At 66.2% G+C, this 56,607-nt stretch carries 51 protein-coding genes and 1 pseudogene (2 of these 52 cut by a window edge); 25 read left to right on the forward strand and 27 right to left on the reverse strand.

Going from position 1 to position 56,607, the window contains the following annotated elements:
* Window positions 1-131, reverse strand: partial view of a monofunctional biosynthetic peptidoglycan transglycosylase gene (mtgA, locus tag SD196_RS01810; RefSeq protein ID WP_343578253.1) — the 5' end (the start) only. The gene continues 559 nt to the left of window position 1, outside the view; only the first 131 of its 690 coding nucleotides appear in the window; its start codon is at window positions 129-131; the stop codon falls past the left edge of the window.
* 81 nt (window positions 132-212) lie between these two features.
* Here mtgA and SD196_RS01815 point away from each other — a divergent pair, with 81 nt between their 5' ends.
* The 5 genes from SD196_RS01815 to SD196_RS01835 all read left to right on the forward strand — a co-directional run bounded on the left by SD196_RS01815 (window position 213) and on the right by SD196_RS01835 (window position 4,067).
* The gene (locus SD196_RS01815) at window positions 213-581 is read left to right on the forward strand and encodes a DUF423 domain-containing protein (RefSeq protein ID WP_343578254.1); all 369 of its coding nucleotides are present in this window, start codon (window positions 213-215) and stop codon (window positions 579-581) included.
* 100 nt (window positions 582-681) lie between these two features.
* Entirely contained in the window at window positions 682-882 is a 201-nt protein-coding gene (thiS, locus tag SD196_RS01820; protein WP_275609782.1) for a sulfur carrier protein ThiS, read from the forward strand.
* Between the two features lie 60 nt (window positions 883-942).
* On the forward strand, window positions 943-1,749 hold the full coding sequence (locus SD196_RS01825) for a thiazole synthase (RefSeq protein WP_152219462.1): 807 nt from the start codon (window positions 943-945) through the stop codon (window positions 1,747-1,749).
* Window positions 1,750-1,884: 135 nt separating this feature from the next.
* Complete coding sequence (gene trmB / locus SD196_RS01830) at window positions 1,885-2,556, forward strand: tRNA (guanosine(46)-N7)-methyltransferase TrmB (RefSeq protein ID WP_416311708.1); 672 nt, start codon at window positions 1,885-1,887, stop codon at window positions 2,554-2,556.
* Between the two features lie 164 nt (window positions 2,557-2,720).
* A complete protein-coding gene (locus SD196_RS01835; protein WP_416311010.1) occupies window positions 2,721-4,067 on the forward strand; it encodes a DUF1329 domain-containing protein in 1,347 nt (448 codons plus the stop codon).
* A 173-nt stretch (window positions 4,068-4,240) separates the two neighbouring features.
* Here the strand turns inward: SD196_RS01835 and SD196_RS01840 are convergent, their stop codons facing one another.
* The 12 genes from SD196_RS01840 to SD196_RS01895 all read right to left on the reverse strand — a co-directional run bounded on the left by SD196_RS01840 (window position 4,241) and on the right by SD196_RS01895 (window position 13,526).
* Window positions 4,241-4,495 carry a hypothetical protein gene (locus SD196_RS01840; protein ID WP_343578256.1) on the reverse strand — a complete coding sequence of 85 codons (255 nt, stop codon included), beginning with the start codon at window positions 4,493-4,495 and terminating at the stop codon, window positions 4,241-4,243.
* Between the two features lie 41 nt (window positions 4,496-4,536).
* Window positions 4,537-4,860: a DUF3392 domain-containing protein gene (locus SD196_RS01845; protein ID WP_207887084.1), complete on the reverse strand. Its 324-nt coding sequence runs from the start codon at window positions 4,858-4,860 to the stop codon at window positions 4,537-4,539.
* 72 nt (window positions 4,861-4,932) lie between these two features.
* Window positions 4,933-6,120 carry a radical SAM family heme chaperone HemW gene (gene hemW / locus SD196_RS01850; RefSeq protein ID WP_275609785.1) on the reverse strand — a complete coding sequence of 396 codons (1,188 nt, stop codon included), beginning with the start codon at window positions 6,118-6,120 and terminating at the stop codon, window positions 4,933-4,935.
* Window positions 6,117-6,710 carry an RdgB/HAM1 family non-canonical purine NTP pyrophosphatase gene (gene rdgB, locus SD196_RS01855; protein WP_275609786.1) on the reverse strand — a complete coding sequence of 198 codons (594 nt, stop codon included), beginning with the start codon at window positions 6,708-6,710 and terminating at the stop codon, window positions 6,117-6,119. Before rdgB ends, hemW begins: the two co-directional genes overlap by 4 nt.
* Window positions 6,707-7,129, reverse strand: a complete 423-nt coding sequence (locus SD196_RS01860) for a DUF4426 domain-containing protein (RefSeq protein ID WP_343578257.1) — start codon at window positions 7,127-7,129, stop codon at window positions 6,707-6,709. The genes rdgB and SD196_RS01860 overlap by 4 nt, the downstream gene beginning before the upstream one ends.
* A 20-nt stretch (window positions 7,130-7,149) precedes the next feature.
* A complete protein-coding gene (metW, locus tag SD196_RS01865) occupies window positions 7,150-7,770 on the reverse strand; it encodes a methionine biosynthesis protein MetW (RefSeq protein WP_331315636.1) in 621 nt (206 codons plus the stop codon).
* Window positions 7,771-7,781: 11 nt separating this feature from the next.
* On the reverse strand, window positions 7,782-8,921 hold the full coding sequence (metX, locus tag SD196_RS01870) for a homoserine O-succinyltransferase MetX (protein ID WP_343578258.1): 1,140 nt from the start codon (window positions 8,919-8,921) through the stop codon (window positions 7,782-7,784).
* 75 nt (window positions 8,922-8,996) lie between these two features.
* Complete coding sequence (locus SD196_RS01875) at window positions 8,997-10,964, reverse strand: dynamin-like GTPase family protein (protein WP_275609790.1); 1,968 nt, start codon at window positions 10,962-10,964, stop codon at window positions 8,997-8,999.
* Between the two features lie 118 nt (window positions 10,965-11,082).
* On the reverse strand, window positions 11,083-11,373 hold the full coding sequence (locus SD196_RS01880; RefSeq protein WP_275609791.1) for a DUF167 domain-containing protein: 291 nt from the start codon (window positions 11,371-11,373) through the stop codon (window positions 11,083-11,085).
* 5 nt (window positions 11,374-11,378) lie between these two features.
* Window positions 11,379-11,972 (reverse strand): YggT family protein, encoded by a 594-nt coding sequence (locus SD196_RS01885; RefSeq protein ID WP_275609792.1) that lies wholly within the window; start codon window positions 11,970-11,972, stop codon window positions 11,379-11,381.
* Window positions 11,973-11,985: 13 nt separating this feature from the next.
* Entirely contained in the window at window positions 11,986-12,819 is an 834-nt protein-coding gene (proC, locus tag SD196_RS01890; RefSeq protein ID WP_343578259.1) for a pyrroline-5-carboxylate reductase, read from the reverse strand.
* A gap of 17 nt (window positions 12,820-12,836) precedes the next feature.
* Complete coding sequence (locus SD196_RS01895) at window positions 12,837-13,526, reverse strand: YggS family pyridoxal phosphate-dependent enzyme (RefSeq protein WP_275609794.1); 690 nt, start codon at window positions 13,524-13,526, stop codon at window positions 12,837-12,839.
* Window positions 13,527-13,599: 73 nt separating this feature from the next.
* Between SD196_RS01895 and pilT the strand changes: the two genes are divergently transcribed.
* The 5 genes from pilT (at window position 13,600) to SD196_RS01920 (ending at window position 19,281) form a co-directional block, all read left to right on the forward strand.
* A complete protein-coding gene (pilT, locus tag SD196_RS01900) occupies window positions 13,600-14,634 on the forward strand; it encodes a type IV pilus twitching motility protein PilT (protein ID WP_151189058.1) in 1,035 nt (344 codons plus the stop codon).
* 241 nt (window positions 14,635-14,875) lie between these two features.
* Entirely contained in the window at window positions 14,876-16,021 is a 1,146-nt protein-coding gene (pilU, locus tag SD196_RS01905; RefSeq protein WP_331315650.1) for a type IV pilus ATPase PilU, read from the forward strand.
* 92 nt (window positions 16,022-16,113) lie between these two features.
* Entirely contained in the window at window positions 16,114-16,518 is a 405-nt protein-coding gene (locus SD196_RS01910) for an NINE protein (RefSeq protein ID WP_275609796.1), read from the forward strand.
* Window positions 16,519-16,741: 223 nt separating this feature from the next.
* On the forward strand, window positions 16,742-18,115 hold the full coding sequence (locus SD196_RS01915; protein WP_331315653.1) for a cystathionine beta-synthase: 1,374 nt from the start codon (window positions 16,742-16,744) through the stop codon (window positions 18,113-18,115).
* Window positions 18,112-19,281, forward strand: coding sequence for a PLP-dependent aspartate aminotransferase family protein (locus SD196_RS01920; RefSeq protein ID WP_343578260.1), 1,170 nt, complete (start codon window positions 18,112-18,114; stop codon window positions 19,279-19,281). The genes SD196_RS01915 and SD196_RS01920 overlap by 4 nt, the downstream gene beginning before the upstream one ends.
* 213 nt (window positions 19,282-19,494) lie before the next feature.
* Here SD196_RS01920 and SD196_RS01925 read toward each other — a convergent pair whose 3' ends face one another.
* From SD196_RS01925 to gshB, 7 genes are all read right to left on the reverse strand, one after another.
* Window positions 19,495-20,766 (reverse strand): dihydroorotase, encoded by a 1,272-nt coding sequence (locus SD196_RS01925; protein WP_275609799.1) that lies wholly within the window; start codon window positions 20,764-20,766, stop codon window positions 19,495-19,497.
* The gene (locus tag SD196_RS01930; RefSeq protein WP_275609800.1) at window positions 20,763-21,767 is read right to left on the reverse strand and encodes an aspartate carbamoyltransferase catalytic subunit; all 1,005 of its coding nucleotides are present in this window, start codon (window positions 21,765-21,767) and stop codon (window positions 20,763-20,765) included. Before SD196_RS01930 ends, SD196_RS01925 begins: the two co-directional genes overlap by 4 nt.
* Before the next feature lie 45 nt (window positions 21,768-21,812).
* Window positions 21,813-22,325: a bifunctional pyr operon transcriptional regulator/uracil phosphoribosyltransferase PyrR gene (gene pyrR / locus SD196_RS01935; protein ID WP_275609801.1), complete on the reverse strand. Its 513-nt coding sequence runs from the start codon at window positions 22,323-22,325 to the stop codon at window positions 21,813-21,815.
* A gap of 151 nt (window positions 22,326-22,476) precedes the next feature.
* The gene (gene ruvX, locus SD196_RS01940) at window positions 22,477-22,914 is read right to left on the reverse strand and encodes a Holliday junction resolvase RuvX (RefSeq protein ID WP_343578266.1); all 438 of its coding nucleotides are present in this window, start codon (window positions 22,912-22,914) and stop codon (window positions 22,477-22,479) included.
* Window positions 22,911-23,480: a YqgE/AlgH family protein gene (locus tag SD196_RS01945; protein WP_275609802.1), complete on the reverse strand. Its 570-nt coding sequence runs from the start codon at window positions 23,478-23,480 to the stop codon at window positions 22,911-22,913. The genes ruvX and SD196_RS01945 overlap by 4 nt, the downstream gene beginning before the upstream one ends.
* 76 nt (window positions 23,481-23,556) lie before the next feature.
* Window positions 23,557-24,450: an energy transducer TonB gene (locus SD196_RS01950; RefSeq protein WP_275609803.1), complete on the reverse strand. Its 894-nt coding sequence runs from the start codon at window positions 24,448-24,450 to the stop codon at window positions 23,557-23,559.
* A gap of 54 nt (window positions 24,451-24,504) precedes the next feature.
* Window positions 24,505-25,467 carry a glutathione synthase gene (gene gshB / locus SD196_RS01955; protein ID WP_275609804.1) on the reverse strand — a complete coding sequence of 321 codons (963 nt, stop codon included), beginning with the start codon at window positions 25,465-25,467 and terminating at the stop codon, window positions 24,505-24,507.
* Window positions 25,468-25,736: 269 nt separating this feature from the next.
* Here gshB and pilG point away from each other — a divergent pair, with 269 nt between their 5' ends.
* The 9 genes from pilG to SD196_RS02000 all read left to right on the forward strand — a co-directional run bounded on the left by pilG (window position 25,737) and on the right by SD196_RS02000 (window position 40,855).
* Entirely contained in the window at window positions 25,737-26,144 is a 408-nt protein-coding gene (pilG, locus tag SD196_RS01960) for a twitching motility response regulator PilG (protein WP_015475142.1), read from the forward strand.
* 46 nt (window positions 26,145-26,190) lie between these two features.
* On the forward strand, window positions 26,191-26,556 hold the full coding sequence (gene pilH / locus SD196_RS01965; RefSeq protein WP_009615257.1) for a twitching motility response regulator PilH: 366 nt from the start codon (window positions 26,191-26,193) through the stop codon (window positions 26,554-26,556).
* Between the two features lie 62 nt (window positions 26,557-26,618).
* Window positions 26,619-27,155 carry a chemotaxis protein CheW gene (locus SD196_RS01970; RefSeq protein ID WP_275609805.1) on the forward strand — a complete coding sequence of 179 codons (537 nt, stop codon included), beginning with the start codon at window positions 26,619-26,621 and terminating at the stop codon, window positions 27,153-27,155.
* An 80-nt stretch (window positions 27,156-27,235) separates the two neighbouring features.
* Window positions 27,236-29,284: a methyl-accepting chemotaxis protein gene (locus SD196_RS01975; protein ID WP_275609806.1), complete on the forward strand. Its 2,049-nt coding sequence runs from the start codon at window positions 27,236-27,238 to the stop codon at window positions 29,282-29,284.
* A gap of 59 nt (window positions 29,285-29,343) precedes the next feature.
* The gene (locus tag SD196_RS01980; protein WP_331315680.1) at window positions 29,344-30,207 is read left to right on the forward strand and encodes a CheR family methyltransferase; all 864 of its coding nucleotides are present in this window, start codon (window positions 29,344-29,346) and stop codon (window positions 30,205-30,207) included.
* Window positions 30,208-30,231: 24 nt separating this feature from the next.
* A complete protein-coding gene (locus SD196_RS01985) occupies window positions 30,232-38,658 on the forward strand; it encodes an Hpt domain-containing protein (RefSeq protein WP_416311011.1) in 8,427 nt (2,808 codons plus the stop codon).
* Window positions 38,651-39,682 carry a chemotaxis protein CheB gene (locus tag SD196_RS01990; protein ID WP_343578130.1) on the forward strand — a complete coding sequence of 344 codons (1,032 nt, stop codon included), beginning with the start codon at window positions 38,651-38,653 and terminating at the stop codon, window positions 39,680-39,682. The genes SD196_RS01985 and SD196_RS01990 overlap by 8 nt, the downstream gene beginning before the upstream one ends.
* 16 nt (window positions 39,683-39,698) lie before the next feature.
* Complete coding sequence (locus SD196_RS01995) at window positions 39,699-40,199, forward strand: chemotaxis protein CheW (RefSeq protein WP_343578131.1); 501 nt, start codon at window positions 39,699-39,701, stop codon at window positions 40,197-40,199.
* A gap of 41 nt (window positions 40,200-40,240) precedes the next feature.
* Entirely contained in the window at window positions 40,241-40,855 is a 615-nt protein-coding gene (locus SD196_RS02000; RefSeq protein ID WP_275609811.1) for a LysE family transporter, read from the forward strand.
* A gap of 121 nt (window positions 40,856-40,976) precedes the next feature.
* Here the strand turns inward: SD196_RS02000 and SD196_RS02005 are convergent, their stop codons facing one another.
* Together SD196_RS02005 and SD196_RS02010 are read right to left on the reverse strand one after the other, a co-directional pair.
* On the reverse strand, window positions 40,977-41,696 hold the full coding sequence (locus SD196_RS02005) for a 16S rRNA (uracil(1498)-N(3))-methyltransferase (protein WP_343578132.1): 720 nt from the start codon (window positions 41,694-41,696) through the stop codon (window positions 40,977-40,979).
* Window positions 41,697-41,761: 65 nt separating this feature from the next.
* Window positions 41,762-43,165 (reverse strand): adenosylmethionine--8-amino-7-oxononanoate transaminase, encoded by a 1,404-nt coding sequence (locus tag SD196_RS02010; protein ID WP_275609813.1) that lies wholly within the window; start codon window positions 43,163-43,165, stop codon window positions 41,762-41,764.
* A gap of 191 nt (window positions 43,166-43,356) precedes the next feature.
* On the opposite strand from SD196_RS02010, the gene SD196_RS02015 reads away from it, so the two are divergent.
* The 3 genes from SD196_RS02015 (at window position 43,357) to SD196_RS02025 (ending at window position 46,179) form a co-directional block, all read left to right on the forward strand.
* The gene (locus SD196_RS02015; protein ID WP_275609814.1) at window positions 43,357-44,844 is read left to right on the forward strand and encodes a flavin monoamine oxidase family protein; all 1,488 of its coding nucleotides are present in this window, start codon (window positions 43,357-43,359) and stop codon (window positions 44,842-44,844) included.
* 177 nt (window positions 44,845-45,021) lie between these two features.
* A complete protein-coding gene (locus SD196_RS02020; protein ID WP_275609815.1) occupies window positions 45,022-45,576 on the forward strand; it encodes a cytochrome b in 555 nt (184 codons plus the stop codon).
* A 27-nt stretch (window positions 45,577-45,603) separates the two neighbouring features.
* Window positions 45,604-46,179: a YceI family protein gene (locus SD196_RS02025; protein ID WP_275609816.1), complete on the forward strand. Its 576-nt coding sequence runs from the start codon at window positions 45,604-45,606 to the stop codon at window positions 46,177-46,179.
* Window positions 46,180-46,231: 52 nt separating this feature from the next.
* On the opposite strand, the gene SD196_RS02030 is transcribed toward SD196_RS02025, so the two are convergent.
* Window positions 46,232-46,657, reverse strand: coding sequence for a MarR family winged helix-turn-helix transcriptional regulator (locus tag SD196_RS02030; protein WP_416311012.1), 426 nt, complete (start codon window positions 46,655-46,657; stop codon window positions 46,232-46,234).
* 269 nt (window positions 46,658-46,926) lie between these two features.
* Here SD196_RS02030 and mexA point away from each other — a divergent pair, with 269 nt between their 5' ends.
* Genes mexA through SD196_RS02045 form a run of 3 tightly spaced genes read left to right on the forward strand, consistent with a single transcriptional unit; the run spans window position 46,927 to window position 52,693 of the window.
* Complete coding sequence (gene mexA / locus SD196_RS02035; RefSeq protein ID WP_275609818.1) at window positions 46,927-48,084, forward strand: multidrug efflux RND transporter periplasmic adaptor subunit MexA; 1,158 nt, start codon at window positions 46,927-46,929, stop codon at window positions 48,082-48,084.
* A 15-nt stretch (window positions 48,085-48,099) separates the two neighbouring features.
* The gene (locus SD196_RS02040; protein WP_343578133.1) at window positions 48,100-51,243 is read left to right on the forward strand and encodes an efflux RND transporter permease subunit; all 3,144 of its coding nucleotides are present in this window, start codon (window positions 48,100-48,102) and stop codon (window positions 51,241-51,243) included.
* Between the two features lies 1 nt (window position 51,244).
* Window positions 51,245-52,693 (forward strand): AdeC/AdeK/OprM family multidrug efflux complex outer membrane factor, encoded by a 1,449-nt coding sequence (locus SD196_RS02045; protein WP_275609820.1) that lies wholly within the window; start codon window positions 51,245-51,247, stop codon window positions 52,691-52,693.
* Window positions 52,694-52,859: 166 nt separating this feature from the next.
* Here the strand turns inward: SD196_RS02045 and SD196_RS02050 are convergent, their stop codons facing one another.
* The 4 genes and pseudogenes from SD196_RS02050 to SD196_RS02065 form a co-directional block, all read right to left on the reverse strand.
* A complete protein-coding gene (locus SD196_RS02050; protein ID WP_275609821.1) occupies window positions 52,860-53,288 on the reverse strand; it encodes a UPF0158 family protein in 429 nt (142 codons plus the stop codon).
* Window positions 53,289-53,387: 99 nt separating this feature from the next.
* Entirely contained in the window at window positions 53,388-54,965 is a 1,578-nt protein-coding gene (locus SD196_RS02055; RefSeq protein WP_343578134.1) for a methyl-accepting chemotaxis protein, read from the reverse strand.
* 414 nt (window positions 54,966-55,379) lie between these two features.
* Window positions 55,380-56,252, reverse strand: coding sequence for a methyl-accepting chemotaxis protein (locus tag SD196_RS02060; protein WP_416311709.1), 873 nt, complete (start codon window positions 56,250-56,252; stop codon window positions 55,380-55,382).
* Between the two features lie 48 nt (window positions 56,253-56,300).
* Window positions 56,301-56,607, reverse strand: a pseudogene (locus tag SD196_RS02065) (methyl-accepting chemotaxis protein); its annotated part runs 725 nt beyond the window's last position; the annotation flags it as partial.

The following is a 56,607-nucleotide window of genomic DNA, read 5'->3' on the forward strand; positions in this document are numbered from 1 at the left end:
GACTCGATCTTGCGTTCCACCATCAGCATGCTGCCCGGTGGCGGCACCCAGCGCAGGACGATGACCAGCGCCACGCTGATGGCGACGAACCAGAGCGCAATCTTGAGCAGGCGGCGGAGCAGCTTGGGCATTTAGGGTCTATTACCGTTTTGGCTTTGCCGGGACGGATGAGCGGGCCATTATAGCGGCACTCATCTGCCTGGAGCTTTCGCATGCTGCGCATCTTCCTCATGCTTGCCGCCTTTTTTGGCTTCACCGGCGTGGCCCTTGGTGCTTTTGCCGCCCACGGCCTGAAAAGTCGCCTGACGCCGGAGTACCTGGCGGTGTTCCAGACCGGCGTTCACTACCAGATGCTGCACGCCCTGGCCCTGCTGGGCGTGGCGCTGCTCTCGGTGCAGGTCGGCGGCGCGCTGGTGAAATGGGCTGGCTGGGCCTTCGTCGCCGGTATCCTGCTGTTTTCCGGCAGCCTTTACCTGCTGACCCTGGCGGGCTTGAGTGTGGGTATCGTCACGCCGATCGGCGGCCTGTTCTTCCTCATCGGCTGGGCGCTGCTGCTGGCCGCGGCCGCGCGCCTGGGCTGACCCGGACGTCAGAAAAATGGAGCTGCGACGCCCGATGCCTTGGTCATCGGGCGCGATCGGGCTAGAATGCCGACCCCCTCCAGCAATGACCGTCCCGCCCATGCGTATTTTGTTGAACGGCGAATCTTTCGAGCTGCCCGACGGCCAGACCGTCGCCAACCTGCTCGAGCGTCTCGACCTCACCGGCAAGCGTGTCGCGGTCGAGCTCAATCTGGACATCGTGCCGCGCAGCCAGCACGCCGCCACCGCCCTGAGCGAAGGCGACCAGGTGGAAGTGGTGCATGCCATCGGCGGCGGCTAGAGTCCGCCGCCACATCTTTCAGGCCCCGCAAAGCTTTCCCAATTCCTGAGGAGTGATCCGATGAGCCAAGCTTCCTCCACCCTGCCGGTCGACAAGCCCTTCACCCTGGCTGGCCGCACCTACAATTCGCGCCTGCTGGTCGGCACCGGCAAGTACAAGGACCTCGAAGAGACCCGCGTGGCCATCGAGGCCTCGGGTGCCGAGATCGTCACCGTCGCCGTGCGTCGCACCAATATCGGCCAGAACCCAGGCGAGCCCAACCTGCTGGATGTGATCCCGCCGGATCGCTACACCATCCTGCCGAACACCGCCGGCTGCTACGACGCCGTCGAGGCCGTGCGCACCTGCCGCCTGGCTCGCGAGCTGCTCGATGGCCACAATCTGGTCAAGCTGGAAGTCCTGGCCGACCAGAAGACCCTCTTCCCCAACGTCGTCGAGACCCTCAAGGCCGCCGAAGTGCTGGTCAAGGACGGCTTCGACGTCATGGTGTACACCAGCGACGACCCGATCATCGCCCGCCAGCTGGCCGAGATCGGCTGCATCGCGGTGATGCCGCTGGCCGGCCTGATCGGCTCGGGCCTGGGTATCTGCAACCCGTACAACCTGCGCATCATCCTCGAGGAAGCCACCGTCCCGGTGCTGGTGGATGCGGGCGTGGGCACCGCCTCCGACGCCACCATCGCCATGGAGCTGGGCTGCGAGGCCGTGCTGATGAACACCGCCATCGCCCACGCGCAGAACCCGGTGATGATGGCCGAGGCCATGAAGCACGCCATCGTCGCTGGCCGCTTGGCCTACCTGGCCGGCCGCATGCCGCGCAAGCTGTATGCGAGCGCGTCGTCGCCGATGACCGGCCTCATCAACTAAGTATTTCCACCCCAGCACGCGGGCCGGTTTGCCTCTGGTAACCGGCCCGCGTGTGCATTTACCCGCAAGGTTCGAGTCATGAGTGACATTCCCGAGAATCAGCCCGAAAACCAGCCCGACGGCGATAACCGGCCGATGCGCACCATCAAGAGCTTCGTGATGCGCGCCGGGCGCATGACCGAGGGTCAGCAGCGTGGCCTCGAGCAGGGCTGGCCGAAGTACGGTCTGGAGCTGGCCGACGGCCTGCGGGACTTCGACCAGGTGTTCGGGCGCCAGGCGCTGCGCACCTTCGAGATCGGTTTCGGCATGGGCCACGCCACCCTGGAAATGGCCGCCGCCGCGCCGGACCAGGACTTCATCGGCGTGGAAGTGCACCGTCCGGGCGTGGGCGCATTGCTCAACGGCATGCTCACGCAGGACCTGACCAACATCCGCGTCTACAGCTGCGACGCACTGGAAGTGCTGCGCGATTGCGTGGCCGATGCCAGTCTCGACCGCGTGCTGCTGTTCTTCCCCGATCCGTGGCACAAGTCGCGTCACCACAAGCGCCGTATCGTCCAGCCGGCCTGGGCGGAACTGGTGCGGCAGAAGCTGAAGGTGGGTGGCGTGCTGCACATGGCCACCGACTGGGAAAACTATGCCGAGCACATGCTGGAAGTGATGAATGCCGCACCCGGCTACCGCAACCTTTCGGCGGATAATACCTATGTACCGCGCCCGGACGAGCGGCCGGTGACCAAGTTCGAGCGCCGCGGCGAACGCCTCGGGCATGGCGTCTGGGACCTCAAGTTCGAGCGCGTCGACTGAACCACCCGAAGGCCTGCCATGCAGGCCTTTTTCATGGATGAACATCGACTAGACCGGGACCACCCGGCGGCCGGGAAGGCCACCCTCACCTCCTGACAGAAGCGGCGCCCGCCGCGGACGAAAATAAGAGTGGCGGACAGGAGTCCGTCGCAAAGGAGTCTGCTGTGTTGAAGAAACTTGCTGTACTGCTGGTGGCGGGGGTGTGGGCCCTGCCGACGCAGGCGAAAGTCGATGCTGCCGAGGCGGCGCGACTGGGCCGCGACCTGACGCCGATGGGGGCGGAGAAGGCCGGCAACGCCAGCGGCACCATCCCGGCCTGGACGGGTGGCATCACCGCGCCGCCGGCGGGTTACCAGCCCGGCACCCACCATATCGATCCCTATGCCGGCGACGCCGTGCAGTACAAGGTCGACAGCAAGAATCTGGCGCAGTACCAGGCGCTGCTCACCCCGGGCACCCAGGCGCTGCTGCAGGAGAACCCGGATTACTACCTGCGCGTTTTCCCTAGCCGCCGCAGCGCATCCTTGCCCCAGCGCATTTATGACGCCACCCGCTTCAACGCCGAGAACGCCGAGCTGATCGCCGACGGCAATGGTGTGCAGGGCGCCGCCGCCGGTGTGCCGTTCCCGATCCCGAAGAGCGGCCTGGAAGCGATCTGGAACCACATCATGCGTTACCGTGGCGAGCAGATTCACATGGTCACCAACCAGGCCGCCGTGCTCGCCAACGGCAGCTACAACCTGCTCAAGCTCGACCGTTATGTGTACTTCAACTACGGCCGCGAGGGCATGACTCCGCAGGACCTGAACAACACCCTGTTCTACTACAAGTACAACGTGGTCGCCCCGGCCAAGCTGGCCGGCTCCGCGCTGGTGGTGCAGGAGACCCTCGACCAGGTGCTGTCGATTCGCAAGGCCTGGCGCTTCAACCGTGGCGAGCGCCGCGTGCGCCGTCTGCCGAGCCTGGCCTACGACAGCCTGCAGCCGGACACCAATGGCCTGGCTACCGCCGACACCGTGGACGTCTACAACGGTGCGCCGGACCACTACGAGTGGCAGCTGCTGGGCAAGCGCGAGATGCTGGTGCCCTACAACAGCTACGCGGTGCACCAGAAGGGCATTCCCTACGCCGACATCCTGCGCACCAAGACCCTCAACCCCGAGCTGTTGCGCTACGAGCCACACCGGGTCTGGGTGGTCGAGGCGACCCTGCGCAAGGGGATGAGCCATCCGTTTGCCAAGCGCCGCTTCTACCTGGATGAAGACAGCTGGCAGATCCTTGCCACGGATATCTACAACCAGGACGGCAAGCTGATCCGCGCCCAGGAAGTGCACCCGATCAACTACTACGACGTGCCCACGGTGCTCAGCACCCTGGAGGCGCTGTATGACCTGGATGGCGCGCGCTACTTCGTCGACGGCCTGGACAACAACGAGCCGATGTACGACTTCAACGCTCCGCTGGGGCCGCGCGACTTCACCCCGCAGGCGCTGCGCCGCGAGGGTAACTGAGTCCAGCAGAGGCCGCCGCAAGGCGGCCTTTGTCTATCCGAGCGACGTGGGTGGGCAAACCTGTAGGATCGAGGGGGACGCCCAGTCCTTGCTCGCGAACCGCCTCAACGTCGGTACTGCCGGATGGCACATTCGCGAGCAAGCTCGCTCCTACAAAGAGCATTCAGCGCGCGTTACTCGATCAATTCGGCGCCAAGAACCGTGGTCTCCGGCATGCGCATCGGCGACGGGCTGATCTGCAGGTACTTGATGCTGGTGCGCGGAATGATCAGCAGGTCGCCATCCACTTCGATGCTGATGGCTGGCGATTCCATCTGCTTGCGGATGCCGCGGGCCACTTCGGCGGGGTCGTCGCTCTGTTGCGGGAAGCGCAGCGCCAGGCGCTGGCCGTCGGTGAAGTGCAGGTAGAGGTGCTTGATCGGTTTCATGTGTCCTCCGGCGGTGGGGCCAACCGCCGGAGGCACGCAGGTCAGCTGCGGTCGGCGATCATGCCAATCACGAAGAACACTAGCAGCAGGATCGGCGCCAGGGTGTAGTTGTTGAAGTAACCCAGCCCCTTGGCCAGCCACGGGGTGACGAAGACCATCGCCAGGCCGTAGCCCACGGCGCAGATCAGCACGAACAGCAGGGTGCGGAAGACGAAGTTCAGGCTGCCGATGCGTTGCTGTATCCAGGCATTGATGGCCGGGCCGAACAGCACCAGCACGGTGGCCATGATCGCCAGGGCGATATCGGACAAATGGCCACGGCACCAGCGGGAGACGTTGGCAATCAGGTCGAGCGCGAAGTCCATTGGGGCTCCTTGGGATCGAGAGTCGCCGGGGAGTGTACACGGCGGGCAACGATGACGTCGCCCGGCCGCTTCTCAAGGCAGGAAACGCTGCAGCAGGTCGTTGAGGAATAGCTGACCGCGTTCGGTCGGGGCCAGGCGCTGCGGGTCGTCGACCAGCAGGCCGTCCTTGCGTGCCTGCCGGCAGGCTTCGTCGATGGCGGCCAATGGCAGGCCGGTGCGCTCGGTGAAGGTCGCCGCGGAGACGCCGTCGGTCAGGCGCAGCGCGTTCATCATGAACTCGAAGGGCAGGTCGTCCGCTTCCAGGTCACGTTCGCCGGCCTGGAAGGGCTTCTCCGGGTTCAGGTAGTCCTTCGGCAGGCGGGTCTTCCAGGTGCGCAGGATGCGCCCCTCCGGCGTGCTCAGCTTGGCATGGGCGCCGGCGCCGATGCCGAGGAAGTCGCCGAAGGTCCAGTAGTTCAGGTTGTGCCGCGCGCGCTTGCCGTCACGGGCGTAGGCGGAGGTTTCGTACTGCAGGTAGCCCGCCTGCGCGAGCAGGGCCTGGCCGGCTTCCTGGATTTCCCACAGCTGGTCGTCCTCAGGCAACTCCGGCGGCTGGCTCCAGAACACCGTGTTCGGTTCCATTGTCAGCTGGTACCAGGACAGGTGCGTCGGTGCCAGGGCGATGGCTTGCTGCAGGTCGCTCAGCGCATCGGCGACGCTCTGCTCCGGCAGGCCGTGCATCAGGTCCAGGTTGAAGTTGTCGAAGCCAGCGCGGCGGGCCATTTCGGCGGCGCGCACGGCTTCCTCGCCGTCATGGATGCGGCCCAATGCCTTGAGCTTTTCGGCCTGGAAGCTCTGCACGCCGATGGACAGGCGGTTGATGCCCAGCTTGCGGTAATCGGCGAACTTGGCCTGCTCGAAGGTGCCGGGGTTGGCTTCCAGGGTGATTTCGATATCGCTCTCGAAACCGACCTGCTTTTCCAGGCCTTCGAGGATGCGCCCCAATGCGCTGGCGGAGAACAGGCTCGGCGTGCCGCCTCCGAAGAAGATCGAGGTCAGCTTGCGGCCGTGCACGTGCGCGCCGTCAGCGGCCAGGTCGGCCAGCAGCGCTTCGACGTAGGCGTCTTCCGGCAGTTCGGGGCCGGCGGCGTGGGAGTTGAAGTCGCAGTAGGGGCATTTGCGCACGCACCAGGGGATGTGCACGTACGCGGACAGCGGCGGCAGGCGGAAGCCGGAAACCACCGGCCCGGCGTCGAGCCCGTGGCTTCCTGCCTGGCTCATAGACCCAGCCGCTGCTTCAGCAGGGCCATCGCGCGGGCGCGGTGGCTGAGCTGGTTCTTCTGCTCTGGCGGCAGTTCGGCGCTGGAGCATTCGGTTTCTGGCACCCAGAACAGCGGGTCGTAGCCGAAGCCGTGCTCGCCGCGGGCTTCGCGCAGGATGCTGCCGTGCCAGAGGCCTTCGCAGAGTATCGGCAGCGGGTCGTCGGCGTGGCGGACCAGGGCCAGCACGCTGACGAACTGGGCGCCGCGCTCCTCGTCCGGCACGTCCTTGAGGGCGTCCAGCAGCTTGGCGTTGTTCGCCGCGTCCCCCTTGCCGTCGGCATAGCGGGCGGAATAGATGCCCGGCGCGCCGCCGAGGTAGTCCACCGCCAGGCCCGAGTCGTCGGCCAGTGCCGGCAGGCCGGAGATGCGTGCGGCGTTGCGGGCCTTGAGGATGGCGTTCTCGACGAAGGAAAGACCGGTTTCTTCCGGTTCCACATCACTGAACTCGCCGATCGAGCGCACCTTCACGTGGGCGCCGAGCATGGCCTGGAGTTCCTTGAGTTTGCCGGCGTTGTGACTGGCCAGCACCAGTTGTTCGAGCTTGATCATTCGTCGGGGAAGATTTCCTGCATGAAGTCGAAGCTCTGCGGAGCTCCGCCTCCGGACTGGACCTGGATGGTGAAGGTCAGGGTCTCGCGGCCTTCGATGGGGAACTGCGCCAGGTTGTAGACGGCGCCTTCCTCGACCACGCGCTTGAAGGTCAGGGGGATTTCCTGGCCCATCAGGTTCTTGGCACTGCCGGCGACCGTGGTGTTGGCCGGCTTGCCGTTGGTGTCCAGCGGCACGATGTTGACCACGCCCTGGGTCTTGCTGCGCACCACGCCCACGGCCTGAGCGACCTTGGGCTGGAGGAAGCTGGAGTTGAACACGCTGTAGTGGACCTGGAGGTCACCCAGGCGTTTGACCTGCTCGGCGACGGCGGGCAGGGCCAAGACCAGGCAGGCGATGAAGGTAAGCAGGCGGCGCATGATAGTTCTCCTGGGGGCGATCAGATGGCGATGCGATGGTCCTGCACGCCAGGGCCACTGACCCGGTAGATACCGATCTCACCCAACAGATTAGGCCAGATTCGCGAGGCCCAGCCATGCTGGTGCTCGCGGTCCACCGCCAGATGGTCGAGAACCTTCACCTGCAACTGCCGGCACAGGGCCTCGAAGTCGCGGAAGGTGCAGAAGTGAATGTTCGGCGTGTTGTACCAAGTGTACGGAAGGAAGTCCGACACCGGCATGCGACCGTTGCGCGCGAGGTACCAGCGGCAGCGCCAGTGGCCGAAGTTGGGGAAGGTGATGATGCAGGTCTTGCCCACCCGCAGCATTTCCGCCAGCACCTTGTCCGGGTAGCGCAGGGCTTGCAGGGACTGGGTCATCACGACCACGTCGAAGCTGTTGCTACCGAAGTTGTCCAGGCCCTTGTCCAGGTCCTGTTCGATGACATTGACGCCACGCTCGATGCATTTGGCGATCTTTTCGGCGTCAATTTCCAGCCCATAGCCGCTGACCTGCTTGTGGTCACGCAGCCAGGCGAGCAATTCGCCATCGCCGCAGCCCAGGTCGAGTACCCGGCTGCCGGCGGGGATCCAGTCTTGGATGATGTCCAGGTCGGCGCGCATGGCGTTCCTTCTTATACGCTGATGCGGTTCATGTAACCGCTGAAGGCTTGCAGATAGCGGGGAATCGGCATCAGGAAGGCGTCGTGGCCTTGCGGTGCGTCGATTTCCAGGTAGCTGACGTTCTTCTTCGCCGCCAGCAGGGCGTCGACGATTTCCCGCGAGCGCGCCGGGGAGAAGCGCCAGTCGGTGGTGAAGGACATCAGGCAGAAGTCCGCTTTCACTCCGGCCAGGGTTCGCGCCAGGTCGTCGCCATGGGCGGCGGCGGGGTCGAAGTAGTCCAGCGCCTTGGTCATCAGCAGGTAGGTGTTGGCGTCGAAGCGGGTGGAAAATTCCTCGCCCTGGTAGCGCAGGTAGCTTTCCACCTGGAACTCGACGCTGTGCAGATCGTAGTTGAGCTTCTCCGACTTCATGTCGCGGCCGAACTTGGCGCCCATGGCGTCATCGGAGAGGTAGGTGATGTGCCCGACCATTCGCGCCAAGCTCAGGCCGCGGCGGGGGATCGCGTCATGCTCCTGGAAATGGCCGCCGAAGAACTCGGGGTCCGAGAGGATCGCCTGGCGTGCCACTTCGTTGAAGGCGATGTTCTGCGCCGACAGCTTGGGCGCGCTGGCGATGCACAAGCAGTGACGCACGCGCTCGGGGTAGCTGATGGTCCATTGCAGGGCCTGCATGCCGCCCAGGCTGCCACCGATCACCGCCGCCCACTGGGCGATGCCCAGGCGGTCGGCCAGGCGCGCCTGGCTGTGTACCCAGTCTTCCACGGTGACCACCGGGAAGTCGGCGCCATAGACCTTGCCGGTGGCCGGATTGAGGCTGGTCGGCCCGGTGGAGCCGTTGCAGCCGCCCAGGTTGTTCAGCGCGACGACGAAGAACTTGCGGGTGTCGATGGGCTTGCCGGGGCCGATGCAGCTGTCCCACCAGCCGGGCTTGCGGTCTTCGCTGCTGTGGTAGCCGGCGGCGTGGTGGTGGCCGGAGAGCGCGTGACAGATCAGCACGGCGTTGCTCGCCGTGGCGTTCAGCTCGCCGTAGGTCTCGATCACCAGCTGGTATTCGGGCAGCGTCTTGCCGCAGGCCAGGGGCAGCGGCTCATTGAACTGCAACGTCTGGGGGGAGACCAGACCGACGGAATCTTCGGGGAAGACTGTTGGCATCGACCCAGCTCATGAATAAAAAAGGAGAGCCAGTCTAAAGAGCGCCGCCCCTAGCGGCAAGCGCTGGGGCGGGGTTCAGGCGCGCTGCGAGCCGGGTAGTGTGACGACCTTGGCTTGGCGGTGCAGCGGCGAGGGGCGACGCAGTTGGCGGAGGATGTCGGAGGCCTCGGCGAGCTGCTTTTCCAGCTCGTCGGTATAGCGCCCCAGCAGCAGCGAGCGCTGCCGTGCCTGCTGGGTTTCCTGGGCCAGCGCCTTGAGCCGCAGCATGTGGGTTTCCAGCAACTGCTTGTGCTCCAGGCTGTACTGCATCAGTGGCATCAGCGCATCGGTGGCCCACTGCTCGGCCTCCTCGCGCAGGCGCAGGTGCAGGCCGATGACTTCCTGGGCCACGGTGGCGAAGAAGCGTCGGGTGAGGGTGCGCTGCTCGGTGAGCAGGGTTTTCAGGTGCAGGCGGAAGCGGTCGGCCTTGTCCTGCAGCTTGGCCAGCTCGCGCAGGTAACGCTCGACGCTGAACTGCGGGGCGTCCAGGGCGTTGAGCGGGTTTTCCTGGTTATGCCGCTGGTAGATGGCCGCGACCATGCGGTTGGCCGTCTCCGCCTCATGGTGCAGGCCGACCAGGTCCCCCTGCACGGTGTGGAAGAACTGCAGGATCGCCTGGTTGATGCCCACGGTGGTCCAGCTTCCGCGCAGCTTCTGGTGGACCCGCTTCAGATGCAGTTCCAGGCGCTCGGGGTGCAGCGCCTCGCGCAGTTGCTCGCCCTGGTGGCGCAGCAGGCGCTGGTTGGTCTTCAGGTTGAGCAGGCGCTTGTGGTGCTGGCTGTGGTCTTCCTTGGTCCTGGCGGTCAGCTCGAACAGCAACTGACCGCTGTCGTGCTGCTGGCTGTCGAGCAGCGCATGCTGCTCCTTCACCTTCTCCAGGCGCACGCGCAGGGTGTGCTGGGTGTTGTGCGCCAGGGACAACACCTGGCCGACCACGGCGCTTTCGAGCAGGCGCTCCTTCTGCGTGACGATGCGCTCGCAGAGCAGGTCCTCCAGGCTTTCCAACTGGCTGCGGGCCAGCAGCTCGCGGTCGCCGCGCACCTTGGCCAGCAGTGCCTGCTTGGCCGAGAGCGGCAGCACGTCGTTGCGGGCGATGCCCAGCTGGCGTGCGGTGGCCTCCTGGATCTGGCGAATAGCGCCCTGCACGAAGCTTTCGCCGGCCAGGTCGTCCCACAGCACGTCGATCTTGTTCAGCACCGCGTAGAGCGTGGTGTGGCTGTCCTCGCTCAGCTGGCGGATATGGTTCTCCCAGATCGCCATGTCGGAAGCGGTGACGCCGGTGTCGGCGGCCAGCAGGAACAGGATCGACTGGGCGGCGGGCAGCATCGAGAGGGTGAGTTCGGGCTCGCTGCCCAGCGCGTTCAGGCCCGGGGTGTCGAGGATGCGCAGCCCCTGGCGCAGCAGTGGGTGGTCGAAGTTGACCAGCGCGTGGCGCCAGGCCGGCACCAGCACCATGCCGGGCTTGTCGGTTGTTTCCAGCAGGTCCGGGTGGAAGCCCAGCTGGATGGCCTGCTCCACCGGCAGCGGTTTGGTCTTGGCTACCTGGGCGAAGGCTTCGGCCATGTTTGCCGGGTCCGAGGTGTCCAGCGGAATGTTCACCCAGTGCCGGGGAATGCGCTTGAACTGCGCGACGCTGGCGTCGGCCACGCGGGTCTCGATCGGCAGCAGGCGGATATAGGGACGCTCCGAGCGCGGGTCGAAGAACAGCTCGGTGGGGCACATGGTGGTGCGCCCGGCGTGGGACGGCAGCATGCGCCGGCCGTAGCCGGCGAAGAACAGGCTGTTGATCAGCTCGGTCTTGCCGCGCGAATACTCGCCGACGAAGGCCAGGGTGATGTGGTCGACGCGCAACAGGCGCAGGGTGCGTTCGAGGCGGCTCTCGATGTCCGGCGTGTTCAGCCGGCAACGCTCCAGCAGGCTGCGATAACGGGTGATCTCCCGGACCAGCTCCCGCTTCCAGGTAACGTAGGCATCGATCTGCTGACTGAGACGCTCCATGCTCATTCAGGCGGTTCCTTAGGCTGGCGCGTCCTGCGCGGGGATGAATACCCCGGATTATGCGATGGCGCGCAGTAGCGTCAATTGGCCTTCATCACAATACCGCGCGTAAGGTCGGCCAAGGCTACCGAGCGGTAATCCCCAGCTCTTCCGGGAGCTTCGACGGCTTGGGAATGCGCACGCGCTTCTGCCGGTTCAGCTCGCCGCTTTCCAGTTTCACCTGGCTCTTGGGCACGCCGAAGGCCTTGCCGAGGAACGCCAGCAGATGGGCGTTGGCCTTGCCTTCCACGGGCGGTGCGGTGAGGCGGATTTTCAGGCGCTCACCGTGCAACCCGGCGAACTCGTCACGGCTCGCCTTGGGTTGCAGGTGGCAGTCGAGGATCAGGTCCTCGCCGTCCCAGTGGTAGAACGGCATGCCAATTACATGAACGGGCTGAGGATCTGCGGCATCCCGGTCATCGCGGCCAGGTTGCCGATCACCAGCATGTCGATCAGTTTCAGCGCGATGAAGGCGAAGATCGGCGAGATATCCAGGCCGCCGAGGTTTGGCAGCAGCTTGCGGAAGGGTGCCAGGAAGGGCTCGCAGATCTGGTTCACCAGCTGGGCGCCGGGGTTGTAGCTGCCCGGGGCGACCCAGGAGAGGATCACGCTGATGATCAGGGCGAAGAAGAACACCTTGAGGAACAGCGAGGTCACCGCGATCACCGACCACACCAGCAGTTGCAGGATGTAGCCGCCGACGCCGTAGCCCATCAGGGTCAGGGTGACGATCATCAGCACCAGCTGGACCAGGATGGCCAGCACCAGCGAGGCGAAGTCGACGCCGCCGAAGCCGGGGATGATGCGACGCAGCGGGTTCAGCAGCGGCTTGGTGGCGCGCACGATGAACTGGCTGAGCGGGTTGTAGAAGTCGGCGCGCACCAGTTGCAGGATGAAGCGCAGCAGGACGATCAGCAGGTACAGGCTGCCGAGGGTCTGGATGACGTAGATGGCGGCGGTGGAAAGACCGGTCATTGAGGGCTCCTTGTCATTGACCCAGTTGTTCGGCCAGCTCGGCGGAGCGATGGTCGGCGGCGCCTACCGCCTTCTCTACCAGCGCTTCGAAACCGTTGGCCTGGAAAGTCTTGATGGCAGCTTCGGTAGTACCTTTGGGCGAGGTCACGCGGCGGCGCAGTTCGGCCGGGTCGACATCGCTGGTGGTGGCCATCTGCGCGGCGCCCAGGGCGGTCTGGCGGGCCAGCTGGCCGGCAACCTCGCGGGACAGGCCGAGTTTCTCGCCGGCGGCGGTCATGGCTTCCATGAGAAGGAAGAAGTAGGCCGGGCCGCTGCCGGAAACGGCAGTGACCGCGTCGATCTGCTTCTCCGTGTCCAGCCACAGGGCAATGCCGACGGCACTCAGCAGCTTCTGCGCCTGCTCACGCTGGGCGGCGCTGACGCTGGCGTTGGCATAGAGGCCGCTGGCGCCCAGGCCGACCAGTGCCGGGGTGTTGGGCATGCAGCGGACGATGGCGCGCGGCTGGCCGTCCACCGGGCCCAGCCAGCGTTCGAGGCTGGCGCAGGGGATGCCGGCGGCGATGGAGACGATCAGGGCGTTGCCCGAAAGCGCCGGCGCCAGGGCCTGGCAGACGTCCTTCATGACTTGCGGCTTGACCGCCAGGACCACCACGTCGGCGCCACTGACTGCGCTGGCATTGTCGGCGACGACTTCGATGCCATGCTCGGCGGCGATCTTCGCGCGCTGCTCGGCGCCCGGATCACTGGCGCGGATGTGGCTGGCTTCGACGCCCTTGGCGCGCAGGCCGCCGATGAGACTGGCGGCCATGTTGCCGGCGCCGATGAAGGCAATGCGGGTGCTGCTCATTAAGTCTCTTCCTTTATTCAGTGCGAAGCGCCGTAGTCGCGGGCGCCGAACAGGGCGGTACCGATCCGCACCCAGGTGGCGCCTTCGTCGATGGCGGCTTCGAGATCGTGGCTCATGCCCATGGACAGGCTGTCCAGGCCGAGGTTCAGGGCGTGCATCGCCTTGCGCAGGCGGGCGAATGCAGCGTGCTGTGCGGCAACATCTTCAGTCGGTTCGGGAATTGCCATCAGGCCGCGCAGCTTGAGGTTGGGCAACTGTGCCACCGCCTGGGCGAGGGCGGGCAGTTCCTCGGGAGAGCAGCCGGACTTGCTGTCCTCGCCGCTGACGTTCACCTGCAGCAGCACGTTCAGCGGCGGCAGGTGCGCAGGACGCTGTTCGGACAGGCGCTGGGCGATCTTCAGACGGTCCACCGAGTGCACCCACTGGAAGTGCTCGGCGATCGGCCGGGTCTTGTTGGACTGGATCGGGCCGATGAAATGCCAGGTCAGCGCAAGGTCGGCCAGCTCTGTCTGCTTGGCCAGCGCTTCCTGCAGGTAGTTCTCGCCGAAATCGGCCAATCCGCAGGCGAATGCCTCGCGGATATCGGCGGCGGGTTTGGTCTTGCTGACCGCCAGCAGGCGCACCGTATCCGGGGCACGCCCACAAGCTTGCGCCGCCTCACGGATGCGTGCGCGAACCTTTGCAATATTCTCTGCTATCGTGGACATTACCGTCGCTTTTCCGCCCGGCTGCTGCGAGTTCTGCGGCATTCTACCTGCTTGCTCTTGATTGGGGAGTCCCATGGATATTACCGAGTTGCTCGCCTTCAGCGCCAAGCAGGGCGCTTCGGACCTGCACCTCTCGGCCGGTCTGCCGCCGATGATCCGCGTCGATGGCGATGTTCGCCGGATCAACCTGCCGCCCCTGGAGCACAAGCAGGTCCATGCGCTGATCTACGACATCATGAACGACAAGCAGCGCAAGGATTACGAAGAATTCCTGGAGACCGACTTCTCCTTCGAAGTCCCCGGGGTCGCCCGTTTCCGGGTCAACGCCTTCAACCAGAACCGTGGCGCCGGCGCCGTGTTCCGTACCATTCCCTCCAAGGTACTCACGATGGAGGACCTGGGCATGGGAGAAGTGTTCAAACGTGTTTCCGACGTGCCGCGCGGCCTGGTGCTGGTGACCGGCCCGACCGGTTCGGGCAAGTCCACGTCGCTGGCGGCGATGCTCGACTACCTGAACAACACCAAGTACAGCCACATCCTCACCGTCGAAGACCCGATCGAATTCGTCCACGAGTCGAAGAAGTGCCTGGTCAACCAGCGCGAGGTACACCGCGACACCCTCGGCTTCAACGAGGCGCTGCGCTCGGCCCTGCGTGAGGACCCGGACATCATCCTGGTGGGCGAGATGCGCGACCTGGAGACCATCCGCCTGGCGCTGACCGCTGCGGAAACCGGTCACCTGGTGTTCGGCACCTTGCACACCACCTCCGCGGCCAAGACCATCGACCGTATCGTCGACGTGTTCCCCGCCGAGGAAAAGTCCATGGTTCGTTCCATGCTCTCCGAATCGCTGCAGGCGGTGATCTCCCAGACCCTGCTGAAGAAGATCGGCGGCGGCCGTGTCGCGGCCCACGAGATCATGATCGGCACCCCGGCGATCCGTAACCTGATCCGCGAGGACAAGGTCGCGCAGATGTACTCGGCGATCCAGACCGGCGGTGCGATCGGCATGCAGACCCTGGACATGTGCTTGAAGGGCCTGGTCGCCAAGGGTCTGGTGACCCGCGAGGCGGCCAAGGAGAAGGCCAAGATTCCGGAAAACTTCTAAGAGCCTGCTTTCGATCTGCTGCGCGTCGGCATGACGGCGTTGAAATCGGTCTCGGGATGCTCATTTACTGAAAGTAAACTCCGCTCCCTCCACCGATGTTCTGCCCTGGCTCGCGAGATCGTGAACAGACTCTAAAACTTCCGGGCCGCTCCCCGGCCCGGCGCACGGAGCGCGCCACACGCACTCGCTCCGTGATTCGACAGCCTTGTCGCAGTCAGCGTGAACCTTCGCGAGAACGATCATGGAATTCGAGAAGCTGTTGCGCCTCATGGTGGAAAAGGGTGCCTCCGACCTCTTCATCACGGCGGGCGTGCCGCCTTCGATGAAGGTCAACGGCAAGGTGCTGCCGGTGACCAAGACCGCGCTGTCGCCGGAGCAGACCCGCGAGACCGTGCTCTCGGTGATGAACGAGCAGCAGCGCCGCGAGTTCGCCGAGAACCATGAGTGCAACTTCGCCATCAGCGCCCGCGGCGTTGGCCGTTTCCGCGTCAGCGCCTTTTATCAGCGCAACCTGGTGGGCATGGTGCTGCGCCGCATCGAGACCAACATCCCGACCTTCGAGGATCTGAAGCTTCCCGAAGTCCTCAAGAAGCTGGCGATGACCAAGCGCGGCCTGGTGATCTTCGTCGGCGCCACCGGTACCGGTAAGTCCACCTCGCTGGCGGCGATGATTGGCTACCGCAACAAGAACTCCACCGGCCACATTATCTCCATCGAAGACCCGATCGAATTCATCCACCAGCACCAGGGCTGCATCGTCACCCAGCGCGAGGTGGGGCTGGATACCGATTCCTTCGAAGTGGCCCTGAAGAACACCCTGCGCCAGGCGCCGGATGTGATCATGATCGGCGAGGTGCGCTCGCGCGAGACCATGGACCACGCGGTGGCCTTCGCCGAAACCGGCCACCTGTGCCTGGCGACCCTGCACGCCAACAACGCCAACCAGGCGCTGGAGCGGATCATCCACTTCTTCCCGGCCGACCGGCACGGCCAGGTGTGGATGGACCTGTCGCTGAACCTCAAGGCCATCGTCGCCCAGCAACTGGTACCGACCCCGGACGGCAAGGGCCGCCGCGCGGTGATCGAGGTGCTGCTGAACACCCCGCTGGCCGCCGACCTGATCCGCAAGGGCGAAGTGCACGAGCTCAAGCCGCTGATGAAGCGCTCCACCGAGCAGGGCATGCAGACCTTCGACCAGGCGCTGTACCAGCTCTACAGCCAGGGCGAGATCACCTACGAAGACGCGCTGGCCTACGCCGACTCGGCCAACGACCTGCGCCTGATGATCAAGCTGGGCTCGGAAACCGACGCCGACCACCTCTCCACCATGACCCAGGGGCTGACCCTGGAAATGAGCGACGACGACCCCAACCGCCGTTTCCGCTGAGCCTGCTTTCCGAACAGATGGCACCCGAGAAGCCCGCCTAGCGCGGGCTTTTCGTTTATCCTGAGCGTACCGCAACGACACGGGAGAAAGGCATGTCCGCCAACCCTGATACCCACAGCAAGGTCATCGGCTACCTGCTGTGGATCTTCGGCTTCACCGGTTCGCACCGCTTCTACTATGGTCGGCCGATCACCGGCACCCTCTGGTTCTTCACCCTCGGCCTGTTCTTCATCGGCTGGATCATCGACCTGTTCCTCATCCCCTCCATGGACGACGCGGCAGACCGGCGCTATCGGTCTGGCGGCGTAGACTACAACGTCGCCTGGATCCTGCTGACCTTCCTCGGCGTGTTCGGCGTGCACCGCATGTACATGGGCAAGTGGCTCACCGGCATCCTCTACCTCTTCACCGGCGGGCTGTTCTTCATCGGCGTGCTCTACGACTTCTGGACGCTGAACAGCCAGATTTCCGAGCGCAACGGGCCGCAGCGGATCTGACGCCTGCGCGGACCCTCCCTTGTAGGTGCGAGCTTGCTCGCGAACCGCTTCAAGGCCAGCGCTGCCGGGCAGCACGTTCGCGAGCAAGCTCGCTCCTACGAAAAACAACTCCGCCGTCTTTCGTCGCGCCGCCTGGCGCGAGCACCGCCACCCGCCTAAGGTCAGGAGGACAGTAGCAGGCGCCGCCGGGCGATCCCCGGCTCGCCCCGAAGGAGTGGCTGCCATGAGCAACGAATCCCGCCCCGCCGTACTCGACCTGATCGGCAATACCCCCATGGTCCGCGTCACGCGCTTCGATACCGGACCCTGCACCCTGTTCCTCAAGCTCGAATCGCAGAACCCCGGCGGCTCCATCAAGGACCGCATCGGCGTTGCCATGATCGAAACCGCCGAGCGCGAGGGCCGGCTCAAGCCCGGCGGCGTGATCGTCGAAGCCACTGCCGGCAACACCGGCCTGGGGCTGGCGCTGGTGGGCCGGGCCAAGGGCTATCGGGTGGTGCTGGTGGTGCCGGACAAGATGTCCACCGAGAAGGTCCTGCACCTGCGCGCCATGGGCGCCGAGGTGCACATCACCCGTTCCGACGTCGGCAAGGGCCATCCCGAGTACTACCAGGACGTTGCCGCGCGGCTGGCGAAGGAACTGCCCGATGCCTTCTTCGCCGATCAGTTCAACAACCCCGCCAACCCACTGGCCCACGAAACCGGCACCGGCCCGGAGATCTGGGCGCAGACCGGCCATGATCTGGACGCGGTGGTGGTCGGCGTCGGCTCCGCCGGCACCCTGACCGGGCTGACCCGCTTCTTCCAGAAGGTCCAGCCGAAGCTGGAAATGGTCCTGGCCGACCCGGTGGGTTCGATCATGGCCGAGTATTCGCGCTCCGGTCAGCTGGGCACGCCCGGTTCCTGGGCGGTGGAGGGTATCGGCGAGGACTTCGTGCCGTCGATTGCCGACCTCTCCAGCGTCCGACACGCCTACTCCATCAGCGACGAGGAGAGCTTCCGCACCGCGCGGGAGCTGCTGCGCAACGAAGGCATCGCCGCCGGCTCGTCCACCGGCACCCTGCTGGCCGCCGCGCTGCGCTTCTGCCGTGAGCAGACCGAGCCCAAGCGGGTGGTCAGCCTGGTCTGCGACACCGGCACCCGCTACCTCTCGAAGATCTACAACGACCAATGGATGACCGACCAGGGACTGCTGCAGCGCAAGCGCTACGGCGACCTGCGCGACATCGTCGCGCGGCGTTTCGAGGAGGGCCGGGTGGTCAGCGTCGGCCCCGGCGACACCCTGCTTACCGCCTTCCAGCGCATGCGCCTGGCGGACATCTCCCAGCTCCCCGTGCTCGACGGCCAGCGCCTGGTCGGGGTTATCGACGAGTCCGATATCCTGCTGGGCGTGCATGACGACCCCGAACATTTTCGCAGCGACGTCGCCAGCGCCATGAGCACGGCCCCGGAAACCCTTGCGCCGGGCGCCAGCCTCAAGGAGCTCGAAGCCGTGCTGGCGCGCGGACTGGTCGCCATCATCGCCGACGCCTCGGGCTTCCATGGCCTGATCACACGATTCGATTTGCTCAACCATTTGCGGAGGACCCTCGCATGAGCCAGCACGACGACCGCCTCGGTTTCGCCACCCGCGTGATCCACGCCGGGCAGGCGCCGGACCCGTCCACCGGGGCGATCATGCCGCCGATCTACGCCAACTCCACCTACCGCCAGGACAGCCCCGGCGTGCACAAGGGCCTGGACTACGGCCGTTCGCACAACCCCACGCGCTGGGCGCTGGAGCGCTGCGTGGCGGACCTGGAAGGCGGCAGCAAGGCATTCGCCTTCGCCTCGGGACTGGCGGCCATCTCGGCAGTGCTGGAGCTGCTCGACGCCGGCTCGCACGTGGTTTCCGGCAACGACCTCTACGGCGGCACCTTCCGCCTGTTCGAGCGGGTGCGCCGGCGCAGCGCCGGGCACGACTTCTACTTCGCCGACCTGGCCCAGCCCGGCGCGCTGGAAGCGGCGCTCACCGACGAGACCCGCATGGTCTGGGTGGAAACCCCGAGCAACCCGCTGCTGCGCCTGACCGATCTGGCCGCCATTGCCCGCACCTGCCGCGAGCGCGGCATCCTCTGCGTGGCCGACAACACCTTCGCCAGTCCTTACGTGCAGCGCCCGCTGGGCCTGGGCTTCGACATCGTCGTGCACTCCACCACCAAGTACCTCAACGGCCACTCCGACGTGATCGGCGGCATCGCCATCGTCGGCGACAACCCCGACCTCGCCGAGCGCCTGGGTTTCCTGCAGAACTCGGTGGGCGCCATCGCCGGCCCGTTCGACGCCTTCCTCACCCTGCGCGGGGTGAAGACCCTGGCGCTGCGCATGGAGCGGCACTGCGCCAACGCGCTGGAACTGGCGAAGTGGCTGGAGCAGCAGCCGCAGGTGAGGCGGGTTTACTACCCCGGCCTGCCGTCGCATCCGCAGCACGAGCTGGCGCGCAAGCAGATGAAAGGCTTCGGCGGGATGATCTCACTGGACCTGAATACCGACCTGGCGGGTTCGAAGCGTTTCCTGGAGAACGTCCAGCTGTTCGCCCTGGCGGAAAGCCTGGGCGGGGTGGAAAGCCTGATCGAGCACCCGGCGATCATGACTCACGCCAGCATCCCGGCGGAGAACCGCGCGGAGTTGGGGATTGGTGACTCGCTGATCCGACTGTCGGTGGGCGTGGAGGACGTGGAGGACCTGCGCGCCGATCTGGCCAAGGCGCTGGCGATGATCTGAAACCCCGCATCGGACCGCTTTTCGTAGGAGCGAAGCCGCGCACGCCTGCTCCTTCGTAGGATGGCGTGGAGCGAAGCGATACCCAACATTCGTGGCACCGACAGCATGGGTATCGCTCCGCTCCACCCATCCTACGTCGAGGCTCCTGCTTGACGATCGCCGCCCATGAAAAAGCCCGCCGATTGGCGGGCTTTTTCATGGGCGGGTAGGGCGTTACACCGCGTGGACGATATGCCCGTCCACCAGGGTGCAGCGCACCACGCCCGGCAGGCAGTGGCCGAGGAATGGGCAGTTCTGGCCACGGGAGTGCCAGGTCTCTCCCGCCAGGGTCTGGCCGTCAGCTTCGAACAGCACCACGTCCGCCGCCGAGCCCACCGCCAGCTTGCCGGCCGGCAGGCGCAGGGCCGCCGCAGGGCCGCTGGACAGGCGTGCCAGCAGGGTCGGCAGGTCGAGCAGGCCGTCCTGCACCAGGGTCATGGCCAGCGGCAGCAGCAGCTCGACGCTGCTGATGCCCGGATCGGTGGCGGCGAACGGGGCGTTCTTCGCGTCCGGCTCGTGGGGCTGGTGGTGGCTGGCGATGGCCTGGATCACGCCGCTCTTCACCGCTTCGCGCAGCGCATCACGGTCCTTGCGCGAGCGCAGTGGCGGCTGTACGTGGTACAGGCTGGAGAAGTCCGCCAGCGCTTCGTCGGTGAGGATCAGTTGGTACAGCGCCACGTCGGCGGTGACCGGCAGGCCGCGGGCCTGGGCCTGGGCGATCATCTCGACGCCACGGGCGCTGGTCAGCTGGCTGAAGTGCGCGCGCACGCCGGACTGTTCCACCAGCAGCAGGTTGCGGGCCAGGGCCACGGTCTCGGCGGTTTCCGGAATGCCGGCCAGGCCGCGGAAGCTGGCGGTCGGGCCTTCGTGGGCGAGGCCGCCTTCGGCCAGGTCATGGTCCTGGGAGGTGAAGATCACGGTGAGGTCGAAGGTCGCCGCGTATTCCAGCGAACGCAGCAGCACGCGGTTGCTCGCCATCGGTGCCAGGCCGTTGGTGAAGGCTACGCAGCCGGCGTCGCGCAGGGCGACCAGTTCGGACAGCTGCTCGCCGCCCAGGCCCTTGGTCAGGGCGCCGATGGGGAAGACCTTGGCGTTGCCGGCCTCGCGGGCGCGGTCGAGGATCAGCTCGGCCACTGCCGAAGTATCCAGCACCGGCTTGGTGTGCGGCGGGAAGCACAGGCTGGTCACGCCACCGGCGGCGGCGGCGCGGGTTTCGCTTTCGATGTTGCCCTTGCGGCTGTAGCCCGGCTCGCGCAGGGCCACGCTCAGGTCCACCAGGCCGGGCGCGGCAATCAGGCCGGCGGCGTCGATTTCCTGGGCGGCGTGGAAGCCTTCGGGGGCTTCGCCGATGGCGATGATCTTGCCGGCTTCGATGTGCAGGTCGCAGACCTTGTCCAGGCCGCTGGCGGGGTCGATCAGGTGGGCGCCACGGATGCTGACGGTCATTGCGCGTCCTCCTGTTCCAGCTGTCGTTGGGCGTTCTGGCCGCTCATGGCCATGGACAGCACGGCCATGCGGATGGCGATGCCGTAGGTGACCTGGTTGAGGATCACCGACTGTTCACCGTCAGCCACGGCGGAGTCGATCTCCACGCCTCGGTTGATCGGGCCGGGGTGCATGACGATGGCGTCGGGCTTGGCCAGCTTCAGGCGCTTGCCGGTCAGGCCGTAGAGCTTGAAGAACTCGCCTTCGCTGGGCAGCAGGCCGCCAGCCATGCGCTCGCGCTGCAGGCGCAGCATGATCACCACGTCGACGTCCTTCAGGCCTTCGTTGGCGTCGGTGTACACCTTCACGCCGTACTGCTCTTCCAGGCCCACCGGCAGCAGGGTGCGCGGGGCGACGACGCGGATGTCCGGGCAACCCAGGGTTTTCAGCGCGATCATGTCGGAGCGCGCCACACGCGAGTGCAGGATGTCGCCGACGATGGCCACCGAGAGGTTCTCGAAGCTGCCCTTGTGGCGGCGGATGGTGAGCATGTCGAGCATGCCCTGGGTCGGATGGCCGTGGCGGCCGTCGCCACCGTTGATCACGGCGACGTTGGGGCTGACGTGCTCGGCGATGAAGTGCGCCGCGCCCGAGTCGCTGTGGCGCACGACGAACATGTCGGCGGCCATGGCTTCGAGGTTGCGCAGGGTGTCGGTGAGCGTCTCGCCCTTGCTGGTCGAGGAGGTCGACACGTTCAGCGAGATGACGTCGGCGGACAGGCGCTGGGCAGCCAGTTCGAAGGTAGTGCGGGTGCGCGTGGAGTTCTCGAAGAACACGTTGCACACCGTCTTGCCGCGCAGCAGCGGGACTTTCTTCACCGCGCGGGCACCGACTTCGAGGAAGGAGTCGGCGGTATCGAGGATTTCAGTCAGCAGTTCGCGGGACAACCCGTCGAGCGAGAGGAAGTGGCGCAGCTGGCCCAGGTCGTTGAGCTGCAGCGGGCGCTTGGCGTCGGTCGGCATGTGGCAGGCCCTGAAAGTAGGTGGTGGATGTCCGGGCGCGCGAAGTTACAGCGCGGGGCTGAGAAGCGTGCGCTCGAGGACAAGTGGTGCGGGACCGCGCAATTTTACCCGCTCATTGGGGGCGAGCGACAGGGTTTCGCCGACGACATCCGGCCGAATCGGCAGTTCGCGCTTGTTCAGGTCCACCAGGCAGACCAGGGTCACGCTGGCCGGGCGGCCGTAGTCGAACAGCTCGTTGAGCGCGGCACGGATGGTGCGGCCGCTCATCAGCACGTCGTCCACCAGTACCAGGTGCTGGCCGTCGATCTCGAAGGGCAGCTCCGACGGACGGACCTGCGGGTGCAGGCCGCTGCGGGTGAAGTCGTCGCGGTAGAAGGAAACGTCGAGGATGCCGAGGATCTCGTCGCTGCCCAGTTCCTTGAGCAGTTCCTGGGCGACCCAGATGCCGCCGGTGTGGATGCCGACGAAGCGCGGCGAGTCGATGTTGCGCTGCGCCAGGTAGTTGCGCAGGTCGGTGGCCATGCGGGGGAGGAGTTCGGCGGGGCTGGGCAGGGTCATGACGTCTCCGGTTCGGTTGGCGAGGCCACCCGGCGCGGGCGGCCATCGGGGCGGACCGTTCCGGGGAGGACTGGTCCGGCAAGCTTAGCGGCTTTCGCTCCCCCGGCGCTGTCACAGGTCAAGGGGGCTTTTTTGCAGATCAGGTCGCAGGTCAGACGGGGGCGTTTTCGGCCAGCCAGCCCTCCAGCAGCAGGGCGGCGGCCAGGGCGTCCACCGGGCGCTCGCGGTAGCCGTCGCGCTGGCCCTGGGCCAGGCGCTCGCCCTTGGCGGCGTAGGTGGTCAGGCGTTCGTCGTGGGTGTGCACCGGCAGGTTGTAGCGGCCGTGCAGGCGCCGGGCGAACTTCTCGGCGCGTTCGCTCATGTCGCTGGGGGTGCCGTCCATGTTCAGCGGCAGGCCGACGACGATGGCGTCGGGCTGCCACTCCTTGATCAGGGCTTCCACGCGGTTCCAGTCCGGCACGCCGTTCTGCGCCTTGAGTACGCAGAGCTCGCGGGCCTGGCCGGTGATGGCCTGGCCGACGGCAACGCCGATCTGCTTGGTGCCGTAGTCGAAGCCCAGGAGCAGGCGCAGGGGTTTGCTCGACATCAGGCGTGCCCGGCCTGGGCGGTGAGCAGGTTGAGGTTGATCCCCAGGCGCTCGGCGGCGGCGGACAGGCGTTGCTCGGCCGGCACCTCGAAGAGCACGGCGGGGTCTGCGGGGCAGGTCAGCCAGGCGTTGTCGGTCAGTTCGGCTTCCAACTGCCCGGCATCCCAGCCCGCGTAGCCGAGGGTGATCAGGTGCTGTGCCGGGCCGCTGCCGTCGGCGATGGCGAACAGCACGTCCTGGGAAGTGGATAGCGACAGCTCGCCCAGCTCCAGGGTGGCCTGGTAGCTGCGTCCGGCGGGGTGCAGGACGAAGCCGCGGTCGGTCTGCACCGGGCCGCCGTTGTAGATGACCATGCCCTGGCAGCGTGCCGGCGGCAGTTCGTCCGGACGCAGCTGTTCGAGCACGTCGGAGAGGCTCAGACCGCTTGGGCGGTTGATGATCAGGCCCATGGCACCCTGCTCGTTGTGGTCAACGATGTAGGTGACGGTCTGGGCAAAGTTGGGATCCGCCATGTGCGGCATGGCGATCAGGAAGTGGTGCTTGAGAGAGCTTGCGGCTGTGCTTTTCATGCCAGCTAGTTTCAGGCCTGCGGACCAAAGGGACAAGCCTTGAAAACGCCACCGCGTGCCTTCAGGCACGACAGGCTCAGCGGCTGGACAGGCGGTCGCCGCGTTCGAAGCGCCAGGTGCGGATGATTTCCAGGCGGTCGATGTCCGACAGGTCGCCGGAGAAGGGCGCGAAGGGCGCGGCCAGTCGCACGATGCGCTGGGCGGCCTGGTCGAGCATGGGCTGGCCGGAGGACTCCAGCACCTGCACTTCATAGAGGGAACCGTCGCGGTTGATCGATACCAGCAGGCGCAGGCTGCCGTAGATGCGCTGGCGGCGGGCCTCGTCGGGGTAGTTCAGGTTGCCGATGCGCTCGATCTTCTTGCGCCATTCTTCCTTGTACCAGGCGCCCTTGTCGCGCATGGTCGAGGCGGCGCTCAGGCGGTGGATGCGTGGGCGTTTGGCGTACGCCTGCTGTTCGCGGGCGAGGTCGGCTTCGAGGCTGGAAATCTGCGCGGAGAGCTGGCTGGAATCGAACTGCGGCGCGGGCTTGGCGACGGTTTCCGCCTTGGGCGTCTGCGCCTTGGCCTGGACCTTGTCCGGACGCGGGCTGCGGGTGGCGACGGCGGTCTTGGGCGCTTCCGGGCTCTTGGCCTGCTTCGGCGTAGCCGGCGGCGCGACCTTCTTCACCTCGGTGTCCTGGAACGGCGCCTGCTCGGTGGTCTTGGGGATCGCCTTGTGTTCCAGCGTACCGCTGCCCTGCTGGTTCATCTGGGCGAGGTAGTCGGCCTTCTCGGGCGCCTTCTCGCTCTTGAAGCTGGCCAGGGTGATTTCCAGGGTTTTGCTCAGCTGGCTGGGCATGGGCATGGTGAAGCCCACGCCCAGCAGCACGGCCACGTGCACGATGGCCGCAACGAACAGGGTGAAACCCAGCCGGTCCGCCGGGCGTACGCCGGAGGACACGGGGAAGTCGGAATGGGTTGCAGCGTTCATTGCGGGTCACTAGGCCAAAGTGGGCGAAAGTCTGCCCACGAGGCTTATAAAAGTCTATGACGCACTACGCGCCTTGAGCTTTTCGTCGATGACTGCCATCAGCCTCTCACCGATACGGGTGTCGTAGGCCGCGTCGATCTCGCGGATGCAGGTCGGGCTGGTGACGTTGATCTCGGTGAGGTTTTCACCGATCACGTCCAGGCCGACGAACAGCAGGCCGCGCTTGCGCAGCTCCGGGCCGACTTGCGCTGCGATCCAGCGGTCGCGCTCGGACAGCGGCTGGGCCACGCCACGGCCGCCGGCGGCCAGGTTGCCACGGGTCTCGCCCTGCGCCGGGATGCGCGCCAGGCAGTATTCCACCGGCTCGCCATCGATCATCAGGATGCGCTTGTCGCCGTCCTTGATCGCCGGGATGTAGCGCTGCGCCATCACCTGCTGCTGGCCGTGGCGGGTCAGGGTCTCGAGGATCACCGAGAGGTTCGGGTCGCCTTCGCGGTGGCGGAAGATCATCGAGCCGCCCATGCCATCCAGGGGTTTGAGAATGATGTCACGATGCTCGGCGGCGAACTCGCGCAGAATATCGGACCGGCGGCTCACCACGGTGGGCGGCGAGCACTGCGGGAAAAGGGTGGCGAAGTACTTCTCGTTGCAGTCGCGCAGGCTCTGCGGGCGGTTCACCACCAGGGTGCCGGCGGTCTCGGCCTGTTCCAGCAGGTAGGTGGAGTAGACGAATTCGTTATCGAAGGGCGGGTCCTTGCGCATCAGGATCACATCCAGCTCCGACAACGGCTGGTCGATTTCCGCGTCCAGCTCGAACCAGTGGGCCGGATCGTAGAAGACCTTCAGGGGGCGCATGCGGCCACGGGCCACGTTCTCCTTCTGGTAAAGATCCTGCTGTTCCATATAGAACAGCTCCCAGCCACGGGCCTGGGCAGCCAGCAGCATGGCCAGCGAGCTGTCCTTCTTGAAATTGATCTGCGCGATGGGGTCCATCACGATCCCGAGGCGTACGCTCATGGGATGTCCTCCTGGGACTGAAGAGGGCGGTGAAGAGCACCGTCGAAAAGGCTGAAAAAGGATGCTCAGGGTGGCGCTGGATGTGCGCTCGGTCAAGGAAAAAGCCTGCGCGTTCCGGGTCTTATGGCCTGAATTTGCTGGGCGTGGTAAAGATTCTGACGATTGTGGTAAAAGGTTCCCACGATTGGGTCGCAGCCCGACGGTGGCAGGGCGCTCGCGCACTGATATAAAAAGTGGAAAAACGATTCACCGAGATGGTAAGGGCGAACATGGAACAGCATTCCGACGGTTTGAAAGTGATGGTGATCGACGACTCCAAGACGATTCGTCGCACCGCCGAAACCCTGCTGAAGAAAGTCGGCTGCGATGTAATCACAGCCATCGACGGCTTCGACGCCCTGGCCAAGATTGCCGATACCCATCCCAGCATCATCTTCGTCGACATCATGATGCCCCGCCTGGATGGCTATCAGACCTGCGCCCTGATCAAGAACAACAGTGCCTTCAAATCCACCCCGGTGATCATGCTGTCCTCCAAGGACGGCCTGTTCGACAAGGCCAAGGGTCGCATCGTCGGTTCCGACCAGTACCTCACCAAGCCCTTCAGCAAGGAAGAGCTGCTCGGCGCGATCAAGACCCATGTGCCTGACTTTACCCCGGTGGAGCACGCTTCCTGAAGTCCGGCCCAGCCGCCGGTGACGCCTTTTCCGTATGGGGACCACAATGGCTCGAATTCTGATTGTTGATGACTCGCCGACCGAGATGTACAAGCTGACCGCGATGCTGGAAAAGCATTCGCATCAGGTACTCAAGGCCGAGAACGGCGCCGACGGCGTGGCCCTGGCCCGCCAGGAGAAGCCGGACGTGGTCCTGATGGACATCGTCATGCCCGGCCTGAATGGTTTCCAGGCCACTCGTCAGCTGTCCAAGGACCCGGAAACCAGCGCGATTCCGGTGATCATCGTCACTACCAAGGATCAGGAGACCGACAAGGTCTGGGGCAAGCGCCAGGGCGCGCGCGACTACCTGACCAAACCGGTGGACGAAGAAACACTGCTCAAGACCATCAATGCGGTGCTGGCCGGCTGAAGCCGGGCCGCACGCGCTGAAAGTCTTCAAGAACATAATTATTAAAGAAGGCCAGGGCCGGCATGGCGGAAGTCCAGAGTCCTTTCGAGGTTCTCGTCCAGATCGATCAGCGTTGTCGTCTGCTGGCCGCGGGCTTGCCTGCGCAGCGCGAAGTGGCGCAGAGCTGGAACGGAATTGGCTTTCGCATGGCCGGGCGCCTGTTCGTGGCACCCATGGGGGAGGTCGGCGAGGTTCTTCACGAGCCGCGCTACACACTGCTGCCCGGTGTCCGTGACTGGGTGAAGGGGGTCGCCAACGTGCGCGGCCGCCTGTTGCCGATCATGGACCTGTGCGGCTTCCTCGGCGCGGAGCTGTCGCCTCTGCGCAAACAGCGGCGCGTGCTGGTGGTGGAACACCAGGAAGTCTTCGCCGGCCTCATCGTCGATGAGGTGTTCGGCATGCAGCACTTCCCGGTGGAAACCTTCAGCGAGCAGCTGCCGCCCCTCGAAGCGGTCCTGCAACCCTTTATTCATGGCGTCTTCAATCGAGAACAGCCCTGGTTGGTGTTCAGCCCGCATGCGCTGGCGCAACACCCGGCGTTTCTCGACGTCGCCAGCTAGATTTTGACCGGTTGGGCTGGCTCGCCAGCCCGTGTGTGACATGGAAACCGTAAGCGTGGGGGTCCAGGCGGGGGCCGTATATGAAAAAAATCAAGGCAGGCAGTCTCTTTTCGGGCACGCGTAGCAGCTCGCTGATCCTTGGACTCTTCGTGGTCCTGATCGTGGCGATCGTCTTGCTGTTCGCCAACTTCGCTTACCTCAACACCCAGGCGGACCACGACAAACAGTACATCGGCCACGCCGGCGAACTGCGCGTGCTGTCCCAGCGTATCGCCAAGAACGCCACGGAAGCCGCGGCGGGCAAGGGCGAGGCGTTCAAGCTGCTCAAGGATGCGCGCAACGACTTCGAGAAGCGCTGGAACATCCTGGTCAAGGGTGACGAAACCACCGGCCTGCCGCCCAGCCCCGCTTCGGTACAACCGCAGATGGCCCAAGTGCAGAAGGACTGGGACACCCTGCGCAAGAACACAGACTCCATCCTGGCCAGCGAGCAGACCGTACTGTCGCTGCACCAGGTGGCCGCGACGCTGGCCGAAACCATCCCGCAGCTGCAGGTGGAGTACGAGGAGGTCGTCGACATCCTGCTGGAAAACGGCGCTCCGGCCGACCAGGTGGCGGTAGCCCAGCGCCAGTCGCTGCTGGCCGAACGTATCCTTGGCTCGGTGAACAAGGTGCTGGCCGGTGACGAGAACTCCGTCCAGGCCGCCGACAGCTTCGGCCGTGACGCCAGTCTGTTCGGCCGCGTGCTCAAGGGCATGAAGGAAGGCAACGCGGCGATGAGCATCTCCAAGGTGACCAACGCCGAGGCGGTGGACCGCCTCAACGAGATTTCCGAACTCTTCGAATTCGTTTCCGGTTCGGTGGACGAGATCCTCGAGACCTCCCCGGAACTGTTCCAGGTCCGTGAAGCGGCGAACACCATCTTCGGTGGCTCGCAGGTCCTGCTGGACAAGGCCTCTACCCTGGCCAGCGGCTTCGAGAACCTCGCCGGGGGCCGTGTCTTCAACCAGGTCGCCAGCGCCATGCTGGGCGTGATCGCCCTGGGCGCGATCATCCTCATCGGTCTGGTGATGGTACGTGAAACCAACCGCCGTCTGGCCGAAACCGCCGAGAAGAACGACCGTAACCAGGCGGCGATTCTGCGACTGCTCGATGAAATCGCCGACCTCGCCGACGGTGACCTGACGGTAGCCGCGACCGTGACCGAGGACTTCACCGGTGCGATCGCGGACTCCATCAACTACTCCATCGACCAGCTCCGCGAGCTGGTGGAAACCATCAACCTGACCGCCGTGCAGGTGGCCGCCGCCGCCCAGGAGACCCAGGCCACCGCCATGCACCTGGCCGAGGCTTCCGAGCACCAGGCCCAGGAAATTGCCGGCGCCTCTGCCGCGATCAACGAAATGGCCGTGTCCATTGACCAGGTATCGGCGAACGCCTCCGAGTCCTCGGCGGTAGCGGAACGTTCCGTAGCCATCGCCAACAAGGGCAACGAAGTGGTGCACAACACCATCACTGGCATGGACAACATCCGCGAGCAGATCCAGGACACCTCCAAGCGAATCAAGCGCCTGGGTGAATCGTCCCAGGAGATCGGTGACATCGTCAGCCTGATTAACGACATTGCCGACCAGACCAACATCCTCGCCCTGAACGCCGCGATCCAGGCGTCCATGGCGGGCGACGCGGGCCGCGGCTTCGCCGTGGTAGCGGACGAAGTACAGCGCCTGGCGGAACGTTCCTCCGCGGCGACCAAGCAGATCGAAGCGCTGGTGAAGACCATTCAGACCGACACCAACGAAGCGGTGATCTCGATGGAGCAGACCACCTCCGAGGTGGTGCGCGGTGCCCGCCTGGCGCAGGACGCCGGTGTGGCCCTGGAAGAGATCGAGAAGGTATCCAAGACCCTGGCGGCGCTGATCCAGAACATTTCCAACGCCGCCCGTCAGCAGGCGTCCTCCGCCGGCCACATTTCCAACACCATGAACGTGATCCAGGAGATCACCTCGCAGACCTCCGCCGGTACCACCGCCACCGCGCGCAGCATCGGTAACCTGGCGAAGATGGCGAGTGAAATGCGTAATTCCGTATCCGGCTTCAAACTGCCGGACCTCGCGGAACAGGCCTGAGCAGGGGAGGTGCGCTGCCCGGGCGGTAGCGCACGATAGTCTTGAGCGAGGGGCGCGACATGCAGGCAAGTGGCGTCTGGTCGTTGCAGCCGTTGGCCGACATGTCGGCCGCGGAATTCCGCGACTGGCAGGCACTGTTGGAAGACCGCACCGGCGTTGTCGTCAACGAGCAACGCCGCGCCTTCCTGCAGACCAGCCTGGGCGCCCGCATGCGCGAACTGGGCATCAGCGACTACGGCAGCTACTACCGGCAGGTCACCGACGGCCCGCGTGGCGCCGTGGAATGGTCGAACCTGCTGGACCGTCTCACCGTTCAGGAAACCCGATTCTTTCGCCACAAGCCCTCCTTCGAGTTGCTCGAGCGCTACCTGCGCCAGCGTCTCGAAGAGGTCGGCCAGGGCCGGCCGCTGGCCTTGTGGAGTGTGGGCTGTTCCAGCGGCGAGGAGCCATACTCCCTCGCCATGGTCGCCACGCAGGTCCTGGAGGCCGCCGGGCGCGCGCCGTTGTTCGGCGTGACCGGGACCGACATCAGCCTCAATGCCCTGAGCAAGGCGCGCGAGGCGGTGTACGCGGCACGTAAGCTGGATGAGATCGATGCGGCGTTGACCGGGCGCTTTTTCAGCGTACGGGACGACGGGCGTTATCAGGTGGTACCGAATCTGGTCGAGCGCGTCTGCTGCGCCCGGCTGAATGTGCTGGAACTGGCCCAGGCGCCAATGTCCGGCATGGATGTGATCTTCTGCCAGAACCTGCTGATCTACTTCCGCCGCTGGCGGCGGCGGGAAATCCTCAATCGCCTGGCCGAGCGGCTGGCGCCGGGGGGACTGTTGGTGGTCGGAGTCGGCGAGGTGGTGGATTGGCACCATCCGGCCCTCGAACCGGTCGCCGACGAGCGCGTTCTGGCCTTTACCCGGAAGGGATGACACAGACACATGAGTGGAGTGGCTATGGGTGATCGGCACGATTATGTCGCCCTGGAATGGGTAAAAGGCGAGATTGCCGAAACGCTCAAGCAGGCGCGGCAGGCGCTCGAATCCTACGTCGAGAATCCCCAGGACCCGACGCGGATGGGCTTTTGCCTGGCCTATATCCACCAGGTGCGGGGCACCCTGCAGATGGTGGAGTTCTACGGCGCGGCACTGCTCGCCGAAGAGATGGAGCACCTGACCCAGGCGCTGATCGACCAGCGCGTCACCAGCCAGGGCGAGGCCCTGGAAGTGCTGATGCAGGCGATCCTGCAACTACCGGTGTACCTGGATCGCATCCAGAGCGCCCGCCGCGACCTGCCGATGGTCGTGCTGCCGCTGCTCAACGACCTGCGCACCGCCCGTGGCGAGAAGCTGCTGTCGGAAACCAGCCTGTTCGCCCCCGACCTCTCCCGCGGCGCCGCGGCGCTGCCGGTGGACGCCCTGGCGCGGCTGCGTACCGCCGAGTTCACCACGCTGCTGCGCAAGCTGCGGCAGATGCTGCAGGTCGCCCTGGTAGGCGTCATTCGCAACCAGGACCTGCCGACCAACCTGGGCTACATGGCGCGCGTTTTCGCCCGCCTGGAGTCCCTGTGCAAGGACGCGCCGCTGGGCCGCCTGTGGGTGATCGCCTCGGCGATCGTCGAAGGCCTGGCCAATGGCAGCATCGCCAACGGCACCTCCATGCGCAACCTGCTGCGCCAGGTGGACCGCGAGTTCAAGCGCCTGGTCGAGCAGGGCGCCGACGCGATGAACCAGCCGGCGCCGGATGAACTGATCAAGAACCTGCTGTTCTACGTGGCCAAGGCCTCCGACCAGTCGCCGCGCGTGCGTGCGGTGAAGGACGAGTACCGCCTGGATGACGCCCTGCCCGGTGCGGCAGTGGTCGACGAGGAGCGTGCCCGCCTGGCCGGCCCCGACCGCGACGCCATGCGTTCGGTGGTGGGCGCATTGTGCGAGGAGTTGGTACGGGTCAAGGACAGCCTCGACCTCTTCGTGCGCAGCGACCGCAGCGTGGTGGGCGAGCTGGAAAGCCTGCTGGCGCCGCTCAAGCAGATCGCCGACACCCTCGCGGTGCTGGGCTTCGGCCAGCCGCGCAAGGTCATCCTCGACCAGATCGATGTGGTCGGCGCCCTGGCGCGCGGCCAGCGCAAGCCGGACGATGCGACGCTGATGGACGTGGCCGGCGCGCTGCTCTACGTGGAAGCGACCCTGGCCGGCATGGTCGGCCCGAGCGAGCAGCCGGGCAGCGAGGAAAGCCGCCTGCCGACCACCGATGTCGAGCAGATCCACCAGGTGGTGATCAAGGAAGCGCGCAATGGCCTGGAGCTGGCCAAGGACGCGATCATCGAGTTCATCGCCTCGCAATGGAACCACCAGCACCTGGCCCGCGTGCCGGAGCTGCTGACGCAAGTGCGCGGCGGCCTGGCGATGATCTCCCAGGAACGTGCGGCGAAACTGCTGGAATCCTGCAATCGCTACATCCAGGAACAACTGCTGGTGCGCCAGGCCGTGCCGGACTGGCACAGCCTCGACACCCTCGCCGACGCCATGACCAGCGTCGAGTACTACCTGGAGCGCCTGTCCGAGGACCAGGGCACCCAGGGCGACCTGATTCTCGACGTGGCCGAGGAAAGCCTGGAAAGCCTGGGCTACTCCCTCAAGCCGCGCCCGTCGATCCTCGATGCCGTCGAGCCGCCGGCTCCGGCACCGCTGGACAATCCGCTGGATGAAATCGATGTGCTCGCCAGCGCGGCCCTGGCCGCCGACCTTGCCGCCGAGCCGGAGCTGCCGGAGGCGCCGAGCGCCCCGCTGGCGGCGCTGGGTGAGCCGGTGGAAGAACTACCCGACGCCACGGTAGACGATTTCAGCACCCTGGCACCGACGGAGGAACTGACCCTCGACGATCTCCAGGTCGAAGCGCCGACGTTCGAACCACCGCAACTCGATACCGAGCCAGTGGCCGATCTGGGCGCAGGGGTGCTGGACGAACCAGACGCCGCGCCGGAGGCCAGCCAGGAGGCGCCCGAGGCGCTGAACTGGGGCCAAAGCCTGCTGGATGAGCCGGCTGCCGCGCCAGTCGACCTTGCTGCGGATGCCCCGCTGGAGCCCCTGGCGCTGGATGCCCCGGCTCCGGAGCTGGGCGAACCGGCCTGGGAGCTGGACAACATCGTCGAACCCGTGGCCTCGGAAGATAACCTCTGGGAGTCGCTCGACCTGAGCGCCGAGCCCAACGAGCTTCCCGCCCAGCCCGAGCTGAGCGAAGCGCCGGCCAGGACCGACGAGGCGAGCGGTTCGCTTGAGCCTGTTGGCGATAGCACGCTCGCCGTCGAAGAGGACTGGCTGAGCAGTGACCCGAGCCAGCCGTCTGCGGATGCCATGGCACCGTTGGCGCTGGATGAGAGCTTCGGCGCCATCGAGCCGGCCCCGGCCGCGCCGATCGTCTCGGCGGACGAGCTGAGCTGGGATGTCGTCGAGCTGCCGGCCGCCGAACAGCCGCTGGTGAGCGACGACAACTGGACCCTCGGCGAGCTGTCCGAGACGCCCGCCCTGGCCGAAGGCGTCGACCTGAGTCTGGATGCGCCGCTGACCCTGGACGAACTCCCGGGCGCCACCGAGCCGACCCCGGTCGAGCCGACCACCCTGGCGGACGAGCTGAGCTGGGATGTTGTTGAGTTGCCGGCCGCCGAACAGCCGCTGGTGAGCGACGACAACTGGACCCTCGGCGAGCTGTCCGAGACTCCCGCCGTCGGCGAGGGCGTGGACCTGAGTCTGGATGCGCCGCTGACCCTGGACGAACTCCCGGGCACCCTGGAGTCGGTTCCGACCGCCTCCGCCGCCCCGGCGAACGAACTGAGCTGGGATGTCGAGCTGCCGACCACCGAGCAGCCGCTGGTCAGCGATGACAACTGGACCCTTGGCGAGCTGTCCGAGACACCCGCCCTGGCCGAAGGCGTCGACTTCAGCCTGGATGCGCCGCTGGCACTGGACGAGCTCCCTGCCGCCCTCGAGCCGACCCCGGCCGCGCCGATTGCCTCGGCGGATGAGCTGAGCTGGGATGTCGAACTGCCCACCGCCGAACAGCCGCTGGTCAGCGATGACAACTGGACCCTCGGCGAGCTGCCCGAGACGCCCGCCCTGGCCGACGGCATCGACTTCAGCCTGGATGCGCCGCTGGAGCTGGATGCCCTGGCCGCTGACAGCAGCGAGCCGCTCGCGCCGGTGAAAGACTGGAACGAACTGGATATCGCCGACCTCGACCTGCCGGAAGTCGAGCTGCCGAGCCCTCCGCCCGTGCTGGAGCCGGTCGCCGAGCCGGTGGCGAAGCCCATGTCCCTCGCCGAAGTGATGGCCGCACCCACCCAGGCCATCAACCCGCCGGCGCAGGACGTGCCGCCCAGCCTGCTGCCGCCACCGGCCGACGAAGAGCCGATGGACGAGGAGCTGCGCGAGGTCTTCATCGAAGAAGCCGGCGAGGTGCTGGAAACCATCGGCGAGCACCTGCCTGCCTGGCTGGCGAACGGCGACGAGCGCGATGCGCTGACCGAGGTCCGCCGCGCCTTCCACACCCTCAAGGGCAGTGGCCGCATGGTCCGCGCGCTGGTGATCGGCGAGCTGGCCTGGTCCATCGAAAACCTGCTCAACCGTGTGCTCGACCGCAGCATCTCCACCACCCCGGCCGTGCAGCAGGTGGTGCAGGACGTGGTTGCACTGATGCCGGAACTGGTCGAGGAGTTCGCCGCCAACGCCCAGCGCCAGCGCGACGATGTCGACCGCCTGGCCGCCACCGCGCATGCCCTGGCCAAGGGGCAGCCGGTCCCTCCGCCCGGCGGTGGACAGCCGCAGCCGGACGCTGCTGCCGAGGCCGCCATCGAGGAGGCGAGCGCGTCCGCCGCATCGAGCAGCGCGGAAGTCGAAGGTGAAAGCCTCGACCCGCAACTGCTGGAAATCTTCCGCAACGAGGCGGAAACCCATCTGGAGACCCTGGTCGGTTTCCTCGCCGATTGCGCGCAGCAGCTGCCGCAGCCGGTGACCGACGACCTGCAGCGCGCCCTGCATACCCTCAAGGGCAGCGCGCACATGGCCGGCATCCTGCCGATCGCCGAAATCGCCACGCCGCTCGAGCGGCTGATGAAAGAGTTCAAGACCAACCTGCTGCAGATCGACCTGCGCGAGGCTGAACTGCTGCACGGCGCCGAGCGTCTGTTCCGGGTCGGCCTGGACCAGCTGCTGGAAGGCCGCCCGCTGGCGCCCATCGACGGCAGCGCCGAACTGCTGGCGCGCATCGCCCAGGTCCACCAGGAACGCCTGGAGGCCGCCGAGGCCAAGCGCCGTGGCGAAAGCGGCGAGGGCAGCGATCCGAAGCTGATCGGTATGTTCCTCGCCGAGGGCATGGACATCCTGCTGGACGCCGAGGACCTGCTGCGGCGCTGGCGCGAACACCCGCAGGAGCGCCAGGAACTGGGCGCCCTGCACGACGAACTGGAAACCCTCAGCCGCGGCGCGCAGATGGCCGAGCTGCCGCAGATGGCCGAACTGGCCGATGCGCTGCTGGCGGTCTATGGCGCGGTACAGCAGGGTCGCCTGGATGTCGGCGATGCCTTCTTCAGTGCTGCCGAGGAGGCCCACGAAGCCTTGATCGGCATGATGGACCAGGTGGCCGCGGCCCTGCAGGTCAGCGCCCGCCCGGAACAGGTCGAGGCCCTGCGTCGCTTGCTGGAATCGCTGGCTGAGCCGGAGCAGGACTTCGTCGACCTGGAGAGCCTGACTGCTGATGACTTCCCGGCGGAGGACGAAGAGTTCCTCCTCGACACCCGCCCGGTGGCCGAGGAAGACCTGCCGGACGGCCTGACCTGGCCGCCGCGCAACGACAGCACCGAGCAGGCGCAGCCTGCCGATGACGACGAAGTCATCACCGCCGCCGACCCGCGTCCGTACGCCGCGCCGCAGCCTCCGCCGCAAGCGCTGGACGAGGAGATGGTCGCGATCTTCCTCGAAGAGGCGGTGGATATCCTGGATAACGCCGGCCAGGCCCTGGAGAAGTGGCTGCAGTCGCCCGAGGCCCTGGCGGCCCTGTCCAGCCTGCAGCGCGACCTGCACACCCTCAAGGGTGGCGCGCGCATGGCCGAGATCCGCGAGATCGGCGACCTGTCCCACGAACTCGAATCGCTCTACGAAGGGCTGCTGGACCATCGCTTCCAGCACAGCCCGGCGCTGGGCGGCCTGCTGCGCACCTGCCACGACCGTCTGGCGACCCAGCTCGACCAACTGCAGGCCGGGCAGGCGCTGACCGACCCGGCCGATCTGGTGCAGACCATCCGCACCTTTCGGCAGAACCCCGCCGCCGGCTTGAGCGCCTCGCTGGCCCAGGCACCGCTCGAGGTGGACGCCGAAGCGCAGCAGGAGCAGGAGATCGAACTGGAGCTTCCCGCCGAGCCTGAACTCGCCGCCGAAGCCGAGGAAACCCCGGCGACGCTGCCGGAGGTCGACCTGCAGTCCTTCCTCGACAAGGCCGAGGCGGATATCGCCGAAACGCCGCAGGACAGCGCGCCGGAACCGGTCGCCGCCGCCGGCTACGAGCTGGACGACGAACACGACCAGGAGCTGGTGGAAATCTTCCTCGAGGAAGGTTTCGATATCCTTGAAAGCTCCTCCGGCGCCTTGCAGCGTTGGATGGAAAACGTCGACAACAGCGTCGAACTGGAGGCTTTGCAGCGGGATCTGCATACCCTCAAGGGCGGCGCGCGGATGGCCGAGATCCGCCCCATCGGCGACCTCGCCCACGAACTGGAATTCCTCTACGAAGGCCTGTGCGGCGGGCGCCTGCGGGCCAGTCCCACGCTCTTTGAGCTGCTGCAGCGCTGTCACGACCGTCTCGCCGAGATGCTCGAAGCCGTCCAGGGGCACCGCCTGATTCCGGAGGGCGACTCGTTGATCGAGGCGATCCACCGATTTCGCGCAAGCCCCGACGAGCAACTGAGCATCCCCAGTAGCGTCAGCCTGCAAGCACTGAGCGCCGAGCCGGCCCTGCCGGAAGGTCCGGAAGCGGACATCCTCGATATCTTCCTCGAAGAGGCCGACGACCTCCTCGATGCCATGGAACAGGCCCTGGGTCGCTGGGACGCCGAGCGCGAAAACGGTGCACTGGACGAGCTGCTGCGCATCCTCCACACCCTCAAGGGCGGTGCGCGCCTGGCCGGCCAGAGCGGCCTGGGCGACCTGGCCCACGACCTTGAACAGCATCTGTCCGAGGCCCAGCAGCAGGGCGCGCCCTGGCCGGACAGCCTGCTGTTGGACGTGCAGTCCGGCTTCGAAGGGCTGCAGGCCGAAGTCGACCAGTTGCGCCAACACCTGGGCGAAACCGAGGCGACCGCTCCCGAGCCGGCGCCGCTGCCGACCGAAGTGCCGACTCCGCCGTCGCTGCCGAGCGTACTGCCCGAAGCCATCATGGCCGCCACCGTGCCGCAGCGCGTCGAGGCGCCGGTGGTGTTGCCGTTCGTCCGCCGCGCCCAGGAGGCTGCCCAGGAAGCGACCGCCCGCCGTGCGCCGCAGGAACTGGTGAAAGTCCCCGCGCAGCTGCTGGAAGGCCTGGTCAACCTCGCCGGTGAGACCTCCATCTTCCGCGGCCGCGTCGAGCAGCAGGTGAGCGACGTCGGTTCGACCCTGACGGAAATGGAAGCCACCATCGAGCGTGTGCGCGACCAGCTGCGCCGCCTCGATACCGAAACCCAGGCGCAGATCCTCTCGCGCCACCAGGCCGATGCCGAGCGCGCCGGCTACGAAGACTTCGACCCGCTGGAGATGGACCGCTACTCGCAGCTGCAGCAGCTCTCGCGCGCGCTGTTCGAGTCCGCCTCCGACTTGTTCGACCTGAAGGAAACCCTGGCCGCGAAGAACCGCGACGCCGAGACCCTGCTGCTGCAACAGGCGCGGGTCAACACCGAGCTGCAGGAAGGCCTGATGCGCACCCGCATGGTGCCGTTCGACCGCCTGGTGCCGCGCCTGCGCCGCATCGTCCGCCAGGTGGCGAACGAGCTGGGCAAGCAGGTCGAGTTCGTGGTCAGCAACGCCGAAGGCGAAATGGACCGTACTGTGCTCGAACGCATCGTCGCGCCGCTGGAGCACATGCTGCGCAACGCGGTGGACCATGGCATCGAGTCCGGCGAGGCGCGCCGCCTGGCCGGCAAGCCGGAAACCGGAACCATCCGCCTGACCCTGGGCCGCGAGGGCGGCGACATCCTCCTGACCCTGGGCGACGACGGCGGCGGCATTCGCCTCGACGCGGTGCGGCGCAAGGCCATCGAGCGCGGCCTGATGACCGAGGACAGCGACCTGACCGACCACGAGGTGCTGCAGTTCATCCTCGAAGCCGGCTTCAGTACCGCCGAGAAGATCACGCAGATCTCCGGCCGCGGCGTCGGCATGGACGTGGCCGCCTCCGAAGTGAAACAACTGGGCGGCTCCATCAGCATCCACTCGACGCTGGGCGAGGGCACGCACTTCAACATCCGCCTGCCGTTCACCGTGTCGGTGAACCGCGCGCTGATGGTGCTCTCCGGCGAGGACCTGTACGCCCTGCCGCTGAACACCATCGAAGGTATCGTGCGGGTTTCCCCCTACGAGCTGGAGGCGCTCTACGAGCAGGCCGCGGCCGAGGGCAGCGCTGCGCCGCGCTTCGAATACGCAGGCCAGGACTACGAACTGAAGTACCTGGGCGACCTGCTCAACAACGGCCAGCACCCGAAACTGGTGGGCCAGTCGCTGCCGCTGCCGGTGATCCTGGTGCGCTCGGCGGACCACGCCGTGGCGGTGCAGGTCGATGCCCTGGCGGGCTCCCGCGAAATCGTGGTGAAGGGCCTCGGCGCGCAGTTCGCCGGGGTCGCCGGCATCTCCGGCGCGACCATCCTCGGTGACGGCCGCGTGGTGGTGATTCTCGACCTGCTGGCGACTATCCGCGTGCGCCATGCCCACGCGCTGCAAGCCCAGCCGCGCCGCCAGCTGGCAGGCCCTGCGGCGGCGGAAGTCGAACACCAGCGCCCGACCCTGGTCATGGTGGTGGACGACTCGGTCACCGTGCGCAAGGTCACCAGCCGCCTGCTGGAACGCAACGGCATGAACGTGCTGACTGCCAAGGACGGGGTCGACGCCATCGCCCAGCTGCAGGATCACAAGCCCGACATCATGCTGCTGGACATCGAGATGCCGCGCATGGACGGCTTCGAGGTGGCGACCCTGGTGCGCCACGACGAGCAACTCAAGGACCTGCCGATCATCATGATCACCTCTCGGACCGGCGAGAAGCACCGCGATCGTGCCCTGGCCATCGGCGTCAACCAGTACCTGGGCAAGCCGTACCAGGAAACTGAACTGCTGGAGAGCATCCTGAGCCTGGTGAAGTCCCATGTCTGAGCAGAGCACGCCGCGTATCGCGGTCATCGCCGATACCTCCCTGCAACGCCACGTGCTGGCGCAGGCGCTTGCCGGCCACGGCTACCAGGTGGTGCTCAACGCCGACCCGGCGCGCCTGGACGGCGGGCAACTGGACGCCTGCGAGACCGACCTGTGGCTGGTGGACCTGGCCCAGCAGGAAGATTCGCCCCTGGTGGACAACCTGCTGGAGCAGTCGCGGATACCCGTGCTGTTCGGCGAGGGGCACGCGCCGGAGCGGCATTCCGAACATTACCCGCGCTGGGAACGGCGCCTGGTCTCCAAGCTACGCAAGCTGGTGGGCGACCCCAGCGCCGGTGTTGGCCGCAGTCTCGCGGCGCTGCTCGATGAAGCGCAGCGGCCCAGCCGCGTGGCGCTGCCCGATGACCTCGCCGCATCGCCGTTGAAAGCCGGCGAGCCGGCCGCGCAGGTCTGGCTGCTGGCGGCGTCGATGGGCGGCCCGGCGGCGGTGAAGGCCTTCCTCGATGCGCTGCCCGGCGCCCTGCCAGTCGGTTTTCTCTATGCCCAGCACATTGATCCGGCGTTCGAGGCCAACCTGCCGCAGGCAGTCGGCCGTCACAGCCAGTGGCATGTGAACACCGTGCGCGACGGCGATCCGGTGCGTTGCGGCGAAGTGGTGGTCGTGCCGATCAGCCAGGAGCTGGGGTTCGACGGCGAAGCGCGGATGCGCGTCCTCGATCGTGCCTGGCCGGAGCCCTACAGCCCGTCCGTCGACCAGATGATGCTCAACCTGGCCCAGCAGTACGGTGATCGCTGTGGCGTGATCGTCTTCAGCGGCATGTGCAGCGATGGCAGCGCGGCGGCGGCCTACGTGCGCCGGCAGGGCGCGGAAATCTGGACCCAGCGTGCCGACAGTTGCGCCTGTTCGAGCATGCCCGACAGCCTGCGCGAAGGGGGCTACAGCACGTTCTCGGGCGATCCGCGCGAGCTCGCGGCGACGCTGGTCAACCATCTGGCCGCCCAATGCGTGGCCGAACTAACGTGATAGCTGGAGTGGTGCGATGAGTGATCTTTCCGTGGTCAAGGAAGGTGGCCAGCCCGCCGTGGCGACCAACGCCGCGCCGGACAGCCTGACCGGCCTGCTGGTGCCGCTGGCCGACCGCAACCTGCTGCTGCCCAACGTGGCGGTGGCCGAACTGATCACCTACCGCGCGCCGCACCCGGTGGACGGCCTGCCGTCCTGGTACCTGGGGCAGGTGGCCTGGCGCGACCTGCGCCTGCCGCTGCTGTCCTTCGAGGCGGCGTCCGGCGGCCAGGCGCAAGTCAGCGCCGGTGCCCGGGTGCTCGTGCTCAACGCCCTTGGCGGGCGAGCCAACGTCAAGTTCCTCGCCCTGTTGGTGCAGGGCATTCCGCGTTCGCTGAAAGTCGGCGCCGACCTGCAGCGCGCCAATGTGCCGCTGGCGCGGCTGGAGCTGGATGCGGTGAACCTGGGCGACGAGCAGGCGCGCATTCCCGACCTGATCGCGCTGGAGCAGATGCTGGCCGATTCCGGCCTGATCTGACGCTCGCACCCCACATCCGCCTGCAAGTGAGCGCCTGATCCATGCTGACCCTGTTCTTTGCCGCGCTGCTGTTCGGCATTGTCTTCTGTCTGTCGCCCGGCGCCGTGCTGGCCGAAACCCTGCGGCGTGGCTTGAAGGGCGGATTCCGTCCGGCGCTGCTGGTGCAGTTCGGCTCGCTGATCGGCGATGCGGTGTGGGCGTTGATCGGGCTGACCGGCCTGGCGCTGCTGTTGGGCCACGAGACGCTGCGCCTGCCGCTGACCCTGGCCAGCGCGGCCTATCTGGCCTGGCTGGGCGTGCAGAGCCTGGCTGACGCCCGTCGCGTGGGCGTGGTGGAGGAGGGCGAGACTGGCGAGCACAACGCCGGCGCCTTCGCTTCCGGGGCCATGCTGTCGCTGTCGAACCCGAAGAACATCGTCTACTGGGGGGCGCTGGGTGGTGCGATGGCCGGTCTGGTGGACGGTGTGCCGACGCTGCAGGACTCGCTGGTGTTCTTCGCCGGTTTCATGACGGCTTCGGTGCTCTGCTGCTTCTTCTGCGCGGCACTGGTGGACTGGCTGCGGCGCAATGCTTCGCCGCGCTGGCACCGGGTTAGCCATGGGTTGTGCGGGGTGGTTCTGCTGGTGTTGGCGGGGTTGGCGTTGCGGGGGATCTGAATCGCCGGGGCTCAGTGCCGGGGCTGTTCGCGAGCAATCTCGCTCCTACCCAAAGCGCACCGTGCCAGCCGACTGCCTGTAGGAGCGAGCTTGCTCGCGAATCCGCCCAACGCAGATGCGTTTAGAAATCGCCCCAAAGCTGCTGTGCCACGCTCAGCGCAACCACCGGAGCGGTCTCGGTCCGCAGCACGCGCGGCCCCAGTCGCGCCGCATGGAATCCGGCCGACTTCGCCTGTTCCACCTCTGCATCGCTCAAGCCACCTTCCGGCCCGATCAGGAAAGCCAGGCTCTGCGGCGTGTCATGACTGGTCAGCGGCTCCGCCACCGGGTGCAGCACCAGCTTGAGCTGTGCCCCGCAGCTTTCCAGCCACTCCGCCAGGGTGACCGGCGCATTGAGCACCGGCAGCACTGAGCGGCCGCACTGTTCGCAGGCGCTGATCGCCACCTGGCGCCAATGGGCCATGCGCTTGTCGGCGCGTTCGTCCTTCAGGCGCACTTCGCAGCGTTCGCTGACGATCGGGGTGATCTCGCTGGCGCCCAGCTCGGTGGCCTTCTGGATCGCCCAGTCCATGCGCTCGCCACGGGACAGGCCCTGGCCCAGGTGCACGCGCAGCGGCGATTCGGGCTGGCCGTCGAATGCTTCACGCAGTTCCACGCGCACCGTCTTCTTGCCGACTTCGATCAGCTCGCCCAGGTATTCGCGGCCGGAACCGTCGAACAGTTGCACGGCGTCGCCCGCCGAATGGCGCAGCACGCGGCCGATGTAGTGGGCCTGGGCTTCGGGCAGCTCGTGCTGGCCGAGGGAGAGCGAGGCGTCGATGAAGAAGCGGGAGAGGCGCATGGCGGTATCGGTGCAGAAGGGGAAAGCGGCAAGCTTAAAGCTTTCGGCCTGCCGCTTGTAGCCGATCAGCCCGGATCGCGATGCCCGGGGAAGCGTTCGCTGACCGCCACGCTCACGCTGTCGCGGGTGGCGATGTCGATGCCTTCACTGGCGACTTCGGCGAGGAAGTCGATCTGTTCGGGGGTGATGATGTACGGCGGCAGGAAGTACACCACGCTGCCCAGCGGACGGAGCAGCGCACCGCGTTCCAGGCCGTGCTGGAAGACCTTGAGGCCGCGGCGTTCCTGCCAGGGGTAGGCGGTTTTCGTCGCCTTGTCCTGGACCATCTCGATGGCGAGGATCATGCCGGTCTGGCGGATTTCCGAGACATGCGGGTGGTCGGCCAGGTGCGCGGTGGCGCTGGCCATCTTCGCCGCCAGGGCCTTGTTGGCCTCGATGACGTTGTCCTGCTCGAAGATGTCCAGGGTCGCCAGGGCGGCGGCGCAGGCCAGCGGGTTGCCGGTGTAGGTGTGCGAGTGGAGGAAGGCGCGCAGGGTAGCGTAGTCGTCGTAGAACGCCTGGTAGACGTTCTCGGTGGTGAGCACGGCGCTCATTGCCAGGTAGCCGCCGGTCAGCGCCTTGGACAGCACCAGGAAGTCCGGGGTGATGCCGGCCTGCTCGCAGGCGAACATCGTCCCGGTACGGCCGAAGCCCACGGCGATCTCGTCGTGGATCAGGTGCACGCCGTAGCGGTCGCAGGCTTCGCGGAGCAGCTTGAGGTAGACCGGGTGGTACATGCGCATGCCGCCGGCGCCCTGCACCAGGGGCTCGACGATGACCGCCGCGACTTCCTTATGGTGCTGCTCCAGTGCCTGCTCCATCGCCGCGAACATCGTCCGCGAGTGCTCTTCCCAGCTCACGCCTTCCGGGCGCAGGTAGCAGTCGGGCGTCGGCACCTTGATGGTGTCCATCAGCAGCGACTTGTAGGTCTCGGTGAACAGCGCCACGTCGCCCACCGACATCGCCGCCACGGTCTCGCCGTGGTAGCTGTTGGTCAGGGTGATGAAGCGTTTCTTCTCCGGCTGGCCGAGGTTGTGCCAGTAGTGGTAGCTCATCTTCAGCGCCACCTCGATGCCGGCCGAGCCGCTGTCGGCGTAGAACACCCGGGACAGGCCCGCCGGGGCCAGACGCAGCAGGCGCTCGGACAGCTCGATCACGGGCTGGTGGCTGAAACCGGCGAGGATCACGTGCTCCAGCTGGTCCACCTGGTCCTTGATGCGCTGGTTGATGCGCGGGTTGGCGTGGCCGAAGACGTTGACCCACCAGGAGCTGACCGCATCCAGGTAGCGCTTGCCTTCGAAGTCCTCCAGCCAGATGCCTTCGCCGCGGCGGATCGGAATCACCGGCAGGCGTTCGTGGTCTTTCATCTGGGTGCAGGGGTGCCACAGCACCTGGAGATCACGCTGCATCCACTCGGCATTCAGGCCCATGGGGCTGCTCCTTATCTGGCTGGTCGTCTGACTGGCGGCTTGAGAGGGTCGGGCAAGCCTATGCAATGCGATTGAGATGAACAAGGACGGGTCCTACGACACATGCCGCAGGTTGCCGACCAAGACAGCTATTCGGCTTCCGGGCGCTCACGTATGCTTCGCGCCTTTGTACCAATTGGGGAAGCTTGGCGATGAAAATGGGATGGCTGCGCGCTGCCGCGTTGCTCGCTCTGGGGGTGTTCAGCGCGGTGGCGCTGGGCAAGGACAAACAGCCGACGGCCATCGTGGTCGGCGGTGGACTGGCGGGCCTGTCGGCGGCCTACGAGCTACAACAGGCCGGCTGGCAGGTCACCGTGCTGGAGGCCAAGCCACAGGTGGGTGGTCGTTCGGGCCTGGCCACCAGCGAGTGGATCGGCAATGCCAAGGTGCAGCCGACGCTCAACGGCTACCTGGATACCCTGAAGATCAAGGCCGTTCCGGCCCCCGAGTTCGTGCGTACGCCGAGCTACCTGATCGACGGCGTGTATTACTCCAGCAGCGACCTGAAGCAGAAGATGCCGGCCGTCGCCGCTGATCTGGAGCGCTTCGAGAAGTCCCTGGACGAGCTGGCCGCCTCCATCGAGGACCCGCTCAACCCACTGTCGAGCAAGACCCTGTTCGCGCTGGACCAGATGAACGCCGCGCGCTGGCTGGACAAGCTGAACCTGTCGCCGACCGCTCGCCTGCTGGTCAACCAGCGCATCCGCTCGCGCTATGACGAACCGTCGCGCCTGTCGCTGCTGTACCTCGCCCAGCAGGGCCGTGTGTACCGCAACGTCGACGACCGCGACCTGCGTGCCGCGCGTCTGCCGGGTGGCAGCCAGGTGCTGGCCCAGGGCTTCGTCAAGCAGCTCAAGACCATCAAGACCAACGCCAAGGTCACCTCGATCAGCCAGGACAAGGACGGCGTGACCGTCAAGGTCGGCCCCACCGGCTATAGCGCCGATTACCTGGTGCTGGCCGTGCCGCTGCGCGCGCTGGGCAACATCACCATGATCCCGAGCCTGAACGAGAAGCAGCAGGCGGCGCTCAAGGGCACCAACTACGGCTGGCGCGACCAGATCCTGATGAAGTTCAAGCGCCCGGTGTGGGACGACAAGTCGCGCCTGTCCGGTGAAATCTTCAGCGATCAGGGCCTGGGCATGATCTGGGTCGAGCCCGCCACCAAGGGCGGCGCCAACGTGCTGATCAACCTGTCCGGCGACAACGCCCGCGTGATGCAGGCCTTCGGCGACCGCCAGGTGCTGGAGCAGGTGCTGATCCGCATGAACAAGTACTACCCGAAGATGCGCGGCGCGTACGACGGCTATGAAATGCGCCGCTACAGCACCGACGTCGGTACCGGCGGCTCCTACCTGGCCTATGGCCCGGGCCAGATCAGCCGCTTCTGGCGCGTCTGGGAAACCCCGGTGTCCCGCGTGGCCTTCGCCGGCGAGCACACCGATGCCCTCTACCCGGGCACCCTGGAAGGCGCGCTGCGCAGCGGCAAGCGGGCCGCCAGCCAGGTCCGCGACCTGTATGCCGGCAAGACGCCGGTGCTGGAAGGCAAGATGGCCGTGGCCGACAGCAAGCCGGCCGCTGGCGAGGCTCCGGCCGCCAAGGGTGAGAAGAAGGGCATCCTGTCCTGGCTGCCGTTCTGATCGGAAGCGTCCTACACACAATGCCGGCGAAAGCCGGCATTGTTGTTCTGGGGCTCTGGTACGCCCGTTTCAGCGACGATCTATCTTGTGAATCGATGTTTCAAAGCAGGATTTTCCACTTTTATTCGATGGATTTGCCGTTAGTCTTGAACCTCCGTTTTTCAAGGATGTTGATCGATGCAATGGCGTAATTCCCCCTCCCGCTACGGACTGGTCAGCCTGTTCCTGCACTGGGGCAGTGCGCTGGTGGTCTTCGGCCTGTTCGGCCTGGGCCTGTGGATGCGCGAGCTGGACTACTACGACACCTGGTACCACCGCGCTCCGGAAATCCACAAAGGCATCGGCATCCTGCTGCTCATCGCGCTGGTTCTGCGCGTGCTCTGGCGTTTCGTCAGCCCGCCGCCGCCGGCCCCGGCCAGCCATGGCCGGAACACCCGGCTGGCGACCACGCTGGGCCACCTCGGCCTGTATGGCCTGTTGTTCACCGCAATGATCGCCGGCTACCTGATCTCCACCGCCGAAGGTAAGCCGATCAGTGTGTTCGGCTGGTTCGACGTGCCCGCCACCCTCAGCGGGCTGCCCGACCAGGCCGATGTAGCGGGCGTCATCCACCTGTACCTGGCCTGGGCACTGGTGGTGCTGGCCGTGCTGCACGCCCTGGCGGCCCTCAAACACCATTTCATCGATCGCGACGCCACGCTGACACGCATGCTCGGCCGCGCCGCGAAGTAAAAACCTCACTCACAGGGAGATTGTTCAATGCTGAAGAAGACCTTCGCCGCGCTGGCTCTGGGCACCGCTCTGCTCTCCGCCGGCCAGGCCATGGCCGCGGACTACAAGATCGACAAGGAAGGCCAGCACGCCTTCATCGAGTTCCGCATCAAGCACCTGGGCTACAGCTGGCTGTATGGCCGTTTCGACGACTTCGACGGTGCCTTCACCTTCGACGAGAAGAACCCGTCCGCCGACAAGGTCAAGGTGACCATCAACACCAACAGCGTGAACTCCAACCACGCCGAGCGTGACAAGCACCTGCGCAGCGCGGACTTCCTCAACGTTTCGAAGAACCCGACCGCGACCTTCGAGTCCACCGCCGTGAAGGCCGATGGCAAGAACGCCGAGATCACCGGCAACCTGACCCTGAATGGCGTGACCAAGCCGGTCACCATCAAGGCCGAGTTGGTTGGCCAGGGCGACGACCCTTGGGGCGGCTACCGTGCCGGCTTCATCGGCACCACCACCCTCAAGCTGAAGGACTTCAACATTCAGCGCGACCTCGGCCCGGCTTCCCAGGAAGTGGAGCTGACCCTGTCGGTCGAAGGGGTGCGTCAGTAAGACGCTCCAGTGCGAAAACGCCGGCAAATGCCGGCGTTTTCGTTTGTACACCTCACTCCGTGCGGCCTGGCAGGCACTCCTGGAGCAAGTGGGTGAGCAACTGTTGCTGGGCATCGTCCAGCGGCGCAAACAGAGCGTCATGGGTGCGTGCGAGGATGGCCTGGGTGCGGGACTCGACGGTCCGTCCGGCCTCGGTGAGGAACAGCTGGAAGCTGCGTTGGTCGCCGGGGTTGCGCTCGCGGCGGACCAGTCCGAGCGCTTCCATCTCGCGAATCTTGCGGGTGACCAGCGCCTTGTCGCGGCACAGCTTGCGGCCCAGGCTCTGTCCGGCATCGGCGGCGATCAGTTCGAGCAGGCGGATGTCCGGCGGCGCGAGGTCGATACCTTCGGCGTACAGCTGGTCCTGGATGCTTTCGCGCAGGTGGTCGAAGACCTTCATCAGGGCCTGCGGCAGCTCGGGATTCACGGTATGGGTCATCGGCGCGGTCACGGTAAAAGGAATGTAAATCCGGTTGATTGGATCAACCATTTTTCTTATTTTAGTTGATGTTATCAACTTTATGCTGTCAGGCGTCCGCCCTGCGGGAAACCTACTGCGAATTCGGCCAATAGCTAAATCGTTTCAGTAGTTTTCCCTCAGGGCTTTCGGACGTTTACAGACACTAATGAATGTAAGTATTTTTGCCAGCTTTTCCGGACCGGCAAGCCCAGCGCCACCCCGGATGCTTTGCTCACGAGGACAACGATATGCAACGAAAGCCAGCCATGCGCGCCCTGGTTCCGGCCCTGCTCGTCGCCATGGCCACCCTTGCCGGCTGTGACAAGAGCGCGGCTCCGCAGGAGCACCCGATCCCCGAAGTCGGGGTGGTGACCCTGCAGTCGCAGGAGGTGACCCTGAGCACCGAGCTGCCCGGCCGTACGACTGCCTATCGCATCGCCGAGGTTCGTCCGCAGGTGAACGGCATCATCCTCAAGCGCCTGTTCAAGGAAGGCAGTGACGTCAAGGAAGGCCAGCAGCTGTACCAGATCGACCCGGCCACCTACGAAGCGACCCTGCAGAGTGCCCAGGCGAACCTGGTATCCACCCAGCAGCAGGCTGAGCGCTACAAGGAGCTGGTGAAGGACGAGGCGGTGAGCAAGCAGCAGTACGCCGACGCCCAGGCCGCCTACCTGCAGGCCAAGGCCACGGTGGACAACGCCAAGATCAACGTGCGCTACACCAAGGTCTACTCGCCGATCTCCGGCCGCATCGGCCGCTCCTCGGTGACCGAGGGCGCGCTGGTGCAGAACGGCCAGGCCACCGCGATGGCCACCGTGCAGCAGCTGGACCCGATCTACGTCGACGTGACCCAGCCCACCACCGCGCTGATCCGCCTGCGCCGCGAGCTGGCCGCCGGACAGCTGGAGAAGGCCGGCGACAACGCCGCCAAGGTCAAGCTCTACCTGGAAGACGGCTCGGAGTACCCGCTGGAGGGCAAGCTGGAGTTCTCCGAAGTGTCGGTCGACCAGGGCACCGGCTCGGTCACCGTGCGTGCGATCTTCCCCAACCCGAACAAGGAGCTGCTGCCGGGCATGTTCGTCCACGCACAGCTGCAGGAAGGCGTGAAGAAGCAGGCCATCCTCGCTCCGCAGCAGGGCGTGACCCGCGATTTCCGTGGCCAGGCCACCGCGCTGGTGCTGGGTGAGGGCGACAAGGTCGAGCAGCGCACCCTCAAGGCCGAGCGCACCGTGGGCGCCTACTGGCTGGTCAGCGACGGCTTGAAGCCAGGCGACCGCCTGATCACCGAGGGTCTGCAATACGTCCAGCCGGGCGTCCAGGCCAAGGCCGTACCCGCGAAGAACGTGGCGCCCTCCGCCGGCGCCGCCGACAAGCCCGCCGCCGCACAGCCGGCCAAGCAGGGTTAATCAAGGGGATTCGTAATGTCGAAGTTTTTCATTGACCGGCCCATCTTTGCCTGGGTGATCGCCCTGGTGATCATGCTGGCGGGCGGTCTGTCGATCCTCAAGCTGCCGGTGAACCAGTATCCGGCCATCGCACCGCCGGCCATCGCCATCCAGGTCGCCTACCCCGGTGCCTCCGCCGAAACGGTGCAGGACACCGTGGTGCAGGTCATCGAGCAGCAGATGAACGGTCTCGACCATCTGCGCTACATCTCCTCGGAGTCCAACTCCGACGGCAGCATGACCATCACCGTGACCTTCGACCAGGGCACCAGCCCTGACATCGCCCAGGTCCAGGTGCAGAACAAGCTGCAGCTGGCCACGCCGCTCCTGCCGCAGGAAGTGCAGCAGCAGGGCATCCGCGTGACCAAGGCGGTGAAGAACTTCCTGATGGTGGTCGGCGTTGTCTCCACCGACGGCAGCATGACCAAGGAAGACCTGTCGAACTACATCGTCTCCAACATCCAGGACCCGCTGTCGCGGACCGCTGGTGTGGGCGACTTCCAGGTGTTCGGTTCGCAGTACGCCATGCGCATCTGGCTGGACCCGGCCAAGCTCAACAGCTTCCAGATGACCCCGGCCGACGTGAAGGCGGCGATCCAGGCGCAGAACGTGCAGATCTCCTCCGGCCAGTTGGGCGGCCTGCCCGCGCTCAAGGGGCAGCAGCTCAACGCCACCATCATCGGCAAGACCCGCCTGCAGAGCGCCGAGCAGTTCAAGGAAATCCTCCTCAAGGTCAACGCCGACGGCTCCCAGGTTCGCCTGAAGGACGTCGCCGACGTGGCCCTGGGTGGCCAGGACTACAGCATCAACGCCCAGTTCAACGGCAAACCGGCCTCGGGTATCGCGATCAAGCTGGCCACCGGCGCCAACGCGCTGGACACCGCCAAGGCGATCCGCTCCACCCTGAAGACCCTGGAGCCGTTCTTCCCGCAGGGCATGAAGATCGTCTACCCGTACGACACCACCCCGGTGGTCTCCGCCTCCATCCATGAGGTGGTCAAGACCCTGGGCGAAGCGATCCTGCTGGTGTTCCTGGTGATGTACCTGTTCCTGCAGAACTTCCGCGCCACGCTGATCCCGACGATCGCCGTGCCGGTGGTGCTGCTGGGCACCTTCGGCGTGCTCGCCGCCTTCGGCTTCTCGATCAACACCCTGACCATGTTCGGCATGGTGCTGGCGATCGGCCTGTTGGTGGACGACGCCATCGTCGTGGTGGAGAACGTCGAGCGGGTGATGGCCGAGGAAGGCCTGTCGCCCAAGGAAGCCGCGCGCAAGTCCATGGGACAGATCCAGGGCGCGCTGGTGGGTATCGCCCTGGTGCTCTCGGCGGTGTTCCTGCCGATGGCATTCTTCGGCGGTTCCACCGGGGTGATCTATCGGCAGTTCTCCATCACCATCGTCTCGGCCATGGCCCTGTCGGTGCTGGTGGCGCTGATCCTGACCCCGGCGCTCTGCGCCACCATGCTCAAGCCCATCGAGAAGGGCGACCATGGCGAGCACAAGCGGGGCTTCTTCGGCTGGTTCAACCGCATGTTCCTGTCCACCACCCACGGTTACGAGCGTGGCGTGGCGTCGATCCTCAAGCACCGCATCCCCTACCTGCTGATGTACGTGCTGATCCTCGGCGGCATGGTCTACCTGTTCACTCGCATCCCCACCGCGTTCCTCCCCGACGAGGACCAGGGCGTACTGTTCGCCCAGGTGCAGACCCCGGCCGGCTCGTCCGCCGAGCGCACCCAGGTGGTGGTGGACTCGATGCGCGAGTACCTGCTGGACAAGGAAAGCAGCTCGGTGGCCTCGGTGTTCACCGTGACCGGCTTCAACTTCGCCGGCCGTGGCCAGAGTTCGGGCATGGCGTTCATCATGCTCAAACCGTGGGAAGAGCGCCCGGGTGCGGAGAACAGCGTGTTCGCCCTGGCCCAGCGCGCCCAGCAGCACTTCTTCAGCTTCAAGGATGCGATGGTGTTCGCCTTCGCCCCGCCGGCGGTGCTCGAACTGGGTAACGCCGTGGGCTTCGACATCTTCCTCCAGGACCAGGCAGGCGTCGGTCACGACGTGCTGATGCAGGCGCGAAACCAGTTCCTGGGGCTCGCGGCGAAGCACCCGGCGCTGCAGCGCGTGCGTCCCAACGGCCTCAACGACGAGCCGCAGTACAAGCTGCTGATCGATGACGAGAAGGCCAGTGCGCTGGGCCTGTCGCTGGCCGACATCAACAGCACGCTGTCCATCGCCTGGGGCTCGAACTACGTCAACGACTTCATCGACCGTGGCCGGGTGAAGAAGGTCTACCTGCAGGGGCGCCCGAATGCGCGGATGAGCCCGGAAGACCTGGACAAGTGGTACGTGCGCAACGACAAGGGCGAGATGGTGCCGTTCAGCGCCTTCGCCACCGGCGAGTGGAGCTACGGCTCGCCCAAGCTTGCGCGCTACAACGGCGTGCCGGCCATGGAAATCCTCGGTGAGCCGGCTCCGGGCCGCAGTACCGGTGAGGCCATGGCGGCGGTCGAGGAGATCGTCCAGCAACTACCCAAGGGCGTTGGCTATGCCTGGACCGGCCTGTCCTACGAGGAACGGCTGTCCGGCTCCCAGGCCCCGGCGCTCTATGCCCTGTCGCTGATCGTGGTGTTCCTCTGTCTCGCGGCGCTGTATGAGAGCTGGTCGATTCCGTTCTCGGTGATGCTGGTGGTGCCGCTGGGTGTGATCGGTGCACTGCTGGCGACCTCCATGCGCGGCCTGTCCAACGACGTGTTCTTCCAGGTGGGCCTGTTGACCACCATCGGCCTGTCGGCGAAGAACGCGATCCTCATCGTGGAATTCGCCAAGGAGCTGCACGAGCGTGAGGGCAAGCGCATCGTCGATGCGGCCATCGAGGCGTGCCGGATGCGTCTGCGTCCGATCGTCATGACCTCCCTGGCGTTCATCCTCGGCGTGGTGCCGCTGGCGATTTCCTCTGGCGCCGGCTCCGGCAGCCAGCACGCGATTGGTACCGGTGTGATCGGCGGCATGGTCACCGCGACCGTCCTGGCGATCTTCTGGGTGCCGTTGTTCTACGTGGTGGTCAGTACCCTGTTCAAGGACGCAGCGTCCAAGGAACAGGACGCCACCGATAAGGGGCATTGATATGAGAAAGTCCTTCCTGTCCCTCGCTGTAGCGGCAGCCGTGCTTTCGGGCTGCTCGCTGATCCCCGACTACGAGCGCCCCGAGGCGCCCGTGGCCGCGGCCTATCCGCAGGGCGAAGCCTACGATGCGGCAAAACCGGCCAACGCTGGCGCCGACATCGGCTGGCGCGAGTTCTTCAAGGACCCGCAGCTGCAGCGACTGATCGAGGTGTCGCTGGAAAACAACCGTGACCTGCGCGTGGCCGCGCTGAACATCGAAGCCTACCGGGCGCAGTACCGCATCCAGCGGGCCGACCTGTTCCCGGCGGTGGATGCCGGTGTCAGTGGTTCGCGCCAGCACGTGCCGGGCAGGTTGTCGCAGACCGGCAGCTCGACGATCAGCAGCCAGTACGGCGCGACCCTGGGCGTCACCGCCTGGGAGATCGACCTGTTCGGCCGCCTGCGCGCCCTGCGCGACCAGGCGCTGGAACAGTACTTCGCCAGCGAGGAAGCGCGCCGCAGCACCCAGACCAGTCTGGTGGCCAACGTCGCCAACGCCTACCTGACGCTGCGCGCCGACCAGGCCCAGCTGGAGCTGGCCCGCAATACCCTGGCCACCTACCAGAAGAGCTACGACCTGACCAAGCGCAGCTACGAGGTGGGTGCCGCCTCGGCGCTGGACCTGAGCCAGTCGCAGACCTCGGTGGAGCGCGCCCGCGCGATCTCGATGCAGTACACGCGCCTGGTCGCCCAGGACCAGAACGCCCTGGTGCTGCTGCTCGGTTCCGGCCTGCCGGCCGACCTGCCTCAAGGCAGGGGCCTGGACGACGAACTGCTGGCCAGCGTACCGGCGGGGCTGCCTTCCGACCTGCTGCAGCGCCGTCCGGACATTCTCCAGGCGGAGCACCAGCTCAAGGCCGCCAATGCCAATATCGGCGCGGCGCGCGCGGCGTTCTTCCCCAGCATCAGCCTGACTGCCAATGCCGGCAGTCTCAGCCCGGATCTCTCCGGTCTGTTCGACGCCGGTTCCGGCAGCTGGCTGTTCCAGCCGTCCATCAGCCTGCCGATCTTCAACGCCGGCGCCCTGCGCGCCAGCCTGGACCTGGCCAAGGTGCAGAAGGACATCAACGTGGCGCAGTACGAGAAAGCCATCCAGACGGCCTTCTCCGAGGTCGCCGACGGCCTCGCTGCCCGCGGCACCTTCGGCGAGCAGCTGCAGGCGCAGCGTGCGTTGGTGGAAGCCAGCGACCGCTACTACCGCCTGGCCGACAAGCGCTACCGCACCGGCGTGGACAACTACCTGACCCTGCTCGATGCACAGCGCTCGCTGTTCAGTGCCCAGCAGCAGCTGATCAGCGATCGCCTGAATCAGCTGACCAGCGAGGTCAACCTGTACAAGGCCCTCGGCGGCGGCTGGCAGGCGACGGCGGCGGAAGCCAAGCCGATCAAGGACGAGGCGCCCAAGGGCTGATCGCTCCCGGTTGGAAATGAAAACGCCGCCCTTCGGGGCGGCGTTTTTGTTTGTGCAGAAATGGCGGGCGCCGGGCGTCGGAGTTTGGTTCGCGAGCAGGCTCGCTCCTACAGGGGCCGGCCTCCGTGCTCTTCGTAGGAGCGAGCTTGCCCGCGAACCCGCCGGACTAGAGCATCGCGCTGCGCGTCGCCGGCTGGATATGGTTATCGGCCAGCCAATCCAGCGCGCACTCGCGCAAGCGTTCGGCCTGGTAGGCGTACCAGGCCTGCAGCAGCTCGGGGTAGCCCATCAGCACATGGCGGAAAGCCTTGAACGGCTTGCGCCCTTCGATGGCATTGGCCAGGGCGGAGTAGGCATGGGGATCGGGCACCTCGCGCAGGAAGTCGCGCATCAGCTCCAGCGACTGGCCGCTGCTCAGCGGCTCGATGGGCAGCAGGCGCTCCGGCTCGCGGTGCAGCAGTTCGGCCAGCTCCGGGTCGGGATCGTCTTCGGGAATCAGCAGCACCTGGCCACTGAAGAGGTCCAGGTAATGATCGATCCCCTGGGTATCGAGCGCGAAGGCCAGTTCGTCGAGGTCGATGGTCAGCGGGCGCATGGTCACTCTCCCAAAGTGGCGAGTCACTGATGCTACGCCATGCGGATGACAACTGTCCTGCCATTGCCGGTCGGCGCGGGAGCACCGACCGGTTCGGGTTCACAGACGGAAGCGTGCCACCTGCAGTTGCAACTCGTTGCCCAGGCGCGCCAGTTCGGTGCTGGAGCTGGCGGTCTGCTCGCTGGCGGCGGCGGACTGGTCGGCGATCTCGCGGACCTGCACCACGCTGCGGTTGATCTCCTCGGCCACGCTGCTCTGCTGTTCGGCGGCGGAGGCGATCTGCAGGTTCATGCCCTGGATGTCCGCCACGGTGCGGGCAATGGTGCTCAGTGCTTCGCCGGCACGGCGCGTCAGTTCCACCGAGCTGCCGGTCAGGCGACGGCTGCCGTCCATGCGCTGTGCTGCATCCTGTGCGCCGCGCTGCAGGCCGGCGATCAGGCCCTCGATCTCCTCGGTGGACTGCTGGGTGCGCCGGGCCAGGGCGCGCACTTCGTCGGCCACCACGGCGAAGCCACGCCCGGCCTCGCCGGCGCGAGCCGCTTCGATGGCGGCGTTGAGCGCCAGCAGGTTGGTCTGCTCGGCCACCGACTTGATCACGTCCAGTACGCTGCCGATCTTCTCGCTCTCCTTGCGCAGCGACTCCATGGCCTCGGCGGAGCGATCCACCTCGCTGGCCAGGCGGTCGATCTGCGCCACCGCATCCTGCACCACCTGGTCGCCCTGGCGGGCCTGCTGGTCGGCCTGCAGCGCGGCGGCGGAGGCCTGTTCGGCGTTGCGCGCGACTTCCTGCACGGTGGCGGCCATCTCGTGGATGGCGCTGGCCACCTGCTCGGTCTCCACCCGCTGGGCATTGACCCCGGCACGGGTCTGCTCGGTGACCGCCGAAAGCTCGTCGGCGGCCGTGGCCAGCTGGCCGACGCTGCCGCTGAGTTGGCCGATCAGTCGGGCCAGGTTCTCGCGCATGCGCAGCATGACGCGCTGCAACTGCCCCAGTTCGTCCGGGCGTTGCACGTTCAGGTCACGCGCCAGGCTCCGCGACAGGTCGCCTTCTGCAATGTACTCGGCCAGCTCCAGCGCCTCGTGCAGCGGGCGGACGATCTGCCGGTTAATGGCCCAGCCGGAGAGCAGGCCGAAAGCCAGGGCCAGCACGGCGATGAGGATCAACCGGGTCTTGGCGGCGGCGGTTTCCGCCGCGTTACGTTGCAGGGTGTCGTCGTACAGGCGGGTGCTGGCGCCGAGCATCGCCTGGCTGGCGGCGTCCAGGGCCTGACGCGCTTGCTGCGAGGCGCTGCCCCCAGCGCCGGTCAGGCCGTTGAAGGCCGTTTGATAGCCGGTCACGGTCTGGCGTACGGAATTCAGCTTGGCTGCATCGATGTCGCTGCCGCTCAGGCGCTGCTCGATCAGCGTCAGCATCTTCGTGCTCTGCTGCTCGACCCGCTCAGCCTGGGCGCGGTCGCCACCCAGTTCGAACTGCAGGCGGGCGAGGTTGGCCTGCTGGCTGAGATTGCCCAGCTCGGCGATGGTCGCCAGTTGCTCACCGCGTTGGGTCTGGTTGTCCAGGCTGCGCAGGCCGCCGAGCAGGACCAGCAGCGTGAGGAACAGGAGGATGCCGAATCCCACCACCAGCTTGAGGCTGACGTTCAGACGTCCCAGCTGGACTACTAACCAATCGTACATGTCGAAAGCTCCAGAAAGGCTTCGCCACGGGATCGACGGCCCGGGGCAGGGAGGATCGGGATGGGGCAGGTGAGGCGGATTTTCTCGGGGCGCATCTGTGTGCGCCAGAGAGTATCGGCGGCTATTTCGGAAACTAAAGGTCGGATATGGTCACGATATGTTCGTGGCGACGCCCGCATGCCCTACGAGAAGCCCCCCAGGAATGTAGGGCGTATAACGTTCGACGTTATACGCCGCCTGGCCTTGTCATCCGGCCATACGGACTTCGACCGGAAAGCAGTCACCGAGCGCTTCGAACCACCTCCATGCGCCAACCGACGATCACGGTGTATCGGCGTACAACCGCGAACGGTTGTACGCCCTACGGAAAGAGAAAGGCCCGCATTGCGCGGGCCTTCTTCAGCACGGCAGGAATCAGACGCGGAAGCGGCTGACCAGCATCTGCAGTTCGTTGCCCAGGCGCGCCAGCTCCATGCTGGAAGCGGCGGTTTCCTCGCTGGCGGCGGCGGTCTGCTCGGAGATGTCGCGCACGTTCATCACGCTGCGGTTGATCTCCTCGGCCACGGCGCTCTGCTGCTCGGAGGCGGCGGCAATCTGCTGGTTCATCGACTGGATGGTCGACACGGTGCGGGTGATGGCGTCCAGGCGCTCGCCGGCACGGCGGGTCAGGTCGACGGTGCTGACGGTCAGTTCGCGGCTGGTTTCCATCATCTGTACGGCCTGCTGGGTGCCGCTCTGCAGGCCGGCGATCAGCTCCTCGATTTCCTCGGTGGAGGACTGGGTGCGCTGCGCCAGGGCACGTACCTCGTCGGCCACCACGGCGAAACCACGGCCGGCGTCGCCAGCGCGTGCGGCTTCGATGGCGGCGTTGAGCGCCAGCAGGTTGGTCTGTTCGGCCACCGCCTTGATCACGTCCAGCACACTGCCGATCTTCTCGCTTTCGCGCTTGAGTTTGAGGACCGACTCGTTGGAGCGGTCGACCTCGCTGGCCAGGCGGTCCATCTGCCCCACGGCCTCGTTCACTGCACCTTCGCCGTCGCGGGCCTGGCGGTCGGCGGCGGAGGCGGCCTCGGAGGCCTCCTCGGCGTTGCGCGCGACTTCCTGCACGGTGGCGGCCATTTCGTTCATGGCGGTGGCGACCTGGTCGGTCTCGGTCTTCTGGTTGTTGACCCCGGCACTGGTCTGCTCGGTGACCGCGGAAAGCTCCTCGGCCGCGCTGGCGATCTGCGTCACGCCGTCGTGGATGCGGCCGATCAGCTCGCGCAGGGACAGGTTCATACGCTGCATGCTCTTCTGCAACTGGCCCAGCTCGTCGGAGCGACTGGTGTGGATGTCGCGAGAGAGATCGCCGTCGGCGATGCGTTCGGCGTGGCCCAGCACCTCGCGCAGCGGATTGACGATCTGCCCGGTGATGATCCAGGCGGCGATCAGGCCCAGCACCAGGGCGATCAGCGCGGAGAGGCCGAGCAGGGTCTTGGCCTGGGCGACGCCGGCATCGCGCTTGGCGGTTTCGCTGACGGTGAGTTCATTGCTGATCTTCTCGATCTGCACGCCAGCGTCGCGCATGCGATCACGGGCGGCCTGGCTGGCGTTGACCTCGGTGCGGTAGGTATCGAGTGCCGCGCGGTAGGCGGCCAGGGCA

Origin of the sequence: Pseudomonas macauensis (assembly GCF_047902425.1) — a bacterium.
Lineage (GTDB): Bacteria > Pseudomonadota > Gammaproteobacteria > Pseudomonadales > Pseudomonadaceae > Pseudomonas.

Coding starts and splice junctions, on each gene's coding strand:
- metW (WP_331315636.1), bottom strand. CDS start 7,770: ATGCGCGCCGACCTGGACATCATCCAAGACTGGATCCCCGCCGGCAGC.
- pilU (WP_331315650.1), top strand. CDS start 14,876: ATGGAATTCGAGAAGCTGTTGCGCCTCATGGTGGAAAAGGGTGCCTCC.
- SD196_RS02020 (WP_275609815.1), top strand. CDS start 45,022: ATGCAATGGCGTAATTCCCCCTCCCGCTACGGACTGGTCAGCCTGTTC.
- SD196_RS01885 (WP_275609792.1), bottom strand. CDS start 11,972: ATGACCGGTCTTTCCACCGCCGCCATCTACGTCATCCAGACCCTCGGC.
- mexA (WP_275609818.1), top strand. CDS start 46,927: ATGCAACGAAAGCCAGCCATGCGCGCCCTGGTTCCGGCCCTGCTCGTC.
- SD196_RS01825 (WP_152219462.1), top strand. CDS start 943: ATGAGCCAAGCTTCCTCCACCCTGCCGGTCGACAAGCCCTTCACCCTG.
- proC (WP_343578259.1), bottom strand. CDS start 12,819: ATGAGCAGCACCCGCATTGCCTTCATCGGCGCCGGCAACATGGCCGCC.
- trmB (WP_416311708.1), top strand. CDS start 1,885: ATGCGCACCATCAAGAGCTTCGTGATGCGCGCCGGGCGCATGACCGAG.
- metX (WP_343578258.1), bottom strand. CDS start 8,921: ATGCCAACAGTCTTCCCCGAAGATTCCGTCGGTCTGGTCTCCCCCCAG.
- SD196_RS01845 (WP_207887084.1), bottom strand. CDS start 4,860: ATGGACTTCGCGCTCGACCTGATTGCCAACGTCTCCCGCTGGTGCCGT.
- SD196_RS02060 (WP_416311709.1), bottom strand. CDS start 56,252: ATGCAGCGTATGAACCTGTCCCTGCGCGAGCTGATCGGCCGCATCCAC.
- rdgB (WP_275609786.1), bottom strand. CDS start 6,710: ATGATCAAGCTCGAACAACTGGTGCTGGCCAGTCACAACGCCGGCAAA.
- hemW (WP_275609785.1), bottom strand. CDS start 6,120: ATGAGCCAGGCAGGAAGCCACGGGCTCGACGCCGGGCCGGTGGTTTCC.
- pilH (WP_009615257.1), top strand. CDS start 26,191: ATGGCTCGAATTCTGATTGTTGATGACTCGCCGACCGAGATGTACAAG.
- SD196_RS01815 (WP_343578254.1), top strand. CDS start 213: ATGCTGCGCATCTTCCTCATGCTTGCCGCCTTTTTTGGCTTCACCGGC.
- SD196_RS02015 (WP_275609814.1), top strand. CDS start 43,357: ATGAAAATGGGATGGCTGCGCGCTGCCGCGTTGCTCGCTCTGGGGGTG.
- SD196_RS01875 (WP_275609790.1), bottom strand. CDS start 10,964: ATGAGCATGGAGCGTCTCAGTCAGCAGATCGATGCCTACGTTACCTGG.
- SD196_RS01930 (WP_275609800.1), bottom strand. CDS start 21,767: ATGCCGACCGACGCCAAGCGCCCGCTGCAGCTCAACGACCTGGGCCAG.
- SD196_RS01980 (WP_331315680.1), top strand. CDS start 29,344: ATGCAGGCAAGTGGCGTCTGGTCGTTGCAGCCGTTGGCCGACATGTCG.
- SD196_RS02055 (WP_343578134.1), bottom strand. CDS start 54,965: ATGTACGATTGGTTAGTAGTCCAGCTGGGACGTCTGAACGTCAGCCTC.
- SD196_RS01895 (WP_275609794.1), bottom strand. CDS start 13,526: ATGTCCACGATAGCAGAGAATATTGCAAAGGTTCGCGCACGCATCCGT.
- SD196_RS01860 (WP_343578257.1), bottom strand. CDS start 7,129: ATGCGCCGCCTGCTTACCTTCATCGCCTGCCTGGTCTTGGCCCTGCCC.
- SD196_RS02040 (WP_343578133.1), top strand. CDS start 48,100: ATGTCGAAGTTTTTCATTGACCGGCCCATCTTTGCCTGGGTGATCGCC.
- SD196_RS02005 (WP_343578132.1), bottom strand. CDS start 41,696: ATGCGCCTCTCCCGCTTCTTCATCGACGCCTCGCTCTCCCTCGGCCAG.
- SD196_RS01950 (WP_275609803.1), bottom strand. CDS start 24,450: ATGAACGCTGCAACCCATTCCGACTTCCCCGTGTCCTCCGGCGTACGC.
- pilG (WP_015475142.1), top strand. CDS start 25,737: ATGGAACAGCATTCCGACGGTTTGAAAGTGATGGTGATCGACGACTCC.
- SD196_RS02030 (WP_416311012.1), bottom strand. CDS start 46,657: ATGACCCATACCGTGAATCCCGAGCTGCCGCAGGCCCTGATGAAGGTC.
- pilT (WP_151189058.1), top strand. CDS start 13,600: ATGGATATTACCGAGTTGCTCGCCTTCAGCGCCAAGCAGGGCGCTTCG.
- SD196_RS02000 (WP_275609811.1), top strand. CDS start 40,241: ATGCTGACCCTGTTCTTTGCCGCGCTGCTGTTCGGCATTGTCTTCTGT.
- SD196_RS02045 (WP_275609820.1), top strand. CDS start 51,245: ATGAGAAAGTCCTTCCTGTCCCTCGCTGTAGCGGCAGCCGTGCTTTCG.
- SD196_RS02025 (WP_275609816.1), top strand. CDS start 45,604: ATGCTGAAGAAGACCTTCGCCGCGCTGGCTCTGGGCACCGCTCTGCTC.
- SD196_RS01910 (WP_275609796.1), top strand. CDS start 16,114: ATGTCCGCCAACCCTGATACCCACAGCAAGGTCATCGGCTACCTGCTG.
- SD196_RS01915 (WP_331315653.1), top strand. CDS start 16,742: ATGAGCAACGAATCCCGCCCCGCCGTACTCGACCTGATCGGCAATACC.
- gshB (WP_275609804.1), bottom strand. CDS start 25,467: ATGAGCGTACGCCTCGGGATCGTGATGGACCCCATCGCGCAGATCAAT.
- SD196_RS02050 (WP_275609821.1), bottom strand. CDS start 53,288: ATGCGCCCGCTGACCATCGACCTCGACGAACTGGCCTTCGCGCTCGAT.
- SD196_RS01990 (WP_343578130.1), top strand. CDS start 38,651: ATGTCTGAGCAGAGCACGCCGCGTATCGCGGTCATCGCCGATACCTCC.
- SD196_RS02010 (WP_275609813.1), bottom strand. CDS start 43,165: ATGGGCCTGAATGCCGAGTGGATGCAGCGTGATCTCCAGGTGCTGTGG.
- SD196_RS01985 (WP_416311011.1), top strand. CDS start 30,232: ATGGGTGATCGGCACGATTATGTCGCCCTGGAATGGGTAAAAGGCGAG.
- SD196_RS01840 (WP_343578256.1), bottom strand. CDS start 4,495: ATGAAACCGATCAAGCACCTCTACCTGCACTTCACCGACGGCCAGCGC.
- thiS (WP_275609782.1), top strand. CDS start 682: ATGCGTATTTTGTTGAACGGCGAATCTTTCGAGCTGCCCGACGGCCAG.
- pyrR (WP_275609801.1), bottom strand. CDS start 22,325: ATGACCCTGCCCAGCCCCGCCGAACTCCTCCCCCGCATGGCCACCGAC.
- SD196_RS01920 (WP_343578260.1), top strand. CDS start 18,112: ATGAGCCAGCACGACGACCGCCTCGGTTTCGCCACCCGCGTGATCCAC.
- SD196_RS01970 (WP_275609805.1), top strand. CDS start 26,619: ATGGCGGAAGTCCAGAGTCCTTTCGAGGTTCTCGTCCAGATCGATCAG.
- SD196_RS01995 (WP_343578131.1), top strand. CDS start 39,699: ATGAGTGATCTTTCCGTGGTCAAGGAAGGTGGCCAGCCCGCCGTGGCG.
- SD196_RS01880 (WP_275609791.1), bottom strand. CDS start 11,373: ATGCCGTTCTACCACTGGGACGGCGAGGACCTGATCCTCGACTGCCAC.
- SD196_RS01925 (WP_275609799.1), bottom strand. CDS start 20,766: ATGACCGTCAGCATCCGTGGCGCCCACCTGATCGACCCCGCCAGCGGC.
- SD196_RS01975 (WP_275609806.1), top strand. CDS start 27,236: ATGAAAAAAATCAAGGCAGGCAGTCTCTTTTCGGGCACGCGTAGCAGC.
- SD196_RS01945 (WP_275609802.1), bottom strand. CDS start 23,480: ATGAAAAGCACAGCCGCAAGCTCTCTCAAGCACCACTTCCTGATCGCC.